Raw genomic sequence first — 47,030 nt, forward strand, 5'->3', positions numbered from 1 at the left:
GCGCCAGCAGCCTGCCGCGAGGGTCCGCGGCGCGCACGTGCACCAGCGGCGGCAGGACGTCGAGCAGCATCGCGGCGTTCGTGTCGTCGAAGGCGAAGTGACCGCCGCACAGGTAGGTGTCCTCCTGCGCCCGCGGTCCGATGCGCACCGCGCCGTCCACGGCGTCGTCCCACAGCGCAGCTGCGGCGTGCGGCTGCTCGGTCAGCGAGCTGGCCAGCACGTAGGGCGGAGGATCGCCCAGCAGGTAGAAGTCGCCCTCCTGCAGTCGCACCGGCTCGTGACCCTCCATCGCCAGCCAGCACCCACCGCGCACGACGATGCCGAGCCGCACGTGCGGGAACGGCTCGAACCGCAGCGCCCAGGGCCCCGCCGCGTGCAGACCCGCCTCCACGACGGCCCGCGGCCGCAGGAGCCCGATGGCGCCGGCGATCGGGTCGCTGGTCCCGAGCGGCGACGCCTTGGACGATCGGTGAAGAGAAGTGGACGGCACGTTATGAATCGTACGGCCTGGCGTCGGCAGCATGGTTCGCATGGAGACCACGAACAAGTCCGCGCTCGTCACCGGCGCCAACAAGGGCATCGGCCTCGAGGCCGCCCGTCAGCTCGCACAGCAGGGCTTCACCTTCTGGCTGGGCAGCCGCGACCGGGTGCGCGGCGAGGCCGCCGTCGAGGAGCTCGCTGCTGACGGCGACGTGCGACTCGTCGACCTCGACGTCACCGACGCCGACAGCGTCCAGGCCGCCGCGGAACGCGTCGCCGAGGAGACCGGCGCGCTGGACGTGCTGGTCAACAACGCCGGAGCTGCCGTGGCCGACGGCGAGGGCCGCCCCAGCACGGTGACCCTGGACACCGTCCAGCGGACGTTCGACGTGAACCTCTTCGGGACGCTGCGCGTCACCCAGGCCTTCCTGCCGCTGGTGCGGCGGGCGTCGGCCGGCCGGATCGTCAACGTCAGCAGCACCCTGGGGTCGCTCACGACGGTCGCGTCCGCGGGAAACCCCTTCGGGCAGCTGCCGTTCTTCGCCTACCCCGCGTCCAAGACCGTCCTCAACGCGCTCACCGCATGGCTGGCCGTCGAACTCAGGGACACGCCGATCAAGGTCAACTCGGTGTGCCCGGGCTCCAACAGCACGGACATGAACCCCGACCCCGACGCGCAGCACCCCGGCGAGGGTGCCAAGGTCGTCGTCCGCGCCGCCACGCTCGCCGCGGACGGCCCGACCGGCAGCTTCTTCGACACGAACGGCGCCGTCGCCTGGTGACCCCGAGCCGCACAGTCCACGGCGGACGACCAGACGACGCCGCGCTGGCCCACCAGGCCAACGTCTCAACCGCTCGTCCCAGCGACTGAACGCCTGCAGCGCGGTGCCAGGCCGAAGGGCCCCGGCCGGCGGTGGTGCGGCGGTGGCGGCCGCCACGACAGGACACGACCTTCCGCGACGACAGGCCGTCCGACGTTGCCGTGGTCGCGGACAGCAGTCAGCTGTAGCGGTGGTTCTTCTCCGGGTGCGCCGCCTCGCGGGAGCACGCCCGGCCGTTCATCGACTTGTGCCCGCACCGCTCACCCGTGGGCGCGACCGGGGCGGCTGCGACGGTGCGAGCCGGCTTCGACGCACGAGCGGCCGGGGCCGCTGCCGTCTCCCCGGCCGCTGCTGCGCGGCGGCCGCTGTTGCGGGCGTAGTTGGCTTCGCGCATCGCCCGCTGGGCGTCGAGCTTGCTCATCGTCGGATCACACCGGGGAGCCTACGACGCGCCACCGACACCAGCGTCCAGGCAGCGGGCACGACCCGTCGACCGGCGCCGACGCTCTCGTGCGCGGAGGAGGAGGTCTCGCCACCGTCGAGCACTTCGACGCCGACGACGTCGACGTGACACCCGGGAGCTCGCTGAGTCATGCTGTTCCTCGCTCGCACAGCGTCAGCTTCGTCACCGGGGCCGAGTTCCTGGACGCCGTGAGCTGCCCCACGCGGTCGTCCCGCCGTCCAAGCCGTCACGTCTCTGCTCCCACGACGAGGACGGCGGTCACGGGGTTCCCAGCTTCGTGGGAGCCAGGAGCGGCGCCGGAGGCGCGGCGGCCGGTCAGCAGGTCGACGACCTGCGGTCCGTCAGTAGACGACCCTCTCCGTATGCCCGCTCACGAGCGCGCGGGTCGCCGCCTCCGCCACGGCCTGCGCCGCCAGTCCGTCCTCCAGGGTCACGGGTGGGGGCGACCCGGACTCCAGCGCGTGGACGAACGCGGCTAGGGACGCCGCGTAGGTCGGGGCCACCCGCGCGAACCACCCGGGGTGCAGACCGTCGGAGACCGCGTGCGTCCCCCGGTGGTGGACGACGTTGCCCACCGACTGCCTCCGGGACTCGACGAGTCCGGTCGACCCCATGACCTCGATGCGCTCGTCGTAGCCGTAGCCGGTCCGCCGGACGCTGTCGATCTGCACGAGCGCCCCCGAGGGCATCGTCAGGGTGGCGACCGAGGTGTCGACGTCGCCGAACTGCGCGATCGCGGGATCGACCAGGGCCGAGCCCGTGACGGAGACGGAGACCGGGTCCTCCCCGCTGATCCAGCGGGCGAGGTCGAAGAAGTGCACCGTCTGGTCCCGCAGCTGCCCGCCGGAGACCTTGAGGTACTCGACCGGAGGAAGGGACGGGCCGCGGGAGCTCAGCTGCAGCAGTTCCACCGTGCCGACTCCCCCGTCGTCCACGACCCTCTTGAGGGCGGCGTGGTCCCGGTCGAAGCGGCGGTTGAAGTTGAGCATGGCCGGGACGCCGACTGCCCGGACATGCCCGACGACGGCGCGAGCCGACTCGAGGTCGACGGCCACGGGTTTCTCGCACAGCACGGCCAACCCCGCGTCGGCTGCGGCCCTGAGGTGCTCCGCGTGCGTGGTGGTGGAGGAGGCGATGAACACGGCATCGACGTGGTCGGGGTCGAAGGCCTCCGCCAGGGTGGTCAGGCCTCGCGAGCCGTGGCGCCACGCGAGGGCGTCCGCCCGGTCGGGGTCGATGTCGTAGACGCCGACGAGGTCGACGTCGGGGTGGGCCGCGAGGTTCGCGGCGTGGACCGTGCCGATGAAACCTGCCCCCAGGAGCACGAAGCGCTGCACGTCGTCCTCAGCTCACCAGGATCGCCAGCAGGTTGCGCATCGTGGTGGCGACCACGAGCGGGTCGTGCTCGTTCGCGCGGTCGGAGAACATCTCCGAGACCCACCAGCCGTCGTAGCCGGTGGACTTGACCGCTTCGACCCACTGCTGCAGCGGGATGGCTCCACCCCCGATGACGACGTTGCGGTGCAGGCCCTGGTCGGCGACGTCGTGCTCCCGGTCCAGGTCCAGGCCGTCGGAGAGGTGGACGGCTTTGATGAGCTCCCTGGGCAGAGCCGCCACCTCGGCCAGCGTGTCCCCCGTCGTCCAGAAGTGCCAGGTGTCCAGCGCGATGCCCACGTTCTCCCGGTCCGCCGCCTCGATGATCTGCAGGGCGTGCCGACAGCGGTTCAACCGGGCCCAGGCCAGGGGTTCGAGGTAGACCTCGAGCCCGTGGTCGGCGGCGATGTCCGCGGCGTCCCGCACGTTGGCGGCGGTCACGGCCACCGCTTCGCCCTCGTCCATCTCCAGCGTGCCGCGGTAGCGGGGGTCGTCGGGGGCCAGGAGGCCCGCGCGGTGCGCCTTGACGACGTTCGCGTCGACCGGTCCGGTGCACAGCTGCACGATCGGTGCGCCGACCGCCGCCGCCACCGAGCACATCCGGCGGACCTCGGCGAGGAACTCCTCGCGGGCCGGACCCTGCCGCTCGATGTCCAGGACGGCACCGAGGCCGGTCACGACCAGGCCGTCCAGGAGCGGCGGGAGCGTCTCGACCGCGTACCCCGCGTCGAGGTAGCGGTACAGCTTGGGGCTCTGCAGCTCGATGCCCCCGAAGCCGGCTTCCTTCGCGATGCGGATGTCCTGCACGACGTTGCCGTGGAACGTGGTCGTCACGTTCATGGAGATCTTCGGCGTGACCGTCGCGGGCGGGGACACAGGGTGAGACGCGAGCACGGACACGGCACTCCTCGATGAGCACTGGACAGGACTGGACCGGTCCAGGTTAGCGTCCAGAGCTTCCGGTGTCAGCCCCCTACGCTGAGCCCATGGACCACCGGGAGGACAGGGCGCGGCCCCCGAGCCCTCCCACCCTCCGCGACGTCGCGGAGCGCGCCGGGGTGTCGAAGTCCCTGGCCTCGCTGGCCCTGCGCGGGGACCCGGGCGTGGGTGAGGCTCGCCGCGCCTCGGTGCGCCAGGCGGCCGAGGACCTCGGCTACCGCCCCAACCGCGTCGCCCGGGCTCTGGCCGAGACCCGGTCCGGGACGGTCGGGGTCCTGCTCAACGACCTGCGCAACCCCTGGTTCGTCGACCTCCTCGCCGGGCTCACCGCCGCACTCGACGGCGGTGGTCTGGCCCCCGTCCTCGCCGACTCCTTCACGGCCCGACGGATCGGCCGCTCGGCCGTGGACCAGCTCCTCGCCCAGCGGGTGGACGCGATCGTGGTCGTTGGGACCACCGAGGACGACGCGCCGCTGCGCGAGGCGGCCACGTCAGGGTGCCCGGTGCTGCTCGCGGGGACCTACGAGCCCGGTGACCTGGACGCCGACGTCGTGGTCAACGACGACCGGCACGGCGCCGTCCTCGCGACGCGTCACCTCCTGGACCTCGGACACCGCCGCATCGTCCACCTCACCGGACCCGGGGAGGTCGGGCGTCTCAGAGCCGAGGGTTTCCGCGCCACCGCCGAGGCCGCCGGGCTGCCCGCGTGGACGGTTGCCGGGGGGATGAGCGAGGAGAGCGGGTACGCGGCCGCCCGCAGGCTGCTCGAGGACAAGGCGCGCCCCAGCGCCGTGTTCGCGTACAACGACCTCGCGGCGATCGGAGCGCTCTCCGCCGCGCACGACCTCGGGCTCGAGGTGCCCCGGGACGTCTCCGTCGTCGGTTACGACAACACCCACATCGCCGCCATCAGGCCCGTCTCCCTCACCTCGGTCGACAACGGGACGTTCGCCATCGGCGTCCAGAGCGGCCGGTTCGCGATCGAGCGCATCTCCGGCCGGATCGGCGGTGCGCGGGTGCACCGGGTCGCCGCGAGCCTGGAGGTCCGGCGGACGACGGGGCCGGCACTGCTGTAGCCGGGAGTCGACCACCTGATTACGTCGATGAGCAGGTCCGCTGCGTGATACGTCGGCGAGCCCGCTCTCCTACCGACCGTTCAGACGACGACTGACATGCTCACGTCGTGGACGAGCCCTACCGCCCTGTCGCCCTGCGGGTCATGGCCGAGTGGATGGAGAGGGACCCCGTCTGGGACAGCCACCCCGACCACGTCGGCCCCGTCGAGCTGGCGGACCTCGGCGTCAGCGGTGAACTCGTCGAGCGGCTGCGGGCGTGGAACGCGCGGTTCAACGCTCGCGCGGGGAGCGACTACCAGTGGCTCGACGACGAGCACCGGAAGACCTGGCAGGCCTTCGGGTTGCGCTTGGCCTACGCGCTGCAGAACGAGCTGCCCGACGTCGAGATCAGCTACCGGCACGACGGTGACGTCCGGCCTCTGCGGCAGCGTCGCGGTCCTTGAGACACGACTCGACCTGCCGGTCGTGCGGTGATCCGCGCGGTCGTGGTCAGCAGGCTGCACGGTTAGCGTGATCGGATCCCCCGCGACTTGACGAGCGTCGGCCCTACCGACCCGTTGCGCGTCGTCCTGGACGCGCACGCACGCACCCTCGCGGCTGCCACCGCGCGCTACTGCTGGCGCACCCCGGTGGAGGGTCCGGCCCACACGTCGGCCCACGGACACACGGACCTGACGACCGGGGCGGCGACGATGACGACGGTCAGCACGACGTTCCCCCCGCCTCCACCTCCCGCCAGGGACGGCGTCCTCGTGCTCGACGGGCTCATCACGATGCCCGGCCGGAGCGCACCGGAGGAGATGACGGCGCACGCCCTCCTCGTCCCCGAGGGCGGCACGATGTCGATGGTCCTCCTCGACGGGCCACCCACCCAGGACGAACGGGGACGCTGGACCAGCTCCCGCACGGACGCCCCCCGCCTGACGATGGAGGTGGACCCGCTCCTGGGCAGCGTCGCCGGCACCTTCCACTGGCTCGCGGCGGCGACGAGCGCGGAACCCGACCACGCCCCGGGCCGGTACGTGGTGAGTCTCGACCTGTGCAAGCTCGTGGACGACGCCCGTCCTCAGCGGCGCGAGGCGGTGCGGCTCACCCTCGACCGGCTGCAACCCGGCCTGGCCTCCGGAGCCGCCTCGGGAACCGTCGCGGGAATCGTGGAGGTCGACCTGGTCTCCGGGTTCGTCACGGCGTTCAGCGTCATGGCCGGAGGGCTGAGCGAGGAGCCTCAGATGGATCCGGTCCTCCTGGAACTGCGGGACCACGGCGTCGCCGTGGAGGTCGACGTGCCGCCGGCACACGAGTGAGAGGACGCCCCGGTAGGTCCTGGTGATCCGGGCGAGACCAGGTCGCCGAGACGAGCAGACCTCCGGCCGTCTCGCGCGTTGCGTTCCACTGCGGGTCGACGACGTGGGGGTCCAGACGGGCCGGGTGAGAACGACTACTGACGCCTGCGCCGTCTCAGCACAGGTGCTCCCGCTCCCGTGAGGAACGAGGACACGGTCACGCTGATGGACGGAAGGTCCTGAACCGCTGGACGGCGACGAGACGACTGTGCGGCGCAGCACTGCGCCGCGGAGCCGCGGCCCACGTTCTCCAGGTCGCGCGTTGTCCGTGCTGCGGCCTGCGCCGCTTCCCCACCGATGGCGGTGGGCGTCAGTGCTTCGGCCTCCTCGATGAGGATCAGGTCGTCGGCGCGAAGCCGGGGAGGAACACGAATCGGCCACGCGTGGCGGTACTGCACGACCGCGACCGCGATCCCCGCCTCCCCCTCGGCGACCGTGCGGGACCCTCCGAGGACGACGAACTCCTGCCGGTGCTGCAGGCCCGCGGCGTGGCGGTACCTCGCCCGGAGGCGGCGGAAGGGACGTTCGCCGTTCTCCCGACCCCTTGACGAGGTCGTCCTCATCCCGCTGGTCGCGTCCGAGCCGCCCACTCCTCCGCCAGCAGGGCGTAGCCGACACCGTCCAGCCAGCCGAGGTCCCGGTGCAGCGAATCACGCACCGCGTGCACCTCCCGCCGCATCCCCACCCGCTCCGCCAGCCGGCACGACGCCTCGTTGACCGCGAACGCGTTCGCGGTCACCCGCCGCAGACCCAGGTCCTCGAAGCACATCCGCAGCACCTCGCCCACCGCCTCGCTCATGAACCCCCGTCCGCCCACCGCGGGGTCCAGGGTCCAGCCCAGCTCCGCCTGCACCCCTCGGGCCTGTGCCACGACCTCGCGCTGAGCCCAGGCGTCCTCGACCCGCACCATCAGATCGCCGACGATGCGACCTCCGTGCTCGACGACGAGCTGGTCGCGCAGCCCCGCCGCCAGCCACTCCTCCAGCTCGGCGCGATCGTGCGGTCGGCGGGTGACCCAGCGCGTGACCTCCTCCAGACGCCGGTAGTGCCACAGCTGCTCCGCATCCGCGGGCTTCACCCGGCGCAGGCTCAGGCGGGCCGTCCGCCGCGGCCACACGACCGCGTCGAGGGGGCTGGGCACGTCCTCATCCCCGACCGTGGTCACCACCGCAGCCTGCCAGCTCCCCACCGGCGCGGGCCCCCTCCCCGGTTCCCGGCAGGCCCTGGACCAGCGAGGTGTCCCGGGTCGCCCCCGGCTTCGGTCGTTCCGGGGGTGGAAACCAGGTGAGAGTGCTGGACGACCGAGGAGCTGCCGTGTCGGTGCGGAGACTGGTGAACGAGGGGGTGCTGGTGCGGTGGACGACCTGGTCGATGCGCGACTGCGGCGCCACGTCGAGGAGTCCGGCTACCACCTGGTCGCGGACGCCGACACCTTCGGCCTCCGGGACGCGGAGACGCAGTTCCGCGGCCGCCGTGGCATCGACGGGTACGTGGCGGAGGAGGTGCAGCGCGACTCCTTGGTCAGGTCGTGGACGACGCTCGAGCGTTCGGCCGTCGATGCTCCCGAGACCGTCCGCGTTCAGCGCGACGACCGGGGCGACTACGGACTGACGTGGTCGGAGGGTGGTCGTCCCTGCCGGGCGGAGAGGCTGGACCGCTCGGACGCGGTCGCCGTCGCCCACCTCCCGCAGAGGTCCATGGACGACGTCCTGGCGGCGGTGGAACGCCTCGACGCCGAACCGGTGTTCTCGCGGGTCCTGTGGGAGGAGCGGCCGCGGCGCACCTCGGGGCGCGGGTGACGGCGCGCCGGCCCTGACCACCGTGCGCGCTCTGGACGCCGACCTGGAACCTCTGCACGGGAGCCGCCACCTCCTGCAGGTGGGGCTCCAGCAGGAGGTGCCTACCGGGAGCAGCTCGAGGCGCGCCTCGGGCAGGTCGGTGCGGGAGGCGCGTGTGCCGTCGGGTCCGACGGTCCCGCTCCGATCGGCAGCAGCGACGGTCGCTCCGGAGATCGACCGTCTCAGCGTCCACCGCGCGACGTGCCGTCCTCATCGGCGGGCGTTGCCGGCGGGTTCCACGCCGCTCGACGCGACATCACCGGCGCTCGTCCGGCAGCACCGCTGGACGCGTCACTGCGGCGGTGTCCTCGACGCCGCCGGCCCTCAGACGGTGACGACCAGCTTGCGCGCCGAGACTCCGGCCCGCAGCCGTTCCAGGCCCGCCGGCACGGCAGCGAGCCCGTGCCCGATCACCTCGGCCGGCGGTGCCGGGCGGTAGCGACCGTCGGTGAGTGCGGCGGGGAGGAACCGGCTGAAAACCGCGGGGCCGACGGAGTTCTGCGCCGGTGTTCCGCCCCAGATCGCGGACACGTGCACCCCGAGGGGCCGCGCAGCCAGCCGGCGCGCAGCGGTGGCGGGCGTGGGGTACGCCGAGGCGACACGACCGGTGCCGTCCGCCCGACGGGCGACGGCGACGGTCCGGGACAGGGAACCCGCCCCGATCGCGAGGGTGCCGGCGAGGGTCCGTCCCTGCAGGGAACGCAGGAGGTCCTGGACGACCGTCCGCTCGCGGTAGTCGAACACCTCCGCCGCCCCCAGCGAGCGCACCAGGTCGTGGTTGTGCGGTGAGGCCGTGGCGACGACGCGGTACCCGGCGCCGCGGGCGAGCTGGACCGCGTTGCTCCCGACGCTGGTCGACGCGCCCCACACCAGGACGGTCTCCCCGCGCTTCTCGGCGCCCGCGGTGGGCAGGGCGAGGCCGAGCTGGTCGGGCTGGAACAACCCGGCGGCGGCCGTGCTCACGCCCAGCGGCAGCACCACCGCGTCGGTGAACCCCAGATCGGCGGGGAGGAGCGTCGTCACCTCGGCGGCGAGCGTCGTGAACCGCTGGAACGCACCGTGGGCGGCGCTGTCGCGGAACCGCTCCTGCCCGGTGGCGAACCCGACGACCCGGTCCCCGGCGGCGAGGGAGGTGACACCGTCGCCGACGTCGACCACCTCACCCGCCACGTCGGTGCCCAGCACGGCGGGGTAGCTCAACCACGGGTAGACGAACCGGCGACGTGCGAAACCCGACACGGCGTCCACGGGGTTCAGCGCGACGGCCGCGACGCGGACGACGACCTCCCCGGGGCCGGGCCGGGGTCGCGGCGCGGGCCCGACGCGGAACGTGGCGCGCGGGGAGTCGAGCCAGAGGGCCTCGTTCTCGACGCTCACCGCTCGCCCCCCTCGACGTGCGCGGTCGCCAGGAGCGCACCGCCGACGAACTCCCCGCCGACGCTCGTGACGAGGTCCGGGCCGAACAGTGCCGCCGGCGTGTGGGCGCCCGGGCGGCCCTCGCCGCGGGCGAGTCGACGGGCCGTCTCCGCGCAGACGGCGACCGTGGTCGCCTGCCCCTCCGGCAGGCGCAGCCAGCCCTCGGCGGTGGTCCCGTCCTCCCACGTCACGTGCGCGTGGGCCCAGGAGGAGGCCCGGGGGGCTGCGCGCTCGGGGAAGCGGACCGCGGCGAGACGACGCGCAGCGAACCGGCGGACGGGTTCGAGGGTGAGCAGGGACGTGGCGACGGGGAGGACGGTCCGCACGAGCGCGCCGGTGGGCGCCTCGCTGGAGGCCGACTCGACGGACGGGGCGTCGCTGGCCCGCTGGGCGGCGAGGAGCTCGCCCAGCGGCATCAGCGCGGTCGAGACCCGGTCGCCGTCGGGGGTGACGAGCGTGCGCGGTGCGCCGCCGATCGGGGCGGCGACGAGCCGTCCGTCGACGAACCGCCGCCCCTCGAAGCGCCGGCCGCCGGGGACCCCCGGCAGGCCCTCGACGATCGTGCCCGCCAGCGCGTCACCCAGGCGACCGGCCTGCAGGGCGAGGGAGGGGACCATGTCGACGCGCACGCGACGGGCCCGTCGTCCCGCCTGCGCACCGTCGCGGCACAACCGGACCACGACGCTCTCGGTGGCGGTGACGCCGAACCCGGCACCGGTGACGAGGGTCCGCCCCGCCCGCTCCGCCTCGGCGTGGCGGGCCAGGAGCTGCGAGGTGGCGGCCAGGTCGTTGGCGAGGTCGACGTAGTCGCTGCCGGCCGCGAGGCAGGCGTCGACCACCGCTCCGGCCGTCTGCGTGAAGGGCCCGACGGTGTTGACCACGACGGCGGGGCCGGCCGCGCGGATCGCGGCGGCCATCGCCGCCGCTCCCGACGCCACCAGGGTGCGGTGCCCACGTCCGGCCGCCACCTCCCGCAGGCGGTCGCCGTCGCGACCGACCAGCACGGGCTGCAGACCGTCCTGCTCCAGCGCGTCCGCGACCCCTCGTCCCGTCCGGCCGGTTCCTCCCAGCACGAACACGTCGACCATGGTGTTGCCCCTCTGTCGATGACACGTGATGTCATCATCGCACACGACGACACGGCGTGTCATGACTTCGTCGTTGGCGCTGGGCCGGTCGACGACGGACGGGTGGTCGGAGGACCCGGGAGCACGAGTGGCTAGCGTCGGGCCATGCGACGTCCCGATCGCGCTGCGCTGACGTTCACCGCCGCCACCGGGTCGGCCCTCATCGCCGTCGCTGTCTCCGCAGTCCTGCTGCCCGAGCGCGTGCCCACCCACTTCGGCGCCGGCGGCGCCGCCGACGACTGGGGTACCCGCACCGGCGCCGTCGTCGTCCAGGCGGCGATCACCGCAGGCACGGGCGCCCTGTTCGCGGCCCTCGCTCGGTGGATGCCGACGCTGCCGTGGGAGTGGATCAACCTCCCCGGCAAGGAGCGCTGGGCCGAGCAGGGACAGCAGGACGAGGTCCGCCGGCGTCTCCGCAGCGACGTGCTGTGGCTCGGGAGCACGGTGGCGCTGCTCAACACCGCCCTCACCGCCTCCACCGTCGACGCCGCGCGCAGCGGCACCGACCACCTGCCGTGGTGGTTCTTCCTCGCGTTCGGCACCTGGCTGGCCACGATCACCGGGTACGTCGTCTACATGGGCCTGGTGCGCTACCGGCCACCTGACCGCTGACCTGGCCGCCGCGACGCGGAACTCGGGCAGGTCCGCGTGTGAGGACAGCCGACGTCACGGCGAGCCCCGTCACCGCTGAGCAGGTCGCAGCGTCCCGGGCACGGGGAACGGGAGCCGGATCCCTCGCTGCCGGCCCCGACGGCTGAAGCGCCTCCGACGTCGTCGGTCACGACGGTCACGCCCTCCGTGCCGACCTCGCTGATGCGGACCGGTCGCTCGCCGCCACCGGGCACCTGGGCTTCTCGCGACCTAGGCGCGGACTCCCGCCGAACGCCCCTGGAGGACGTCCTCCACGACGGCGCGCTGGACCGCCAGCCCAGCCCACTCGTCGTCGTCCGCCGCGTCGTAGACGAGGGCCAGCGGACCCTGGTAACCGGCGTCGAGGATCGTCGTCACGCTGGTCCGGTAGTCGTCCTCCTCGATCCCGTCGCGGCCCCAGTGCGCCTTCGCGTGGCAGGTCTCGGCGTAGGGGGTCACCGCGGCGAGGTCGGCGTACTTGTGCGGCCCCACCCAGTTGCCCAGGTCCACCAGCAGGCCGACGGCCCCGTCCAGCGGGTCCAGGATCGCCCGCACGTCCGCCGCGTCCCGGGTCACGTCGAGCCAGTTCTCGGTGACCACGCGCACGTCCCCCGCGCGGGCGGCGATGCGGCCCAGGGCGGCGGAGCTGTCCCGCTGCGCCGTGTCGGTGCGGGTCCGCCCCGCGACGACCCGGATCCGGTGGGCCCCCAGCGCTTCGGCGTCGTCGAGGTAGGAGGAGATCCACGCCTCCTGCTGCCCGCCGTCGGTGGGGTGCGTGAGGTCCCCGTCGTCGACGAGGAGAGCGTCCAGGGTGATCCCCGACTCCTGCAGCGCAGCACGCAGCTCAGCCAGGGAGGCCGGGTCCCGGTGCGCGAGGTGGAAGTGGCACAGCTGCACGGTGCGGTAGCCGTGCGCCCGCAGAGCGGCGGGGAGCTCGAGCACCGGCAGGCCCGACACCTCGTCGCTCGCGCCGGCGCGGAACCGGCCCAGCGTGCGGTCGAGGGACCACGCGTGGACCGCGGCCGCCCGCGAGGTCTCGGCGGGGCGGGTGTCGTCGTCGACCGTCATGCCGCCAGCATCCCTCACTCGCGCTCGACGGGTCACCCGAGCAGCCCGGCGAGCAGCGCCTCGACGCGCCTGCGGATCTCGTCGCGCACCTCGCGCACCGTCTCGAGGCCCTGCCCCGCCGGGTCGGTCAGCTCCCAGTCCTCGTAGCGCGTTCCCGGGAAGAACGGGCAGGCGTCACCGCAGCCCATGGTGACGACGACGTCGGAGGCCTGCACGGCCTCGGCCGTCAGCACCCGAGGCTGCTCGCGGGCGATGTCGATGCCCACCTCCGCCATGGCCTGCACGGCCACGGGGTTGATGCGCTCCGCGGGCATCGAACCCGCCGACCGCACCTCGACCGCCCCGCCCCCGAGGGTGGTCAGGAACCCGGCGGCCATCTGCGAGCGGCCCGCGTTGTGGACGCAGACGAACAGGACGCTGGGCTTGTCGTTGCGGGACACGGTCGTGCGGCTCCTCGGCGGGTGGGCGGGTTCAGCGGGGCGGGTTCAACGGACGGCGTCAAGGGAGGGGGCGGTCGGGTCACCGGGGAAGCACCGGCGCCCGGCCCAGAGCGCGACGTGGACGAGGGCGACGAGGGCGGGAACCTCGATGAGGGGCCCGACCACGCCGGCGAGGGCCTGGCCGGAGGTGACGCCGAAGGTGCCGACGGCCACGGCGATGGCCAGCTCGAAGTTGTTGCCCGTCGCGGTGAACGACAGCGTCGATGTCTTCGCGTAACCCAGGCCGAGGGCACGACCCAGGACGAACGAGCCGGAGAACATCAGCGCGAAGTAGGCCAGCAGCGGCAGGGCGATGCGGGCCACGTCCCCCGGCTGGGAGGTGATCGCCCTCCCCTGCAGCGCGAAGAGCAGGACGACGGTGAACAGCAGCCCGTACAGTGCGAAGGGTCCGATGCGCGGCAGGAACCGCTCCTCGTACCAGGTGCGGCCCCGGGCCCGCTCCCCCAGCGCCCGGGCGAGGAACCCCGCGACCAGCGGGACGCCCAGGAACACCGCGACCGAGACGACGACGGCGCGGACGGAGAACCCGGCCGACGTGGTCTGCAGGCCGAGCCACCCCGGCAGCACCTGCAGGTAGAACCAGCCGAGGCCCGCGAAGGCGAGGACCTGGAAGACGGCGTTCACCGCGACCAGGACGGCGGCGGCCTCGCGGTCCCCGCAGGACAGGTCGTTCCAGATCAGCACCATGGCGATGCACCGGGCGAGCCCCACGACGACCAGCCCGGTGCGGTGCTCGGGCTGGTCGGGCAGCAGCAGCCACGCCAGGGCGAACATCAGCGCCGGGCCGACCAGCCAGTTCAGGACGAGGGACGTGACGAGGAGCCGGCGGTCCGCGGCGACGCGGCGGGTCTCGCCCCAGCGGACCTTGGCGAGGACGGGGAACATCATGACCAGCAGGCCCACCGCGATCGGCAGGCTCACCGACCCGACCTCCACCGCGCCGAGCGCGCCGCCCAGGCCGGGCACGGCCCGCCCCAGCAGCAGGCCCAGGACCATCGCCGCCCCGATCCACACGGGCAGGAAGCGGTCCAGCACCGACAACCGGGCCAGCACGGGGGCCTCGCGGCCGGCCCGCGGTCCTTTGGCGACCAGGTCGCTCACCGCACCGTCCTTCCATCGACGTCCGTCGATGGACTGTGGCAGTCGCCGTCGAGCCCCGTCAACATCGACGTCCGTGGATGTCCGGTGCCATGCTGAGCGCGTGGTCCTGCCGACGTCGCCGCCCGAGACCGTCGCCTGCTGCGCCCCCCTGGTCCGGCAGCCCCTCGGCGCTGCGGACGCGGTGGCGCTGGCCCGCACGCTGAAGGCCGTCGCAGACCCGGCCCGGCTGCGCCTGCTCTCCCTGGTGGCCGCGCACGACGGTGGTGAGGCCTGCGTGTGCGACCTCGTCGACGCCCTGGACCTGAGCCAGCCCACCGTCTCCCACCACCTCCGGGTCCTCGTCGAGGCCGGGCTGCTCACGCGCGAGAAGCGCGGCGTGTGGGCCTACTACGCGCTCGTGCCGGCCGCCCTGAACGCGCTGGCCGCCGTCCTGACCGCCCCGGCGGGCGGTGCCCGGAGCCGCTCGGCCTGCTGAGCACCGCGCAGGGCCGCCCCTCTCCACCGCCTTCCCGGGAACCGCCGCGCACACCGCGGAGAACCCGAAGACTTCTCCCCCGCAACGGGTCCCGGGCCCTTCCGCAACGGCGTCCGGAGGGGGACCATGGCAGCGGTGGCCGGTCGGCACGGTGCCGCCCCGCCGGGAGGAGGCCGCGATGAAGCGGTCAGCGGTTCTGACGTCCCTGCTCCTCAGCACGACGGTCCTGGTCGGGACCGGGCCGGCGGGTCCGGCCGCCGCCTCCGCGGCGGCGGCCACGTGCCGGACCGCGTGGGGTTCCCTGCCGGGAAGCGGCCCCTCGTCGCGCGACACCGTCATCACCGACGTGCGCACGGGCACGCACGCCTGCTTCGACCGTCTCGTCGTGGACCTCGCCGGCCGCGGCGACGGCTACTGGGTCCGCTACGTCGACCAGGTCCGCGCCGACGGTTCCGGCCACGTCGTCCCGCTGCGGGGCGGGGCGAGGCTGGAGGTCGTCGTCGTCGAACCCGTGACGAGCACCGACGCGTTCTTCCTGCCGAACGGGGAGCTCGCCGACGTCCGGGGCTACCCGACGTTCCGCCACGTCGCGTGGGCCGGGTCCTTCGAGGGCCAGACGACCCTGGGGCTCGGCGTCCGCTCGCGGCTGCCCTTCCGCGTGTCCCTGCTGGACGGGCCGGGCGGGGGTTCCCGCGTCGTCGTGGACGTCGCGCACCGCTGGTGACGGGCCGGGACCGGCGGGCGTGTTCCCCCCTGACCGCACCCGGTGCAGGGTGGGTGCCCCGCCCACGCCGGGCGGGGCACGGCGCCGACGCCTCGGGGCGAGGCCGCCGGTGAGACGTGAACGATCAAGCCGACAGCAGGACGTGACGATGAGGAGGGGTACGGCGGGTAGGACGAGACGAGTGGAGACGGCGGCACCATGACCGGCCACGTGGTTGCGACCCTGCGGCGCTGGACCGGATCTCCGGTCCGCGCCGACGCACGCCCCGCCCGACGGCGGCAGCTCCTCACGGCGCTGTCCGCCGCCCCCGGGGTGAGCGTCGTCGTGCTGTTCCTGCTCGTCCCCTCCACGATGGTGAAGACCGCGCTGCTGGCCGGGGCCGGCGTCCTGTCCCTCGTCGCGGTCGTCGTCGGCGTCCTGCTCCACCGCCCGCGACCGGCGCCGCCCTGGTGGCTGCTGGCCGTCTCGGGCGCCTTCTTCCTCGCCGGTGTCGCCGTGCGGCCCTGGAGCCTCGCGCACACCGGGCCCGCGACCTACCTCGTCGACGCGCTGAGCCTCACCGGCTACGCGGCCCTGCTGACGAGCCTGTTCTGGCTCGCGCGCAGCCACGGCGGCATGCGCCGCGAGGTCCTCTGCGACGTCGTCATCATCGGGGCCACCGGAGCCCTCGCCGCGCTGCAGCACCTCGTGCTGCCGGCCGCGCTGATCGCCGGGCGGCCGCTCGCGACGTCCGTCCTCGCCGGCGTCTACCCCCTCGTCGACGTGCTGCTGGTCTCCCTCGTGCTGGACGTCGTCTTCAGCACCCCCGGGCGGCGCAGCTACCACCTGCTGGCCGCGGCGGTGGTGGCCCTGCTGGTCGGGGACACCGTCTACGCCTGGTGGGGGACGAAGGGGGCCCTGCTCCTGCCGACCTCGGCGAACCTCCCCTTCCTGGCGTCCTACCTGCTCATCGCCGCGGCCGCCCTGCACCCGTCCCAGCGGGGCGTCCCGCACCGGGCGACGGCGCCGGCCGTCAGCGGTGGGCGCTCGGTCTTCGACGCGTGGTCCTGGCCGCGCCTGATCGTGCTCGGGATCTCCCTCGCGGGGCTCGTCGCCCTCATCACGGCCCGGCCCGTGGACGCGCCGCTCGTCAACCGCTGGTCCGCCGCGACCGCGGTGGCCGTCGTCCTCACGCTCCTCGTCGTGCGGGCCGTCTCCGCCGTCAACGGCCAGGCCCGCGCGCGGGCCGTCCTGGCCCACCGCGCCAGCCACGACGCGCTCACCGACCTGCCCGACCGCGAGGAGCTGCGCCGGCTCGTGGACCAGCGGTGCGCCCGCCGCGGCCCCCGGGCGGGCGAGCAGCACTGGCTCCTCTACCTCGACCTGGACGGCTTCAAGCGCATCAACGACTCGTGGGGCCACGCGGCCGGTGACGAGCTGCTGCGCGAGGTCTCCCGCCGGCTGCAGCTCGTCGGCGGGCCGCAGGCCACCGTGGCGCGGCTGTCGGGCGACGAGTTCGTGCTCGTCGTGACCTGCGGCGACGCCCAGGTCGCCCGGCTGGCGGAGGACCTGCTCCGCGAGGTCGCCCAGCCGGTGCACCTCAGCGTCACCGACGCCGTCGTCACCGCCTCGATCGGCGTCGCGGCGGTGCACGGCGGCGCGCAGACGGCGCTGCGCGAGGCGGACGCGGCGATGTACCAGGCCAAGCGCGCCGGGCGCCACCAGTGGCTGCTCTACGACGAGACGATGCGCAACGACCAGGGCGCCGCCATCGAGCTGGAGCTCGACCTGCGCCACGCCGTCGACGAGGACGCCCTCGACCTCGCCTACCAGCTCATCGTGGCCATCGACGACGCCCGCCCGGTCGGCACCGAGGCCCTGCTGCGCTGGGAGCGGCCGCTGGCCGGTCCCGTGTCCCCGGTCGTCTTCGTGCCGATCCTCGAGGAGACCGGCCTCATCGAGCCCGTGGGGCTCTGGGCGCTGCGCCGCGCCCTCCGCCAGCTGGCCCGGTGGCGGCGCGAGGACCTCGTCGACGACGCGTTCACGATGTCCGTCAACGTCGCCCCGCGACAGCTGCTGGACCCCCGCTTCACCGAGCGCGTGGCCGCGCTGCTGCAGGAGAGCGGGGTGGCCGGGACGAACCTCGTCCTGGAGATCACCGAGTCCGCCATGCTGACCGAGGCCGACGCGGCGACCCTCAACCTCGCGGCCCTGCGCGGCCTGGGCGTCGGCCTGGCCGTGGACGACTTCGGCACCGGGTACTCCGCGCTCAGCTACCTGCGGACCCTGCCCGTCACCCGGGTCAAGATCGACCGCAGCTTCGTCTCCGGCCTGGGCGACAGCCGCAACGACGAGGCCCTCGTCCGGGCCGTCGTCGCCGTGAGCCACGCCCTCGGGCTCGGCGTCACGGCCGAGGGCATCGAGACGCCGGCCCAGCACGAGGTGCTGCGCCGGCTCGGTGTGGGTCACGGCCAGGGCTGGCTGTGGGCCAAGGCCGCGGCCCCCGACGACGTGTCGAGGGCCCTGGCCCTGCACCGCCGCAGCGGTTCCCGGGACGCGCTGGTGCCGGGGACCGCCGCGGCGGAGTAGGCGCGCGACTCAGACGAGCGCGCCCTCGGGCGCCGGGAACTCGTAGGCCCAGTAGGTCTGCTCGTCCAGGCGGTGGACGGCCGCACCGGCGCCGACCGTGTCCACGAGCCGGCCGATGAGGCGCGGCAGGGCGAGCTCCTGCTCGTTGTGCCGGCAGATGTCGATGCTGGCGACCCCGCCCTGCTGCTCGACGACCTGCACCATCCGCCCGACCATCTTCGAGAAGATGCCGCTGCTGCGGTAGTCCGGGTGGACGCCCACGCAGCCGATGTACCAGATCCGGCCGGCGCGGTGGTGCTCCGGCCAGCGGTGGGCGTAGTACTCCTCGCTGACGAGCGGCATCGAGGACAGGTCGTTGGTGAAGCTGCCGAAGGCGCACACCTGACCGGAGCGGGCGATGCCCAGGTACTTCTGGACGCGGGAGTCGGAGCAGACGTCGTCGAACTCCGCCCGCGTCATGACGTGGCGCTGGACGGCGAGGACGCGCAGGCGGTCGAACGCCGCCTGGTAGATCTCCCAGGCGCTGTCGCGCTGGTCACCGGTCACGACGTCGAGGACGACGAGATCCGCCGGGGATGTGGCCACGGAGCTACCTCACAAGGTGTCGCGGAGCAAGCAAGAACCTCGACTGTAGCTCCGAACGATCACTCTGCGTGGGGATACGTCACTCTCCTCACACGATCGGCGGACCGGGGCGCGCCGTCAGGCGCCGGCGGGCTCCGCGGCGGCGGGCTCCATCGCGACCCGGTCGCCGCGGGGCATGAGCAGGACGGCGACGAGCAGCAGGACGGACACGACCAGCGTCGCGATGAACACGTGGTGGACGGCCTGGGTCAGGGGCCCGGCGCTCACGTCGCCGCTCTCCAGGGACGCCGCACCCAGGGTGGCGTTGACGACGGCGCCGAACGCGGCGACGCCGACGGAGCTGCCGAGCGAGCGGAAGAACATGTTGGCGCCCGTGACCACGCCGCGCTGCTGCCACCCGACGGCCGACTGCGCCGCGATGAGCGTCGGCGCCGCCGTGACGCCCATGCCCAGCCCGATGGCGAAGCACGTCACGGCGACCTGCCACACGCTGGAGGTGGTGTCCAGCAGGAGCAGCCCCGACGTCGCGGCGACCACGACGACCGAGCCGAGCAGGGCCGTGGCCCGGATGCCGATGCGCAGGTACAGGCGCCCGGCCTGCGAGGCCGACAGCGGCCAGCCCATGGTGAGCGCGGCCAGGGCGAACCCGGCGACGAGCGGGCCCTCCCCCAGCGCCTCCTGCACGTAGGTCGGCACGTACGTCGTCAGGCCCAGCAGGACGGCGCCGACGCAGGCCGAGACGAGGCTCGTCGTGGTGATGAGGCGGTGGCGCAGCAGGGCCAGCGGGACGACCGGGTCGGCCGCGCGCCGCTCGACGCGCACGAACACCACGAGCAGCAGGACCCCGGCGCCGAGGACGGCGATGCTCTGCGGCGCGGTCCACGCCCAGGCCTGCCCGCCCTCGAGCAGCCCCAGGACGATCAGCGTGAGGGCGACCGTGAGGACGCCCGCCCCCAGGTAGTCGATCTGCGGCCGGCTGCGGCGCACCGTCTCGTGGAAGCGGCGCCACACCATGCCCGCCGCGAGCAGGCACAGGGGGATGTTGACGAAGAAGATCCAGCGCCAGCTGACGTACTCGGAGAACACGCCGCCGAGGGTCGGGCCCACGACCGAGCTGACGGCCCAGACGCTGGCGATGTAGCCCTGCACCTTCGCGCGCTCGGCCAGGGAGTACAGGTCGCCGATGATGGTCATCGACATCGGCTGCACCGCACCGGCTCCGATGCCCTGCAGGGCCCGGAAGGCGATGAGCGCCCCGATGTTCCACGCGAACCCGCACAGCACGGAACCCAGCAGGAACAGGCCGATGCCGAACATCATCACGGGCTTGCGGCCGAAGACGTCGGCGAGCTTGCCGTAGACGGGGACGGTCACGGCCTGCGCCAGCAGGTAGATCGAGAACAACCACGGGAACTGGCTGAACCCGCCGATGCTGCCCACGATCGACGGCACGGCGGTGGCGATGATCGTCGAGTCGATCGCGACGAGCGCCGTCGAGAGCATGACCGCGATCAGCACCGGCCCCCGCTCGGAGCGGAACCCCACGCCCGCGGGAGCAGCCGTCGTCGTCATCCTGTGCGTCCTCCTGTGTCCGGCCCGCTGGTCACCGGGACGGGGCACAGACCTGGACGGAGCACCGGGCCGGTCCCCACGCCGGACGGCGGGTGCCAGGGGCAACCGTACGAGGTTCCGCGCGCAGCGGCCCGGCGGCCGGTGGCGCGGCCGGTGCCGCCCTACGCTGCGGGGGGCGGTCCCGCCGGGCGGCCGCACCCGCACCCGCCCCGCACCGTCCCGGCCGAGGAGCACCGCACGATGACCCACGACGACGCCATCGACCCCGGCCTGCGACGCCTGGCCCCGCTGCTGCGCCGGTTCACGCCCCGCACCCCCGAGGGCTACCGGCGGCACGTGCGCCTCGTGAACGCGCTCACCTCGCGCCGCCGCACCCCCGGGTCCACGTCGCGCCGCGTGCGCGGGGACGTCGAGGAGACGCAGCGCTGGACCACCCGCCCGGACGGGACCCCGCTGCGCCTGCTCGTCCTGCGCCCGGCGGTGCCCCGCACCGGGGTCACCGGACTGCTCTGGCTGCACGGCGGCGGCTACGCCATCGGCACCCCCGAGCAGAACCGCGGCCTCGCCCGGCGCCTGGTCGCCGCCACCGACTGCGTCGTCGTCCTGCCCGACTACCGCCTCTCCCCCGAGGCGCCGTACCCCGCGGCCCTCGACGACTGCTACACCGCGCTGCTCTGGCTGCGGGACAACGCCTCCGAGCTCGGCGTGGCCGACGACCAGCTGGCCGTCGGCGGCGAGAGCGCCGGCGGCGGCCTGACCCTGGCGCTGACCCTGCTCGCCCGCGACCGCGGGGAGGTGGCCGTGGCGTTCCAGCTGCCGCTGTACCCGATGGTCGACGACCGGCTGACGGGCTCGTCGCGGGACAACGACGCCCCGGTCTGGAACACGGTGATGAGCGTCGGGGCCTGGGACCTGTACCTCGGGGACCTGCGCGGCGGGGCGGTGCCGGCCTACGCGGCGCCCGCGCGGGCGGAGGACCTGCGGGGGCTGCCGCCCGTGCTGACGTTCGTGGGCGACGTCGAGCCGTTCCACGACGAGGTCGTCGACCTCGTCCGCCGGCTCGAGGAGGCCGGCGTGCCCGTCGTCCACCGGGTCGTCCCCGGGGCCTTCCACGGGTTCGACCTCGTCGCGCCCGGCGCCGACGTCAGCCGGCGGGCCCGGGCCTTCCTGCTCGACGGGTTCCGCCACTCCACCGCCACCTACCGGGCGCCGCAACCGGGCTGACCGACCGGGCCGCCCTCCCGGAGTGAGCCGGGCGCAAGCTCACGCCGGCAGCGGCCGGTGCGCGCGGTGCCAGGACGCCTGCAGCTCCGGCGCGACGACGCGCCGGCGCCGCAGCGCGGGCGGGAGCCGCCGCGCGAGGGCCGCCACCTCGCGCGCCAGGTGCCGGTCGCGGGCCGCCCCGGCCACGAGGGAGGCGGTGCTGCGCAGGGCGACGGGCAGCGGCAGGCGGAGCCAGTCGACCAGGACGCCGTTGCGCTCCTGCACGGCCCAGCGCGCGGGACCCACCTCGCCGGCCGGGCCGTGCAGGGCCTCGACGTCGTCGAGGTAGCACTGCTCCCAGCCCGCGGCGGCCAGGTCGAGGGACAGGAGCTCCTCCTCGCCGCCGAAGAAGATCAGCTCGTCGAAGCCGCCGACCTCCAGGAACGCCGACCGGCGCACGACGCTCGCGCAGGCCGCGAACCCGAGCACGGGTGGGCCGGGGAGGTCGGCGCGGCGCCCGAGCGGGGCCGCGGCCATCTTGACCGAGGCGTGGTCGGTCTCCCCCGACGGCACGAGCGTCGCGCGGGCCGCGACCAGCCCCAGCCGCGGCCGGGCCGCGAACGCGGCGACGGCCCGGGGCAGCGCCTCCGGTGCCCACCACGAGTCGTCGTCGGAGAAGGCGACGCAGCCCGTCCGGGCCCGGCGCACGCCCTCGTTGCGCGCCAGCGCTCCCCGGTTCCGCGGCAGCCGCACGACCTCCAGGCGCCCGCTGCCCCCGAACTCCCGCTCGGCCATGTCGGGGCTGCCGTCCGCCGAGCCGTTGTCGACGAGCACGACGGCCGGCTCCCCCGGCAGGGCGAGGAGGTGGGAGAGCGTGCGGCGCAGCGACTCCCGGCGGTCCATGGTGGCGACGACGATCGTGACGTCGAGGGTGTCAGAGCCCGGCACGCCGTCCATCGTTCCCGGAGCCGCCCGCCCGCGCCCGTCGGGCGGCTGCGGCAGGATCCTCGCGTGGCTCCTCCTCCGGCCGACCCGAGGGCACCCGACGCGGGTGGACCCGACCTCGCCCCGCTCGACGGCGTGCCGTGCACCGCGGTGGCCGGGGTGAGCGTCGCCGGCCGGCGCCGGACCGCGGCCCGCGGCCCGGTCGACGGGACGTCGGTGTTCCGCGTGGCGTCGCTGACCAAGCCGGTGACGGCCGCCGCGACCGTGCGGGCCCTCGACCGCGCCGGGGTGGGGCTGGACACCCCCGTCCTCGACCTCCTGCCCGGGCTGGCCCCCGACTGGCGCGCGGACCGCGGGATCACCGTGGCGCACCTGCTCAGCCAGACCTCGGGCCTCGCCGCCCGCGTCGGCGCCGCGGACGTGGCCGCCCTCGGCGACGGACCCGAGGTCCCCCTCGAGGCCGCCCGCCTCGTGGCCCGGGCGGGCAGCGCCTGCCCGCCCGGGCGGCGGTGGGAGTACGACAACGGCAACTACTTCCTGGCCGGCGCCGTGCTCGGAGCGCTTCGGGGCAGCACCTTCGAGCAGGCCGTGCGCGACCTGGTGCTCGGTCCCGCCGGTGCCGCCGGCGCGGGCTTCGAGGCCCCGGCGGACCTCGTCCCCGGCCGCGACGCCGGGCACCAGCTCCCCCCGCTGCCCTACCCGCGGGGCCGGCGGCCCAGCGGCGGCCTCTGCGCGGGCGTCGACGACCTCCTCGCCGTCGGCGAGGACCTGCTGGCCGACGCGGCCCTGCTCGCCCGCACCTCCGCACCGCGGACCACCCCGGACGACGTCGTGGCCTACGGGCTCGGCTGGGCCGTCGGCCCGTCCGGGCAGCTCTACCTCAACGGCCGCCTCCCCGGGTACCGGGCCGCGCTGGTGCTGCTGCCGCGCCACGCGGTGGTGGGGGTCGTCCTGACGTCCGAGACGCAGGCGCTGCCGGCCGCCGCCGAGGTGCTGAGCCGCCTGCAGCAGCAGTTCACCGGCGACGAGATCGGCCCGCTCGTCGACGCCTTCGCCGCCTGAGGACGCGGAGGAGCGGACACGGGGGCACCCGGGGCAGCAGGGTGGACGCCATGAGCACCCACGACGTCTCCGCCGCCAAGAGCTACGCCGAGCAGGCGTCCGCCAACGCCGAGAAGCTGAAGGCGGGGACGTGGGAGTCGGTGCAGGCGCTGGCGGTGACGTCGATCGCCCACAGCCTCGCGGCGCTCGCCGACCGTCCTCCGCACCCCTGAGGGGCGCCGCCGCCGGCCTCAGTGGCTGGTGGTCCCCCGCCGCGACTCCAGCGCCGGGGGCACGAGCCGCTCGACGACGACACCCGTGGCGACCGCCGCCACCGCGGCGTGCACGGCCTCCACGACGCCCTCGCCGGTGCGCCAGGTGCGCGGCGGCGCCCCCGCACCCGTGGCGTTCTCCAGCGTCTGGTCGACGATGATCCGGGTCAGCGTCTGCGCGACGTGACCGCGCACGCGGACGAGACCGCTGACGCGCCAGACCCCGCGCAGCGCGCCCAGGGCCACGCTCGTGCCGACCTGCATGGCGGCGGTCGCGAGCACCGGCCTCTCGTCGTCGCCCGGTGACCTGCCCAGCAGGAGCAGCAGGGTGCGCCCGGGGACGAAGGAGGCCGGACGGCCCGTCACCGACCGCTCGACCGCCTGGCCCGCCGCCATCACCGCGGCCCCGGCCAGCCCGCCGACGGCGCCGCGGCCCGCGGCGCGCGCGAGGACGGCCCGTCGTCCACCCGTGGTGTCCATCACGGGCGCCACCCTCCCCCGGCGGCCCCCGGCCCGCCACCCGCTGGGTGATCGGGGTGGTGGCCGGGTGGCGACGGGCGCCGACTGGAACCGGGCCCGCCGCCGTGGCAGCCTCGTCGCCCGTGAACGGGATCCAGGCAGTCAGCGCGTTCGTCGGCCGGTGGTTCGCGGTCATCGTCCTGGCCGCGGGCGCCGCGGCCCTGACCTTCCCGCCCGCCTTCGACGGCTGGTCCCCCGCCGTCCCCTGGCTGCTCAGCGTGATCATGCTCGGGATGGGGATGACGCTGCGCCCCGCCGACTTCACGATCATCGGCCGCCGGCCGTGGGCCCTGCTCCTCGGCGTCGCGGCCCAGTACACGATCATGCCCCTGCTGGGGTTCGGCATCGCCCACCTGCTCGGGTTCGGTGCGGTCCTGACCGCCGGGATGATCCTCGTGGGCGCGGCGCCCGGCGGGACGGCGTCGAACGTCATAGTGTTCCTGGCCCGCGGCGACACGGCCCTCTCCGTGGCGATGACCTCGGTCTCCACCCTGCTCGCGCCGTTCCTCACCCCGCTGCTGGTGCTCGCGCTGGTCGGGGAGTCGCTGCCGGTCAGCGGCTGGGCGCTGTTCACCTCGATCCTGCAGATCGTCCTGGTCCCCGTCGTGGTCGGGCTGCTCCTGCGGCTGCTCCTGCCGCGCGTGGTCGAGCGCTGCCTGGGGGTCCTGCCGCTGGTCTCCGTGCTCGGCATCACCGCGGTCGTGCTGGCGGTCGTCGCGGGCAGCGCGGACACGCTGCTGGACGTCGGGCTCCTGGTCGTCCTCGCCGTCGTCCTGCACAACGTCTGCGGTCTGCTGCTGGGCTACTCGGTGGGCCGCGCCGCCCGCATGCCGGTCGCCAGCCGGCGGGCCATCAGCATCGAGGTCGGGATGCAGAACTCCGGGCTCGCGGCCGCGCTCGCGACGGTCTACTTCGCCCCGGCCGCGGCCCTGCCCGCCGCGATCTTCTCCGTGTGGCACAACGTCTCGGGGTCGGTCCTCGCCAGCGTCTGGTCGCGGCGTCCCGCGCGGGACGGCAGCGGCACCGTCGACGTCGCCGCGGCGGAGGCGACGCGGAGCCCCTCCGCACGCTGACACCGGTGCCCCCGGGCGTCTGGCAGGATCCTCGCGGCCCCGCCGTCGCGGCCGACGTCCCCCGCACGCCGACGCACGAGGTGCACGCATGGCCACCCAGACCGGAACGCTGCGCCCCCCGGGCGCCCTCGACCGCTTCTTCTCGATCACCGAACGCGGCTCGACCGTCGGGCGGGAGGTCCGCGGCGGTCTCGCCACGTTCTTCACGATGGCCTACATCGTGGTCCTCAACCCGCTGATCATCGGCACTCAGCAGGACGGGACGGGGAGGTTCCTCGGCGGCGGCAGCGCGCCCGACCTCGCGGCCGTCGCCGCGGCGACCGCGCTGGTCGCCGGCGTCATGACGATCCTCATGGGGGTCGTCGCGAACTACCCGCTGGCGCTCGCGACGGGCCTGGGGCTGAACGCCTTCGTCGCGTTCAGCGTCGCCGCGCTGCCCGGGATGACCTGGGCGGACGCGATGGGCCTCGTCGTCCTCGAGGGCCTGATCATCCTGGTGCTCGTCCTCACCGGGTTCCGGCAGGCGGTGTTCCAGGCCGTCCCCGCGCAGCTCAAGACGGCGATCAGCGTCGGGATCGGCCTGTTCATCACCATCGTCGGCCTGGTCGACGCCGGCTTCGTCCGCGCGGGCAGCGGCACCCCGCTGGAGCTCGGCATCGGCGGGTTCCTCGCGGGCTGGCCGTCGCTGGTGTTCGTCGTCGGCCTGCTCCTCATCGTGGCGCTCATGGCCCGCGGCGTGCGCGGGGCGATCCTCGGCGGCATCGTCGTGGCCACCGTCCTGGCCGTCGTCGTCGAGGCGGTCGCCCACCTCGGGCCGCGCCTGGGCGCCGACGGTCAGGTGCGCGACGCGCGGGCGTGGGGCCTGAACGTGCCGGCCCTGCCGGACACCTGGCTCGCGAAGCCCGACTTCTCGCTGCTCGGCCAGTTCGACCTGCTGGGGTCCTTCAGCCGCATCGGCGTCGTCAGCGTCGTGCTCCTCGTCTTCACGCTCCTGCTGGCCGACTTCTTCGACACGATGGGGACGATGGTCGCCATCGGCAAGGAGGGCGACCTCCTCGACGCGCAGGGCAACCCGCCGCGGATGAAGCGCATCCTCGTCGTCGACTCCGTCGCCGCGGCCGCGGGCGGCGCCGGCGGGGTGTCCAGCAACACGAGCTACATCGAGTCGGCGACGGGCGTCGGCGAAGGGGCCCGGACCGGGCTGGCGAGCGTGGTCACCGGCATCGCGTTCCTGCTGGCGACGTTCCTGGCCCCGATCGTCTCGATCGTCCCCTACGAGGCGGCGACCCCCGCCCTCGTCGTGGTCGGGTTCCTCATGATGACCCAGGTCCGGGGCATCGACTGGGACGACTTCGAGATCGCCCTGCCGGCCTTCCTCACGATCGTGCTCATGCCGTTCACCTACTCGATCAGCGCGGGCATCGGGGCCGGGTTCGTCGCCTACGTCGTGGTGAAGGTGGTGCGCGGCAAGGCCCGCCAGGTGCACCCGATCCTGTGGGGCACCGCCGCGCTGTTCGTCGTCTACTTCGCCATCGACCCGGTCCGCGAGCTCCTCGGCGTGGGGTGACGAACCATCCGTCACCGTGCGTGACGATGTGACTGCGTGGTCGCGGAGCGTGCGGCGAAGGGGGTGAATCGTCACCCGTTGCGGGGCCGCCTCGGGGCGATCGCCTGCGCGGGAGGGTCTCGGGCCTCCACCGTCGGGAGCACCCCCGCAGGAGCGTCCTCGGTGGCGCTGCCCCAGACAGAGGTGACCCCGTGGTCCTGCTCCACCCCCCGCTGCCGACCCGCCGCCGTCCCCGGGTCCAGCGCCCCGCCGCTCCCGCGGCCCCCGCACCGGTCCGGGTCCCCCGCACCGAGCACCCGGCCCGGCCGCAGGGCCTGCGCGAGCGCGGCTGGGCGCAGCTGTCGCGTGGGCTCGACCGGGTTCCCGCGGGGTTCTGGCGCGTGACGGCGCTGTACCTGGCGGGCCGGTACCTCGTGCTGCTGGCCGCCGCGGCCGTCGTCGTGCTCGACCCCCGCGACGCCGCCGCGGAGCTCGCGCGCTGGCGCGGGGTCGGCGAGGTCGCCCTCCTGCTCGGCGGGCGCCCCGAGGTGGGCACCGCGCTGCTCGGCGGGCTCCTCGGCTGGGTGCTCGTGCTGCTGGTGCGCGCGCACCTCCTGCGCACCGGCGGGGCGCCCCTCGCCCACCGGGCTCCGGTGCTGCTGGCGCTCTCCGCCCTCACCGCCGTGGCCTGCACCAGCCTGCCGGCCCTGCTGGTCCCGGCCGGCGTCCTCGCCGCGGCCCTGCTGCTGCGGCGCCGGGCCGCGGTGCGGTAGACCGGAGCCGTGCCCCTCCTCCCCGACGGCAGCAACGCCCCGCTCACCGGCGACACCGTCGCGGTGCAGGTCACGGGCGACGTGGACCTCACCGCCCTGGTCGTCAGCGCCGACGGCAAGGTGGCCGGCGACGCCGACATGGTGTTCTTCAACCAGCCGGCCGCCCCCGGGCTCCGCCTGGACGGGCGGCGGCTGCGCCTCGACCTCACCGCGCTGCGGCCCGGCGCCGACCGGGTCGTGCTCGTCGCCAGCCCCCAGCGCGAGGGCGCGAGCTTCGCCGGGCTCCCCGTGACCCTCACCCTCGAGCACGCCGGGCCCGCGCTGGAGGTCACGCCGGGCCGGCTGCGCGAGGAGACGGTCGCCGTCCTCGCCGAGGTCTACCGGCGCGGCGAGGCGTGGAAGGTCCGCGCCGTCGGCCAGGGCTACGCCGACGGCCTCGCCGGCCTCGCGGGCGACTTCGGGGTCGACGTGGACGACGACGGCGGACCGCCCGCTCCGGCGCCCACCCCCGCGCCCGCGATCTCCTCCACCAAGGGCGAGGAGCGGCTGCCGCCGGAGATGCGCAGCGCCCTGAACCTGCGCAAGCAGCAGGTCGCCCTCGTGCTGACCAAGCACCGGGCGACGGGACTGCGCTGCCGCGTCGTCCTGGTGCTGGACGTGTCCGGCAGCACCGGCAGCCTCTACCGCAAGGGCGTCTTCGCCCGCGCCGTGGAGCGCGTCGCCCCCGTCGCCGCCCAGGTCGACGACGGTGCCGAGATGCAGGCCTGGGCCATGGGCGCCGAGGCGCGCCGCCTCGACGACATCACCATCGCGACGCTGCCGGACTGGATCGAGGAGTACGCCCGCAAGCGGTTCACGGGCGCGGGCGGCTGGAACAACGAGGCCGCCACGATCGAGGACGTCGCCCGCTGGGTCCGGGAGAACCCGCTCGACGTCCCGACGCTGGTGCTGTTCTTCCACGACGGCGGCGTGACCGACAACAAGGGCACCGAGCGGGCCGTGCGGGCCGTGGCGGGCGAGCCGGTCTTCTGGCAGTTCATCGGCCTGGGCCGCAGCAACTACGGGATCCTGCAGAAGCTCGACACGCTCACCGGGCGCCCGCACGACAACACGGGGTTCTTCGCCCTCGACGACATCGACGAGGTCCCCGACGCCGAGCTGTACGAGCGCCTGCTCGCGGAGTTCCCCGCCTGGATGCGCGACTACTACCCCGCGACCCACCCGGCGCTGCGCGCGCTCGGCTGACGTCGGCGCCCGCGCCGGGCCCGTCCGGGCCCGGCGCGAGCGCTCGCAGGTCAGACCCGGACGGCCAGGGCCGCGCGCACGGCCTCCGCGACCGTCGTCGCGGGGCGGCCCAGCAGGGCCTCGAGGTCGTGCGGGTCGACGAGCAGGTCGCCCTGCCCCGCCCCGCGGTCGGCGTCCGCCAGCGACGCGGCCAGGGGCGCCGGCAGGCCCACGCCGACGAGGAACGTCTCGTACTCCGCCGGCGTGGAGTCGGTGTAGCGCACGTCCGCGCCGGACTGGCGGGAGATCTCCGCCGCCAGCTCCGTCATCGTCACGCCGACGCCGCCCAGCTCGTGGACGCGGCCCTCCTGACCGTTGGAGCTGACCGCGACGGCGGCGGCCTCGGCGTAGTCCGCGCGGGTCGCGAGGCTGAAGCGCCCCTCGCCCGAGGCGCCGCGCAGCCCGTGCTCGACGGCGCCCGCGAGGTCGTAGTTCTCGACGTACCAGCCGTTGCGCAGCAGGACGTGCGGCAGCCCGGAGGCGGCCAGGGCGCGCTCGGTGGCGACGTGCTCGGCGGCGAGGCCCAGGCTGGACGTGTCGGCCCGGACGATGCTCGTGTAGGCCACGAGCCCGACGCCCTCCGCGGCGGCCGCGGCGACGACGGCCTCGTGCTGCGGGACGCGGCGGCCGACCTCGCTGCCGGAGACGAACAGGAGGCGGTCGGCGCCCGCGAAGGCGGCGCGCAGGGAGGCGGGGTCGTCGTAGGAGGCCGGCCGGACGGTCACGCCGCGCTCGGCGAGGTCGGCCAGGGAGCCCGTCGCCCGCCCCGTCGCCACGACGTCCTGCGGTGCGGTGCCCCGGCGCAGGAGCGCCTCGACGGCCAGCCGGCCGAACTTCCCGGTGGCCCCGGTGACGACGATCATGAGTTCTCCTCCGCTGGGTGCGCAGCGACCGGACGGTCGCTCCTGCTGGATCAACGACCGCGTCGGGTGAGCACTTCCCGCCGGGTAGCAGGTACTTGAAAGTGCGGTACGCACCTCACGGAAAGCGTCGTTGGACGGCCGGTCTCCGCCGCCCGGGAGCGACACTGTCCGGGTGGACGCGCACCGCACGGCCCGCCCGCGGTTCACGGCGCGCGGCACCAACCTGGCGCTGCTCGCCGCCCTGCTGCTGGCCTACCTCAGCGGCGCGGCGTCCGAGGCCGTCGGGGCGCCCGGCGGCTGGTGGGTGACGTCCGCGCACGGGGCCGCCGCCCTGCTCGTCGTCGCCGTGCTGCCCGCCAAGCGCCGGGTCGTCGTCCGCGGCCTGCGCCGCGCCCGCGCGACCCGCGGTCTCTCCCTCGTCCTGGCCGGCCTCCTGGTGGCGACGCTCCTCACGGGGCTCGCCTCGGTGACGGGGCTCGTGCGGACGGTCGCGAGCCTCGGCATCCTCTGGCTGCACGTCGCCGCCGCCCTCGTCGCCGTCCCGCTGCTGGTGTGGCACGCGCTCGCGCGGCCCGCGCGGCTGCGCCGCACGGACCTCTCGCGCCGCACCGCCCTGCGCGCCGGCGCCCTCGGCGCGGTGTCCGTCGCCGGGCTCGGCGGCTCCGAGCTGCTCGTCGCCGGTCTCGGCCTCCCCGGCGCCACCCGCCGCTTCACCGGGTCCGTCGAGGTGCCCACCCCCACCCCGACCAGCTGGCTCGACGACCGCGCCCCGGCCGTCGACGGCGCGACGTGGCGCCTGCGCGTCGTGGACGCCGAGGGCACGCGCCGCCTCTCCCTGGCCGAGCTCGCCGGCCTCGCCACGACGCGGCGCGCGACCCTGGACTGCACCTCGGGCTGGTACAGCGAGCAGGAGTGGACCGGCGTCAGCCTCGCGACGCTGCTGCCCGACGTCGGCACCGCGCGCAGCCTGCTGGTGCACTCCGCCACCGGCTACTCGGTGCGGCTGCCGGTCACCGACCTCGGCGGGCTGCTGCTGGCCACCTCGGTCGCCGGCGAACCGCTGGGGGCGCTGCACGGCTACCCGGCGCGCCTCGTCGCGCCCGGGCGGCGCGGGTTCTGGTGGGTGAAGTGGGTCGACCGCCTGGAGCTCAGCGCCACGCCCGCCTGGTGGCGCTCCCCGTTCCCGCTGACGTGAGGACGGACTGAGGCCGAGGCGACCTGACGGGTCGTGGTGAGCGATCCGGGCCTGACAGGGGAAGATCGCGCAGGCCGTTCGTGTGGCGCGCCACGCCGCAGCCCCACCACGGCCCGCGGACTCACTACTGTGGTCGCACTCACCACGGTGGTGACAGAGGAGGCGTCGTGATCCCCCACCCCCCGTCGCTCCCCGAGTCCGGCCCCGGCAGCGGGAACCACCCCGAGGCCCGCGTGCGCGGCGCCGCCGAGCTGCTGCAGACCCTCTGGGGCGAAGAGCTGCCCCCCTCGCCCGAGCCCTGGCGCACGGCCCTGCTCGACGCGCTCGCCGCCGACGACGCGGCCGGAACGAGCCGGGGCGTGGTCGTGCAGGGCGACGGCCTCACGCTCACCGCCCTCTCGGCCCTGGTCCGGGCCGCGGGCCGCGAGGCCCCGGCGCTGCCGCCCGCCCTGCTGCAGCGGGCGCGCGACGTGCCGAGCGTCCACGTCGTCCCGACCACGGCCACGACGACGGAGGCGGACGGCACGCCCTGCGAGAGCCTGGGCCTGTGGGAGTTCGACTTCGCCACGGGCACCGTCATGTTCGACGAGGCCTGCGGCCGGCTGCTCGGCGAGGGGCCCGTCGCCGTCGGGGACCGGCCGCTCACCGCGGCCCTGACGACGTCGATCCACCCCGACGACCAGGAGCGGGTCGGCGTCGCGATGGCCGCCGCGGCCGCGTCCCGGGAGTACGAGGTCGTCTTCCGCACGCGGCAGCCGGACGGGTCCTGGCTGAGCCTGCGCAGCCGCGGCAGCGTCGTCGGGCCCGGGCCCGCCCGGCTGCTGGGCGTCCTCGTGCGCGACACGGCCTGCCTCACCGCGGTCTGAGCGACGGCGGCCCGGCTCAGAGCGTGAGCAGGCGCTCCAGGAGGACGTCGCCGAAGTCCTCCTCGATGGCGAGGACCACGCGCGAGCCACCGCGCCGCTCCTCCGCGAAGTCCGTGTAGAGCGCGCGGAGGTCGGCGATGGTCTGCCCGCGGCCGGGCCCGTCGGTGGCGTCCACCACGACCGGCACGCGGGGTGCGGAGGTCAGGGTCACCCCGCCCACGGCGACCGCCACGGCCAGCGGGTCGTGCAGGGCGGCGGAGGGCCGCCCGAAGATGGGCGCGTAGAACGCGAAGTAGTACTCGAGCATGCGGGCCAGCGCGGTGCCGGCCGGGGTCCCGGCGGCCAGCAGGGCCTCGCGGTGCCGCTCCTCGAAGCGGTGCTGCATGGTGACGTCGAGACCGACCATGGTCACGTCCCACGCCGCGGCGAACACCTCGGCGGCCGCCTCCGGGTCGTTGGCGACGTTGGCCTCCGCGACCGGGCTGACGTTGCCGGGCGCCATGGCCGTCCCGCCCATGACGGTGACGTCGCGGACCAGGCGCGGCAGGTCGGGTTCCAGCCGCAGGGCCAGCGCGAGGTTCGTGAACGGCCCGATGGCCAGGACGCGCAGCCGCCCCTCGTGCTCGCGGGCCAGCCGCACGAGCATCTCCGCGGCCGACTCCTCGCGCAGCGGCGTGGGCGAGGCCGCCAGCTCCACCTCGCCGATGCCGTTGCGGCCGTGCACGTGCGGCGCGCCGCCGTCGAAGGCGTGGCTCAGGAAGTCGTGCGCGCCGACGGCGACGGGGACGTCGGGCCGCCCGAGGAGGTTCAGGAGGTCGCTCGTGTTGCGGGCCCCGCCCGCGGCGGCCAGGTTCCCGCTCACGGCCCCCACGCCGACGAGGTCCACACCCGGCGAGGCGACGAGGTAGGCGATGGCCAGCGAGTCGTCGATGCCCGTGTCGCAGTCCAGGAAGTACGGCGTGGTCTCCATGCCGCGATCCTGCCGCACCCCGTCGACCGCGGTGCTCAGGCCCCCGCGCGCACCGCGGTCACGACCGACGCGGCCCCCAGCGACAGCGACGCGACGTCCGTCGTCACGACGACCGAGGTGAAACCCAGGGCGAGCAGGGCCGCGCTGCGCTCGGCCGTCGCCCCGAACGCCGCCGCCCGCACACCCGCGCGCTCGCAGGCCGCCACGATCCGGCGCAGCGGCGCGTCCCCGCTCTCATCGCCCACGAGGTCGTCGACGTCGCGGCCCAGGCTGAGGGAGAGGTCGAAGGGGCCGACGAACACCTCGTCGACGCCCGGCACCGCGGCGATCTCGTCGACGGCCGCCAGGGCCGCCGCCGTCTCGACCATGACCGACACGCGGACGGCGGCGTTGGCCTGCGCGGCGTCCGGGACGGAGTTGCCGTACGCCCCGCCCAGCGGGCCCCAGCTGCGCCCGCCCAGCGGCGGGTAGCGGCACGCGGCGACCGCGGCCCGCGCCTGCCCGGCGTCGTCCACCATCGGCACGATCACCCCCGCGGCGCCGGCGTCCAGGGCGCGCCCGATCCACGCGGCGTCGTTGGCCGGGGGCCGCACCACGACGGGGACCCGGGCGTCGCGCCGGCTGCAGACCTCGCGCACCGAGGCGTCGTCGTGCTCGCCGTGCTGGGCGTCGAGGCAGACCCAGTCGACGCCGGAACCGGCCACGAGGGCGACGGCGGCGGGTGAGGCCAGCATCGACCACCCTCCGAGAAGAACGCGGTCCATCAGTCCCACCCCTCCTGAGGTTGCTCGCACGTCTCGCGGAACACGAACTGCGACAGCCGCTTGCGCTGGTGGCTGGACCAGTCGATCGCCGGCCGCCGCTGTTCCGGGGGCAGGTGGCCGAGCCGGTAGACGGCCATCAGCTCGAGGTCGTCGGGGACCTTCAGCAGCGCCTCGATGCGCGCCCAGGCCCCGGGGACCTCCATGGGGAACGACACGAACTGGATGCCCAGCCCCAGTTCCGCGGTGGTGAGCCAGAGGTTCTCCATGGCCGCACCCATGCTGAACAGCGAGTAGAACGACGACAGCTCGCCCGGGCGGTACTCGCCGCGGTCGAGCAGGACCCCCAGCAGCAGCGGGGAACCCGCGACGAGCCTGCGGTTCTCCTCCCCCAGCGTCTGCGGCACCCGCAGCGTGTTGATGAGCCGCTGCCCGCGCCGCGTGAACACCTGGCGGGTGAAGGGCCGCAGCGGGGCCGGCAGCTTGTCGAACAGCATCCCGGAGCGGGTCTCCTCCATCTCCTGCTCGCTGAAGCGGAAGTACCGCTTGTAGCGCTCGAAGAACGTCCCGCCGGCCATGGCCTCGGTCATGCTCGCCCCGCTGATGGCGGCCACGGCGTCGATCGTCGTGCGGTCCTCCACGAGCACGAACCGCCACGGCTGGCTGTTCAGCTGCGAGGGGGCGCGACCGGCGACCTCCATGAGCAGCCGCTGGTGCACAGCGGAGACCGGGTCGGGCAGGAACGCGCCGTTGGTGGTGCGGCGCCGGCGGATCGCCTCGAGGAGCTCCACCCTCAGGACCGCACGGCGGCGAGCGTCGCGACGTAGGCGGGGGCGGCGGTCAGGGCGAGCAGGACGTGGCCCCGCGTGCGGGCGGAGACGTGCGGGATCGCCGCGAGCGGGACGGCGGCCGGCAGAAGCCGCAGCAGGGCCCGGTCGCGGGTGCGCAGCAGCGCCGCCGCCGCACCGAGCGACAGCGTGACCGTGGCGACGTAGACGGCGTGGTGCACCCAGCGCGCGCGGGACGTGTCGAGCCGGCCCGTCGCGACCGCGATGCCCAGGGCGCAGTTGGCGGTGTAGCTCGCCGAGGCGGCGGTGACGAGGGCCTTGACCACGGGCGTCATTCCACCACGCGGCCCGCGGCCCCCGCGGTCGGCCCGGACGGCGGCGTCCGCGCGGGCGTCAGGACGCCGCGGCGCTCTCGAAGGGGGCGACGGTGCCGGCCGCGCCGAGGCCGAAGTCGCGCGCGATGGCGATGTTCGCCTCCACCGCCCGCTGCCACGCGCGCGGGCGGCGGCGCAGCACCCGGCGGTGGGCCCGGACGGCCGCGACGGCCGCGGGCACGGCCGCCTGCAGCGCTCCCGTCGGCGGGACGCCCAGCGCGTCGGAGAGCTCCCGGCCGTGCACGCGCCGCGCCACCGCGGTGACGAGCACGCGGGCCAGGGGCGCGGTCAGCACGCTGATGGAGGGCAGCTCCGCGGAGATCGTCGACAGGGCCGCGGCCGTGAGCCGGCGCGAGGCGTCCGACGGGGGCCCGAAGACGTCGTCGGTGCGCTGCAGCAGGCGCCGGGCCGACGCGGCGTCGGTGACGTCGCCGATCAGCCGGGCGTCGACCCCCATGAGCCGCCCGACGGGCTGCCAGTAGCGGTAGACCGAGTGCTGCTCCTCAGCCGTGAGGTCGAAGCCGATGGCGGCGTCGGCGCGCATCGCGACGTAGGTGAAGTCCAGCCAGGTGCGGGCCAGCTCGAGCTGGTTGACCGGCACGTGCTCCGAGGACGGGTCCCGGCGCGCGGCCCCCCGCCGCACGAGCGCGTGCACCAGCCGGATGCCGACGGTCGCGACGTAGCCGGGCTGCCCGGGCCGCAGCCACCCCGGGACCATGACCTGGCTGACCCAGCGCGCGGTCTCCCGCAGCCGGGGGATGACCTGCTCCGTGAGCTGCCCCGTGCCGAGGAGCACCTCGGCGCTGCGGGGTGGGCGGTAGGAGTCGATGAGCGCACCCGCGCCGAGGTCGAACGCGTGCCCGGACAGGGAGATGGTGAAGAAGGGCAGCGAGTCGCGGTCGAGGACGGCGTCGTCGACGCTGCGCACGGCCGCCTCGGACGCCTCCAGCAGGGCCAGCAGCCCCGCGGAGGCCCCGCGCAGCGTCGCGGCCCCGTGCCGCAGGCCCGCGTCGAGCTCGGCGCGGGTCGCGGGACGGCCGGCGACCTCCTCGGCGACGACGTCGGCCAGCGGGTCGGCGGCGCGCAGGCTCTCGCCGATCAGTCGCTCCACGGGCCCCCGCTCGTCCTCGCCGACGATCGCGGACACGCGTCCGGCCGGGACCGGCCACGTCGGCCGGCGGCCACGACGTCCCTGCTGTGTACCCGCAGGCGCCGGTCACCGCAAGGCCGGTCGCCCCACGACCGCCTGCTGTGGGACCGCCTGCTGTGGGACCGACTGCTGTGGGACCGGCCGGCGCGGGACCGGGTGGGGCAGGATGCCGCAGGACCAGCTCGGCGCGCGGAGGGGGACCGGGGATGACGTCGCAGTCGGGGGCGATCACCGACGTGCCGGGGATCCGCGTCGGGCAGGTCACGCGCCGCGGCGAGGGGTGGCTGACCGGAGTCACGGTCGTCGTGCCGCCGCCCGGCACCGTGGGGGGCGTCGACGTGCGCGGCGGCGGCCCGGGGACGCACGAGACGGACGCGCTGGACCCGCGCACCCTGGTCCCGACCGTCGACGCCGTCGTCCTCACCGGGGGCAGCGCCTACGGCCTGGTCACCGCCCACGGGGTCCAGCGCTGGTGCGCCGAGCACGGCCGCGGCTTCCGCGTCGGCCCCGGCGAGCTCGACGTCGTGCCGATCGTCCCCGCGGCGGCCGTCTTCGACCTCGGCCGCGGCGGCCGGTTCTCGAACCACCCCGGCGAGGAGCTCGGCTACGAGGCCGCGGTGGCCGCGGCCTCGCCCGCCGGGACGAACGTGCAGCGCGGGGTCGTCGGGGCGGGCACGGGTGCCCTCGTCGGGCGCCGGTTCAAGGGCGGGGTCGGCACGGCGTCGGTCGCCCTGGACGGCGCCGAGGCGGGCGTCGTCGTGGCCGCCCTGGCCGTCGTCAACGCCGCCGGCCTCCCCCTGCCGCCGGGCCCGGCATCCGCCCCCGCCGACGGCGACCGACCGGCGCTGAACACGACGCTCGTGGTCGTGGCCACGAACGCCGACCTGGACCCCGCCGAGGCGTCGCGGACGGCGACGACCGCGCACGACGGGCTGGCCCGCGCGCTCGACCCGGTGCACACGCTGAGCGACGGCGACACGGTGTTCACCCTGGCCACGGGCGAGCGGGCCCTCCCGGCCGAGCGGAGCGCCCGGGTCGCGGGCCTCGTGCGGGTGCAGGCCGCGGCCGCCGAGGTCGCCCGGCGGGCCGTCCTCGACGGGGTCCTGTCCGCCGAGACGGTCGTGGCCGCGGGCGTCGAGTACCCGCGCTGGCCCGGAGGTGCCGCGGCGCAGGAGGACCCGGGGACGACGGTGTGACGGGCACCGACCTGGCCGACCTGGGCGCGGACGACCTCGTCCGCGGCTACGGCGCGGGCGCCTTCACCCCCACCGACGTCGTCGAGCGGGTCGTCGAGCGGATCGCGGAGCAGCAGCCGCGGCTGAACTGCTTCAGCGACGTCCTCGCGGACTCCGCCCGCGCCGAGGCCGCGGCCAGCACGGCCCGCTGGGCGGCCGGGACGCCGCGGCCCTCCCCCGCCGGGACGGTCGACGGGGTGCCCGCCACGGTCAAGGAGAACGTCGCCGTCGCGGGCGTGCCCCGCCGCGGCGGTTGCGCCGCCTACGCCGATGCGCCCGCCGAGACCGCCGACGGGCCCGCCACGGCCCGGATGCGCGAGGCGGGCGCGGTGCTCGTCGGCGTCACGGTGATGCCCGACCTGGGGATGCTGTCGTCCGGGGTGTCCAGCCTGCACGGCACGACCCGCAGCCCCTGGGACCTGCGCTGGTCCGTCGGCGGCTCCAGCTCCGGCGCGGCGGCCGCGGCCGCCGCCGGGCTCGGCGTCCTGCACGTGGGCTCCGACATCGGCGGGTCGCTGCGCCTGCCCGCGTCCTGGACGGCGACGGCCACGCTCAAGCCCACGGCCGGGCGGGTGCCGGTCGACCCGCCCTACCCGGGCCGGGTCGCGGGGCCGCTGGCCCGCTCGGTGCGCGACGTGGTGCGCCACCTCGGCGTCCTCGCCCAGCCCGACGCCCGCGACGTCACGCGCCTGGTGGACCCCTGGGCCGGGCCGGTGCCCGCGCCCACCGGGCCGCGCGCCCTCGCGGGCCTGCGCGTCGGGCTGCACACCGACGCGGGCGCGGGGACGCCCACGGACCCCGAGGTGGCCGCGGTCGTGCGCGCCGCGGCCGACACCTTCGCGGCCGCGGGCGCCGAGGTCGTCGAGCTCGCCCCCTTCCTCACGCCGGACCTGCTGGCCGCGCTCGACCGGTTCCTGCGCGTGCGCTCCTGGACGGACCTCGTGGCCCTGCCGGAGCACCGGCGCGCGCTGGTGCTGCCCTTCGTGCGGGAGTGGGCGCAGGGCGGCGCGGACGTCGGCGGCACCGAGGTGATCCGCTGCTTCGCCGAGGTCCAGCGGCTGCGCACCGTCGCCGTGCACGCCACCGCACCCTTCGACGTGGTCCTCTCCCCCGCGGCGCCGGTGGCCACCTTCCCCGCGGAGTGGCCGATGCCCTCGCGCGACCCGGCGACGGCCCTGCACCACTGCGGGTTCACCGCGCCGTACAACTCCTCGGAGCAGCCCGCGGCGGCGCTGAACGCGGGGTGGACCGCGGACGGGCGTCCGGTGGGGCTGCAGATCGCCGGCGCCCGCTCCGCGGATGCGGCGGTGCTGCGGGCCGCGCTGTGGTTCGAGGACGCGCGGGGGTCCGGGGCCACGCCCCGCTGGCCGCGCTGAGGAGAGAGGGGCGGGACGACGAACGCCGGTGCCCCGGGTGGGGCACCGGCGTCCGGTGTCAGCGGTTCCGATCCGTGTCAGCGGACCCGTGTCAGCGCTCCCGGGTCAGCGGGGACCGTCCGGTGTCGAGCTGACCGAGGGGCGCTCGTCCTCGGCGTCCTTCACGAGCGACGGCGAACCCGTCGTCGTGTCCGGACCCGTGCCGGTGGAACCGGTCGTGCCGGAACCGGTCGTGCTGGAACCGGTCGTGGTCGAACCGGTCTCGTCCGCGGTGACCTCCGCGTGGTCGGAGCCCTCCGCGGCCGGGGCGGGCTTGCGGAGGCTGAACACGATCGCCCAGGTGAGGGCGAGGACGATGACGATGAGGCTGATCCAGCTGGGGATGTGCGGGATGGACTCGCTGATGACCTCGTGGCCGGCCTGCATGAACAGCTTGATCCCGATGAAGGCCAGGATGAACGCCAGCGCCTTGGACAGCAGGTGGAAGCGCTCGAGCAGACCGGAGAGCAGGAAGTACAGGGCCCGCAGGCCGAGGATCGCGAAGGCGTTGCTGGAGTAGACGATGAACGGCTCGGAGGTCACGGCGAGGACGGCGGGGACGCTGTCGACGGCGAACACCAGGTCGGCCGCCTCGATCGCCACGACGACGGCGAGCAGCGGGGTGCCGACGCGCTTGCCGGCCTGCTTCAGGAAGAACTTCGTGCCGTGGTACTCGTCGGTGATCGGGATGACCTTGCGCAGCAGGCGGACCGCCAGCGACTTGCCCGGGTCGACCGACTCGTCGTCGTCCTTGAGCATCTTGTAGGCGGACCAGATGAGGATCGCGCCGAAGACGAACAGGACCGCGGTGAAGCGCTCGACGATCGCGACGCCGGCGCCGAGGAAGATGCCGCGGAACACCAGCGCGCCGAGGACACCGAAGAACAGGACGCGGTGCTGGAACTCCCGGGGGACGTTGAAGTACCCGAAGATCAGCGCGAAGACGAAGAGGTTGTCGACGGAGAGGCTCTTCTCCAGCAACCAGGCGGTCGTGTAGTCGACCCCGGCCTGCGTGCCGAGGGTGGCGAAGATGACCACGCCGAACGCGAGGGCGAGCCCGACCCACAGCGCGCTCCACTTGGCCGCTTCGCGGAAGCCGATGACGTGCGCGCCGCGGTGGGCGAGCAGGTCGATGGCCAGCATCACGACGATGATGGCGCCGAGCGCGAACCACGCCCAGAGGGGGACGTCCACGGGATCACTCCTGGAGGTCGGGACAGCACGGGCTTTCCGCCCCTCCATCGTCTCCCGCGGCGCAGTTCCGCGGGGGGTCCGCGGACGGAATCGTTGGCGAGGACTTCGTTGCCGGTCCCCGGCAACGAAGGGTCAGCCGGGCGGTTCGGTCGACCAGCCCAGGGCGCGGGCCGCGAGCACGGCGGCCTGCAGCCCGAAGCGGTCCTGGGCCCGGGTCGCGTCGACGCCGGTGAGCCGGCGCACGCGCGCGAGGCGGTAGGTGACGGCCCGCACCGACAGGTGCAGGCGGCGGGCCGTCTCCGTGGCGTTGCCGCCGGTGTCGAAGTACGTCTCGATCGTGGCCAGGTAGGGCTCGGCGCCGCCGCGCACGTCGCGCAGGGGTGCGAGCACCGACTCGACGAGGTCGCGGGCCGCCGCGCGGTCGCGCAGCAGCACCTCGAAGACGAGCAGGTCGGAGGCGTCGGCGACCGGGTCCTCCAGGCGCAGCCGGACGCCGAGGTCGAGGGCGCGCCGGGCCTCGTCGTAGGAGCTGACGACGGCGCCCGGGCCGCTGCCCCGGCGGCCGACCCCCGCGCGCCACCGTCCGCCGTCGGGGCGCCCGAGGGCCTCGCGGACCCGGGAGGACACCTCGGCGACCGCGTCGCGGTCGGGGGCCGCGAAGACGACCACCAGGGCTCCGTCCTTGGTCGCGACGAGGGCGTCGGCGTCCGCGGCGCTGCCCTGCAGCCGCCGCTCGACCGTCGTGACGGCGGGCGTGCCCTCCGCGAACGGCTCCGCGGCGCGCACCACCAGCACGGCGTGCGGGCCGGAGAGGTCGAGGGCGAAGCGCTGCGCCCTGCGCAGCAGGCCGGTCACGTCGGCGGTGCCGGCCAGCAGGTCGTCGACGAACTCGCGCCGGTCGGACTCCTCGCGGCGCACCAGCTGCCGCCGGGCCAGCTGGTAGCCCTCGGTGAGCGAGGCGACCGCGTCGTCGGTCGCGCGCAGCAGGACCTCCCCCGCGGTCACGACGGCCTGCGGGTCCTCGGCGGCGGCCTGCACGACGGGCAGCTGGCGCCACAGCCGCCAGGCGGCGGAGAGGTACAGGTCGAGCAGCGCCCGCAGGGCGACCCCGCCGGCGGCCGCGTCCTCCCCCACCCGCCGGTAGCCGCGGACCCGGCTCGCGGGCAGCCGGCGGCCTGCGGCGACGGCCCGCCAGACGGCGTCGAGGAAGTCGTCGAGCAGGGCCGCGTCGATGCCCCCGGCGTCGCGGGCGGCGGCGGCGGCCACGCGGTCGAGCACCTCGGGGGGCGGTTGCTGGCCCCCGGCAGTCTCGGGACGCTGCTGATCGCTCACGCCCCCAGCGTCGCAGCTGCACCGCCCGGGCCGCGGCGCGACCGCCGCGGCGAGCCGTCACGGCCCGCGCAGGTTGACCACGGAGCGTGTGAGCCTCGTCACGCTCGTTGTCCACACCTGCATGTCAGGGCCCCGGGTGCCGAGGAGGTGGACGGTAGTCTCGTCCGCAGTCGCCGACCTCGTCCCCCTCCCGGGGGACGGAGCGACGTGCGCACCCGAGCCGAAGCACCGCGCCGATCCGGGCGAGAGCCCCCGAACAGTGGACGTGCAACCGCCTTGCTGCTCTCCCCCCGCCTCCGCCACGCGGTCCTGCTGACCACCGCAGCCGTGGGCTCGGCATGCCTCACCCTCGGCGTCGGCGCGCACGTCCCCGCGGCCTCCGCCGCGACCGTCGCACCCGTCGCGCTGACGGCGGCCGTGCCGGCGGCGGTGCCGGTGGCCGTGCCGGTGGTGGACCCGCCCACCCCGGAGCAGGTCGAGCAGGCCCGGCAGGCCGCGGCCGCCGCGGCCGCCGCCGCGGTCCAGGCGCAGGCGCAGCTCACCGCCGCCCAGGCCCAGCTGGACGCGCTCGCGACGCAGGCCAACGCGGCGCTGGAGCGCTACCAGGTCGCCAAGGAGGGCAAGGAGGCCGCCGAGCGCGAGGAGGCCGCGCAGCGCCAGCGCCTCGCCCAGGCCGAGGTCGACCTCGCCCAGGGCAAGAAGGACCTGGGCCAGTGGGCGTCGCAGGCCTACCGCGGGGGCGGCACGCTGCAGGAGTACTCCGGCATGGTGACGATGCTGCAGGAGGGCGCCACCGACGACGCCGCCAGCGCGCTCGCCTCGGTCAAGCGCATCGGCGACGGCCGCAACAACGCCGTCGAGGAGTACGCGGCCGCGCAGCGCATCCAGGCCGACGCCACGACGCGGGCCGCCGCCGCGGCCGCGCAGGCCCGCGCCCACGCCGACGAGGCCGTCCTGGCCAAGGAGCAGTCCGACCGCCTCGTGGCGGAGCAGCGTGCGCAGGTCGCCGCCCTCGCCGTCCTGCAGGCCAGCGCGACGGGCACCGCGAGCTCCGAGCAGGAGCGCGCCACCAACCTCGCGACGGCCCGCGCCGCCGCCGACGCCATGGCTGCGGCCGCCACCGCGCAGGGGCTCATCGGGGCCGTGGGCGACTGCACCGGCGCCAGCACCACCGGCTACGGCAACGGCCTCATCCCGCGCAGCGCCCTGTGCCCGCTGTGGGGGGCCTCCTCCCACGTGCTGCGCGCCGACGCCGCCAACGCCTTCAACCAGCTCAGCCAGGCCTACGCCCAGGCGTTCGGGACGCCGCTGTCGGTGACCGACTCCTACCGCACCCTGGCCGGCCAGATCGACGTCGCGGCCCGCAAGCCCGGCCTCGCGGCCAAGGCGGGCACGAGCCGGCACGGCCTCGGCATCGCCGTGGACCTCGGCGGCGGCGTCCAGACCTTCGGCTCCCCCCAGTTCCTGTGGCTCAAGCGCAACGCGGCCCTCTTCGGCTGGCTGCACCCCGCCTGGGCCGAGGAGCGCGGCGGCAAGTTCGAGCCGTGGCACTGGGAGTACCAGGGCTGACCTCCCGGCGACGGGCGCGACGACGGCGACGCGAGCACCGAGGGAGTCCCTGAGCACGTGAGTCCAGAGCACGTGAGTCCTGAGCAGGAGGGCGGCGGCCGCCCCGCCGCGCGACACCCCTTCACCGACCACCCGGGGCCAGTGGCGATGGCCCACCGCGGGTTCTCCCGCGACGGCCTCGAGAACTCCCTGGCCGCCTTCGCCGCGGCCGTCGACCTCGGCTACCGCTACCTCGAGACCGACGCCCGCGCCACGGCCGACGGCACGCTCGTCGCCTTCCACGACGACCGCCTCGACCGGGTCACCGACGGGCGGGGCCTGCTCGCGCAGCTGCCGTGGTCGCAGGTCCGCCGCGCCCGCATCGGCGGCCGCGAGCCCGTCCCGCTGCTCGCCGACGTCCTGGACGCCTTCCCCGGCGTGCGGCTGAACGTCGACGTCAAGGACGAGGCCGCCGTCGCCCCCCTGGCGGAGCTGCTGCGCCGCACCGGCGCCACCGACCGCGTGCTCGTCACGGCCTTCTCCGACCGCCGCCGCCACGCCGCCCTCGCCGCGATCGGCGGACGTCCCGCCACCAGCGCGGGCACCGGCTCGCTCGCGACGGCGCTCGCCGGCGTCCGCCTCGGGTCGCCGGCGGTGGTGCGCCGCGCGCTCGCCGGCGTCGACGCCGTCCAGGTGCCCGTGCGCAGCGGGCGGATCCGCGTCGTCAGCTCCGCGATGGTCCGGGCCGTGCACGCGGCCGGCGCCCAGGTCCACGTCTGGACCGTCGACGACCCCGCGCAGATGCACGCCCTGCTCGACCTCGGCGTCGACGGCCTCATCACCGACCGCGCCGACCTGCTGCGCGACGTGCTGATCGCCCGCGGGCAGTGGGTGCCCGCGTGAGCGCCGCCCTGCCCGACGTCACCGACCCCGGCGTCCTGCGCCGGGCCCGGCGCAGCTGGTACTTCTACGACTGGGCCAACTCCGGCTACGTCACCACGACGGGCACCGTCCTGTTCGCCCCGTACCTGACCGTCGTGGCCCGCCGCGCCGCGTGCGCGGGCACCACCGGCGACTGCGACCGGACCCTGTCGGTGCTCGGCCTGCCGATCGCCCCCGGTTCCCTCGCCCTGTACGCCGTCACGCTGGCCACCCTGCTCTCGGCGCTCGTCCTGCCGCTGGTCGGCGCCCTGGCCGACCGCAGCCGCCACCGCCACCGCCTGCTGGGCGGCTTCGCGTGGACGGGCGCCGCCGCGGGCACCGCCATGGTCGGCATCGGCGGGGACCGCTGGTGGCTGGGCGTCCTCCTCGTGCTGGTGGCGACGGTCTGCCTGACGTCCTCGCTCGTGGTCTACGACGCCATGCTCTGCGACGTCTCCCCGCCGGCCGAGCGCGACCGCGCCTCGTCGCGCGGCTGGGCGCTTGGCTACCTCGGCGGCTTCCTGCTGCTCGCCGTCAACCTCCTCGTCGTCTCCTTCCCCGCGGCCCTCGGCCTCACCGAGGAGCAGGCCGTGCGCGTCTCGCTCGGCTCGGCCGGGCTGTGGTGGGCGGCGTTCACGCTGATCCCTGTCCTCGGGCTGCGGCACCTGCCCTCCCGGCCGCTCGGGGCCGCCGCCTCCCCCACCGGGCTGCGGGGCCGGGCGGCGCTCGCGGCACCGTTCCGGCAGCTGGCGGGCACCCTGCGCGGCGTGCGCCGCTACCCGCAGGTCGTGCGCTTCCTGCTGGCCTACCTCGTGTTCAACGACGGCATCCAGACGGTCGTCTACGCCGCCAGCGTCTACGGCCAGGAGGAGCTCGGGTTCTCCTCCTCGCAGCTCATCACGACGATCCTGCTCGTCCAGGCCGTCGCGTTCGGCGGGGCGCTCGTCTTCGGGGTCGCCGCGGGCCGCTTCGGCGCCCAGCGGACGGTGCTGGCGGGGCTGGGGCTCTGGGTGGTGGTCATCCTGCTGACCTTCGGCGTCCCCCGCGGCGCGTTCTCGCGGTGGCTGGTCCTCGCGGTCCTGATCGGCGTGGTGCTCGGCGGGACGCAGGCGCTGGCCCGCTCGATGTTCAGCCGGCTCGTCCCCGTCGGCGCGGAGGCGGAGTTCTTCAGCCTGTACCAGGCGGGGGAACGGGGGACGAGCTGGCTCGGCACGCTGGCCTTCGGCCTCGTCGCCCAGCTGACGGGGTCCTACCGCCCCGCGCTGGCCTTCCTGCTCGTCTTCTTCGTCGTCGGCGGTGTCCTGCTGACCCGGGTCGACGTCGCGGCCGGGGCCCGGCAGGCCGAGGGCGGGGACGCCGCGGCCCGCGCGGAGCAGGGCTGACACGGTTCGACACCACGCATCACCATGAGTAGCTTGGTGTGACCAGCTGCACACGACCTCCACACCCGGGCCGGTCTCCAGGTGGAACAGGGGCCCAGGTTGCCGCGTTGTCAACACCGAGTCCCTTCCCTCCCCCGTCAGTCGGGGAGCTTGGAGCGAGGGGAACCTGGGGAGGTCACATGAGCGAGCGAAACCTGCGGGGATCCCGGCTCGGGACGGCGAGTCTCGAGAGCGAGTCCGGCGTGGAGCCGGCGGAGCGCCAGCAGATCACGTACCACTGCCCCAACGGCCACACCGTGACCGTGCCGATGTCGATGGAGGCCGACGTCCCTCCGCTGTGGGAGTGCCGTTGCGGGGCCGAGGCCCTGCGCGCCGACACCGACCAGCCGGAGAAGAAGGTCGGCCGTCCGACGCGGACGCACTGGGACATGCTCCTGGAGCGCCGCACCGTCGCCGAGCTGGAAGTCCTGCTCGACGAGCGGCTCGCGCTGCTGCGCAACCGGACGGTCAAGCGCAGCGCCTGAGCACCACCCGCGCCTCGGCGCACCGGGCCGGTCCACCTCGCGGTGGGCCGGCCTTCGTCGTCCCGGCCCGCGGTCACGGCGGCTCAGAGCGGGCGGCCGCCGCCGAGCTGCCGCCGGTCGCCGTCCCCGTCGTCGAGGACCTCACCGTCCACGACGTCGCCGTAGGGGTCCCCGCGCACCACCGTGCCGGGCACCGTGGTGCCCCCGGCCCGCAGGACGGCCGACCGGACCCGGCGCTGCAGCCAGCGGGCTCCTGCCCGCCGCAGCAGGGTGCGGGTGGGCGGGAACAGGCACAGCAGGGCCACCACGTCGCTGAGCAGCCCCGGCAGGACGAGCAGGGCGCCGCCGGCCCCGGTGAGCAGCGCGTCGCCGACGCCCTCGCCGCTGCGCCGCTCGGCGGCGGAGCCGGGCTGGACGAGCCCCGTGCGCCGCAGCGCGTCCAGGGCCCGGCGGCCCGCGCGCCGCAGGACCGCGACTCCCGCGAGCGTCTCCACGGCGAGCAGGACGGCGACGCCCAGGGCCCCGACGAGGTCCGCGAGCTGCACCAGCAGCCACACCTCGACCACGAGCAGGAGCAGCACCAGGACGGAGACGACCGCGACCCAGCGGGAGCGCCGGCGCACCGGCAGCGGCGAGCTCACCGCTCCCCCTCCGTCACGACGACCTCGGCGACGCCGCTCACAGCGCCACCGGGCTCGCCGGAGCGGTGGGGGCGTCCGCCCCGGCCGGGCGCCCGGAGCCGCCACGGCGGCCCGTGCGCCCACCGCGCACCCCGGGGCGGGGCAGCAGGAGCAGGACGAACCCCAGGACGGTGAGCGCGACCTCGGGGGCCACGCCGATGCGGGTGGCGATCGTCTGCGTCGTGCGCAGCGGCAGGTCGGCCTCGAGGACCGCCTGGGTGAACAGCTGCGTCTCCTGGTGCGCCGCGCCGTCGGGCGTGATGATCGCGCTGACCCCGACGGTGGACACGTGCACGACGCTGCGGCCGGTCTCCACGGCCCGCAGGCGCGACATCGCGAGCTGCTGCACGGCCTCGTTCGACATCCCGAAGGTCGCGTTGTTCGTCTGCACCACGAGCAGCTGCGCCCCGGCCCGGACCGACTCGCGGACGACGCCGTCGAAGTTCACCTCGAAGCAGATGACGTCGCCGACGGGCACCCCGCCCATGTCCAGCAGCCCGACGCGGTCGCCGTGGACGAAGTCGCGCGAGACGAGGTCGACCTTGTCGGTGAACTGCCGGAAGAACGCCCGGTACGGCATGTACTCGCCGAAGGGGGCGGGGTGCTGCTTGACGTAGCGCTGGGTCTGGTCGATGCCCGTGCCGGGGGCCACCACGAGCCCCGCGTTGGAGAGGTAGCGGCCCGGCCCCTGCAGCACCGCGCCCACGAGGGTGGGGGCGCCGACCGCGTCGACGGCCCGGTCGATGACCGCCCGGGCGTCGGGGTTCAGGAAGGGGTCGATGTCGCTGGAGTTCTCCGGCCAGAACACCAGGTCGGGCTGCGGTGCCGTCCCGTCCTGCACGCGCTGCGCCAGCGCCAGCGTGGCGTTGGCGTGGTTGTCCAGGACGGCCCGGCGCTCGGAGTTGAAGTCCAGGCCCTCGCTCGGGGTGTTGCCCTGCACGGCCGCGATCCTCCTCGTGCCCGCCTCGGCGGCGGTCGGCCGCGGGACCAGGGCCCCGGCCGCGGTGACGGCGATGCCCAGCACGAGGCACACGGCCGCGGAGCGCGCGCGGCGCGCCGGGCGGGGCGCCGACGGC

At 75.3% G+C, this 47,030-nt stretch carries 48 protein-coding genes (1 of these 48 only partly in view); 24 read left to right on the forward strand and 24 right to left on the reverse strand.

Annotated features, from left to right (window positions below; translation table 11 throughout):
• A protein-coding gene (locus tag F1544_RS08030) for an AraC family transcriptional regulator (protein WP_208971483.1) crosses the window boundary here: on the reverse strand, nucleotides 1–490 show its beginning. Its footprint begins 494 nt before the window's first position; only the first 490 of its 984 coding nucleotides appear in the window; its start codon is at nucleotides 488–490; its stop codon lies off the left edge, out of view.
• A 40-nt stretch (nucleotides 491–530) separates the two neighbouring features.
• Between F1544_RS08030 and F1544_RS08035 the strand changes: the two genes are divergently transcribed.
• The gene (locus F1544_RS08035; protein WP_167584022.1) at nucleotides 531–1,262 is read left to right on the forward strand and encodes an SDR family oxidoreductase; all 732 of its coding nucleotides are present in this window, start codon (nucleotides 531–533) and stop codon (nucleotides 1,260–1,262) included.
• Between the two features lie 217 nt (nucleotides 1,263–1,479).
• Here F1544_RS08035 and F1544_RS08040 read toward each other — a convergent pair whose 3' ends face one another.
• The 3 genes from F1544_RS08040 to F1544_RS08050 all read right to left on the reverse strand — a co-directional run bounded on the left by F1544_RS08040 (nucleotide 1,480) and on the right by F1544_RS08050 (nucleotide 3,978).
• Nucleotides 1,480–1,722 (reverse strand): hypothetical protein, encoded by a 243-nt coding sequence (locus tag F1544_RS08040; protein ID WP_167584024.1) that lies wholly within the window; start codon nucleotides 1,720–1,722, stop codon nucleotides 1,480–1,482.
• A 383-nt stretch (nucleotides 1,723–2,105) separates the two neighbouring features.
• Nucleotides 2,106–3,101, reverse strand: a complete 996-nt coding sequence (locus F1544_RS08045; protein ID WP_167584026.1) for a Gfo/Idh/MocA family oxidoreductase — start codon at nucleotides 3,099–3,101, stop codon at nucleotides 2,106–2,108.
• Between the two features lie 7 nt (nucleotides 3,102–3,108).
• Nucleotides 3,109–3,978, reverse strand: coding sequence for a sugar phosphate isomerase/epimerase family protein (locus tag F1544_RS08050; RefSeq protein WP_167584028.1), 870 nt, complete (start codon nucleotides 3,976–3,978; stop codon nucleotides 3,109–3,111).
• A gap of 146 nt (nucleotides 3,979–4,124) precedes the next feature.
• Between F1544_RS08050 and F1544_RS08055 the strand changes: the two genes are divergently transcribed.
• From F1544_RS08055 to F1544_RS08065, 3 genes are all read left to right on the forward strand, one after another.
• Entirely contained in the window at nucleotides 4,125–5,153 is a 1,029-nt protein-coding gene (locus F1544_RS08055; RefSeq protein ID WP_167584030.1) for a LacI family DNA-binding transcriptional regulator, read from the forward strand.
• A gap of 107 nt (nucleotides 5,154–5,260) precedes the next feature.
• Nucleotides 5,261–5,596 carry an immunity protein CdiI family protein gene (locus F1544_RS08060; RefSeq protein ID WP_167584032.1) on the forward strand — a complete coding sequence of 112 codons (336 nt, stop codon included), beginning with the start codon at nucleotides 5,261–5,263 and terminating at the stop codon, nucleotides 5,594–5,596.
• A gap of 249 nt (nucleotides 5,597–5,845) precedes the next feature.
• Nucleotides 5,846–6,457, forward strand: a complete 612-nt coding sequence (locus F1544_RS08065) for a hypothetical protein (protein WP_167584034.1) — start codon at nucleotides 5,846–5,848, stop codon at nucleotides 6,455–6,457.
• A 598-nt stretch (nucleotides 6,458–7,055) separates the two neighbouring features.
• Here the strand turns inward: F1544_RS08065 and F1544_RS08070 are convergent.
• On the reverse strand, nucleotides 7,056–7,637 hold the full coding sequence (locus F1544_RS08070) for a GNAT family N-acetyltransferase (RefSeq protein ID WP_167584036.1): 582 nt from the start codon (nucleotides 7,635–7,637) through the stop codon (nucleotides 7,056–7,058).
• Between the two features lie 214 nt (nucleotides 7,638–7,851).
• Between F1544_RS08070 and F1544_RS08075 the strand changes: the two genes are divergently transcribed.
• Nucleotides 7,852–8,295: a hypothetical protein gene (locus F1544_RS08075; protein ID WP_167584038.1), complete on the forward strand. Its 444-nt coding sequence runs from the start codon at nucleotides 7,852–7,854 to the stop codon at nucleotides 8,293–8,295.
• A gap of 363 nt (nucleotides 8,296–8,658) precedes the next feature.
• Here the strand turns inward: F1544_RS08075 and F1544_RS08080 are convergent, their stop codons facing one another.
• Nucleotides 8,659–9,711, reverse strand: a complete 1,053-nt coding sequence (locus F1544_RS08080; RefSeq protein WP_167584040.1) for a zinc-binding alcohol dehydrogenase family protein — start codon at nucleotides 9,709–9,711, stop codon at nucleotides 8,659–8,661.
• Entirely contained in the window at nucleotides 9,708–10,838 is a 1,131-nt protein-coding gene (locus F1544_RS08085) for a saccharopine dehydrogenase NADP-binding domain-containing protein (protein ID WP_167584042.1), read from the reverse strand. Before F1544_RS08085 ends, F1544_RS08080 begins: the two co-directional genes overlap by 4 nt.
• Before the next feature lie 144 nt (nucleotides 10,839–10,982).
• On the opposite strand from F1544_RS08085, the gene F1544_RS08090 reads away from it, so the two are divergent.
• Nucleotides 10,983–11,489, forward strand: a complete 507-nt coding sequence (locus F1544_RS08090; protein ID WP_167584043.1) for a DUF1648 domain-containing protein — start codon at nucleotides 10,983–10,985, stop codon at nucleotides 11,487–11,489.
• A 249-nt stretch (nucleotides 11,490–11,738) separates the two neighbouring features.
• On the opposite strand, the gene F1544_RS08095 is transcribed toward F1544_RS08090, so the two are convergent.
• The 3 genes from F1544_RS08095 to arsB are packed head-to-tail and all read right to left on the reverse strand — an operon-like array spanning nucleotide 11,739 to nucleotide 14,167.
• Nucleotides 11,739–12,575: a sugar phosphate isomerase/epimerase family protein gene (locus tag F1544_RS08095; RefSeq protein WP_167584045.1), complete on the reverse strand. Its 837-nt coding sequence runs from the start codon at nucleotides 12,573–12,575 to the stop codon at nucleotides 11,739–11,741.
• A 32-nt stretch (nucleotides 12,576–12,607) separates the two neighbouring features.
• Nucleotides 12,608–13,015 carry an arsenate reductase ArsC gene (locus F1544_RS08100; protein ID WP_308469948.1) on the reverse strand — a complete coding sequence of 136 codons (408 nt, stop codon included), beginning with the start codon at nucleotides 13,013–13,015 and terminating at the stop codon, nucleotides 12,608–12,610.
• Nucleotides 13,016–13,060: 45 nt separating this feature from the next.
• Nucleotides 13,061–14,167: an ACR3 family arsenite efflux transporter gene (arsB, locus tag F1544_RS08105; protein WP_280114642.1), complete on the reverse strand. Its 1,107-nt coding sequence runs from the start codon at nucleotides 14,165–14,167 to the stop codon at nucleotides 13,061–13,063.
• A 109-nt stretch (nucleotides 14,168–14,276) separates the two neighbouring features.
• Here arsB and F1544_RS08110 point away from each other — a divergent pair, with 109 nt between their 5' ends.
• The 3 genes from F1544_RS08110 (at nucleotide 14,277) to F1544_RS08120 (ending at nucleotide 17,943) form a co-directional block, all read left to right on the forward strand.
• Nucleotides 14,277–14,651 carry an ArsR/SmtB family transcription factor gene (locus tag F1544_RS08110; RefSeq protein ID WP_308469950.1) on the forward strand — a complete coding sequence of 125 codons (375 nt, stop codon included), beginning with the start codon at nucleotides 14,277–14,279 and terminating at the stop codon, nucleotides 14,649–14,651.
• Nucleotides 14,652–14,829: 178 nt separating this feature from the next.
• A complete protein-coding gene (locus F1544_RS08115) occupies nucleotides 14,830–15,375 on the forward strand; it encodes an AMIN-like domain-containing (lipo)protein (protein ID WP_167584049.1) in 546 nt (181 codons plus the stop codon).
• Nucleotides 15,376–15,585: 210 nt separating this feature from the next.
• Nucleotides 15,586–17,943: a putative bifunctional diguanylate cyclase/phosphodiesterase gene (locus F1544_RS08120; RefSeq protein ID WP_208971484.1), complete on the forward strand. Its 2,358-nt coding sequence runs from the start codon at nucleotides 15,586–15,588 to the stop codon at nucleotides 17,941–17,943.
• 9 nt (nucleotides 17,944–17,952) lie between these two features.
• On the opposite strand, the gene F1544_RS24160 is transcribed toward F1544_RS08120, so the two are convergent.
• Both F1544_RS24160 and F1544_RS08130 read right to left on the reverse strand, forming a co-directional pair.
• A complete protein-coding gene (locus F1544_RS24160; protein ID WP_167584053.1) occupies nucleotides 17,953–18,528 on the reverse strand; it encodes a GNAT family N-acetyltransferase in 576 nt (191 codons plus the stop codon).
• 117 nt (nucleotides 18,529–18,645) lie between these two features.
• Nucleotides 18,646–20,100, reverse strand: coding sequence for an MDR family MFS transporter (locus F1544_RS08130; protein WP_167584055.1), 1,455 nt, complete (start codon nucleotides 20,098–20,100; stop codon nucleotides 18,646–18,648).
• A 240-nt stretch (nucleotides 20,101–20,340) separates the two neighbouring features.
• Between F1544_RS08130 and F1544_RS08135 the strand changes: the two genes are divergently transcribed.
• A complete protein-coding gene (locus F1544_RS08135; protein WP_167584057.1) occupies nucleotides 20,341–21,324 on the forward strand; it encodes an alpha/beta hydrolase in 984 nt (327 codons plus the stop codon).
• Between the two features lie 39 nt (nucleotides 21,325–21,363).
• Here the strand turns inward: F1544_RS08135 and F1544_RS08140 are convergent, their stop codons facing one another.
• The gene (locus tag F1544_RS08140; protein WP_167584059.1) at nucleotides 21,364–22,260 is read right to left on the reverse strand and encodes a glycosyltransferase family 2 protein; all 897 of its coding nucleotides are present in this window, start codon (nucleotides 22,258–22,260) and stop codon (nucleotides 21,364–21,366) included.
• A 54-nt stretch (nucleotides 22,261–22,314) separates the two neighbouring features.
• Here F1544_RS08140 and F1544_RS08145 point away from each other — a divergent pair, with 54 nt between their 5' ends.
• Complete coding sequence (locus F1544_RS08145) at nucleotides 22,315–23,310, forward strand: serine hydrolase domain-containing protein (protein WP_167584061.1); 996 nt, start codon at nucleotides 22,315–22,317, stop codon at nucleotides 23,308–23,310.
• Between the two features lie 50 nt (nucleotides 23,311–23,360).
• Entirely contained in the window at nucleotides 23,361–23,522 is a 162-nt protein-coding gene (locus tag F1544_RS08150; RefSeq protein ID WP_167584062.1) for a hypothetical protein, read from the forward strand.
• A gap of 18 nt (nucleotides 23,523–23,540) precedes the next feature.
• On the opposite strand, the gene F1544_RS08155 is transcribed toward F1544_RS08150, so the two are convergent.
• Nucleotides 23,541–24,041 (reverse strand): hypothetical protein, encoded by a 501-nt coding sequence (locus F1544_RS08155; RefSeq protein ID WP_167584128.1) that lies wholly within the window; start codon nucleotides 24,039–24,041, stop codon nucleotides 23,541–23,543.
• Nucleotides 24,042–24,163: 122 nt separating this feature from the next.
• On the opposite strand from F1544_RS08155, the gene F1544_RS08160 reads away from it, so the two are divergent.
• From F1544_RS08160 to F1544_RS08175, 4 genes are all read left to right on the forward strand, one after another.
• Complete coding sequence (locus F1544_RS08160; RefSeq protein WP_167584064.1) at nucleotides 24,164–25,153, forward strand: bile acid:sodium symporter family protein; 990 nt, start codon at nucleotides 24,164–24,166, stop codon at nucleotides 25,151–25,153.
• A gap of 88 nt (nucleotides 25,154–25,241) precedes the next feature.
• A complete protein-coding gene (locus tag F1544_RS08165) occupies nucleotides 25,242–26,720 on the forward strand; it encodes an NCS2 family permease (RefSeq protein WP_167584066.1) in 1,479 nt (492 codons plus the stop codon).
• Between the two features lie 191 nt (nucleotides 26,721–26,911).
• Complete coding sequence (locus F1544_RS08170) at nucleotides 26,912–27,472, forward strand: hypothetical protein (RefSeq protein WP_167584068.1); 561 nt, start codon at nucleotides 26,912–26,914, stop codon at nucleotides 27,470–27,472.
• 9 nt (nucleotides 27,473–27,481) lie between these two features.
• Entirely contained in the window at nucleotides 27,482–28,717 is a 1,236-nt protein-coding gene (locus F1544_RS08175) for a VWA domain-containing protein (RefSeq protein WP_167584070.1), read from the forward strand.
• A 50-nt stretch (nucleotides 28,718–28,767) separates the two neighbouring features.
• Here F1544_RS08175 and F1544_RS08180 read toward each other — a convergent pair whose 3' ends face one another.
• Entirely contained in the window at nucleotides 28,768–29,619 is an 852-nt protein-coding gene (locus F1544_RS08180) for an NAD(P)H-binding protein (protein WP_167584071.1), read from the reverse strand.
• Between the two features lie 172 nt (nucleotides 29,620–29,791).
• Here F1544_RS08180 and F1544_RS08185 point away from each other — a divergent pair, with 172 nt between their 5' ends.
• Both F1544_RS08185 and F1544_RS26240 read left to right on the forward strand, forming a co-directional pair.
• On the forward strand, nucleotides 29,792–30,814 hold the full coding sequence (locus F1544_RS08185; protein ID WP_167584073.1) for a molybdopterin-dependent oxidoreductase: 1,023 nt from the start codon (nucleotides 29,792–29,794) through the stop codon (nucleotides 30,812–30,814).
• 167 nt (nucleotides 30,815–30,981) lie between these two features.
• A complete protein-coding gene (locus tag F1544_RS26240) occupies nucleotides 30,982–31,680 on the forward strand; it encodes a PAS domain-containing protein (protein WP_167584075.1) in 699 nt (232 codons plus the stop codon).
• A 16-nt stretch (nucleotides 31,681–31,696) separates the two neighbouring features.
• Here F1544_RS26240 and F1544_RS08195 read toward each other — a convergent pair whose 3' ends face one another.
• From F1544_RS08195 to F1544_RS08215, 5 genes are read right to left on the reverse strand one after another with little or no spacing between them, the layout of a single operon-like run.
• Nucleotides 31,697–32,650 carry a nucleoside hydrolase gene (locus tag F1544_RS08195; RefSeq protein ID WP_167584077.1) on the reverse strand — a complete coding sequence of 318 codons (954 nt, stop codon included), beginning with the start codon at nucleotides 32,648–32,650 and terminating at the stop codon, nucleotides 31,697–31,699.
• A gap of 35 nt (nucleotides 32,651–32,685) precedes the next feature.
• Nucleotides 32,686–33,384 carry an HpcH/HpaI aldolase family protein gene (locus F1544_RS08200; RefSeq protein ID WP_167584079.1) on the reverse strand — a complete coding sequence of 233 codons (699 nt, stop codon included), beginning with the start codon at nucleotides 33,382–33,384 and terminating at the stop codon, nucleotides 32,686–32,688.
• A 29-nt stretch (nucleotides 33,385–33,413) separates the two neighbouring features.
• Nucleotides 33,414–34,202: a nitroreductase family protein gene (locus F1544_RS08205; RefSeq protein WP_167584081.1), complete on the reverse strand. Its 789-nt coding sequence runs from the start codon at nucleotides 34,200–34,202 to the stop codon at nucleotides 33,414–33,416.
• 2 nt (nucleotides 34,203–34,204) lie between these two features.
• Nucleotides 34,205–34,534 (reverse strand): hypothetical protein, encoded by a 330-nt coding sequence (locus F1544_RS08210; protein WP_167584083.1) that lies wholly within the window; start codon nucleotides 34,532–34,534, stop codon nucleotides 34,205–34,207.
• Between the two features lie 58 nt (nucleotides 34,535–34,592).
• Nucleotides 34,593–35,684, reverse strand: coding sequence for an oxygenase MpaB family protein (locus F1544_RS08215; RefSeq protein WP_167584085.1), 1,092 nt, complete (start codon nucleotides 35,682–35,684; stop codon nucleotides 34,593–34,595).
• A 245-nt stretch (nucleotides 35,685–35,929) separates the two neighbouring features.
• Here F1544_RS08215 and F1544_RS08220 point away from each other — a divergent pair, with 245 nt between their 5' ends.
• Together F1544_RS08220 and F1544_RS08225 are read left to right on the forward strand one after the other, a co-directional pair.
• On the forward strand, nucleotides 35,930–36,919 hold the full coding sequence (locus F1544_RS08220; RefSeq protein ID WP_167584087.1) for a P1 family peptidase: 990 nt from the start codon (nucleotides 35,930–35,932) through the stop codon (nucleotides 36,917–36,919).
• A complete protein-coding gene (locus F1544_RS08225; protein ID WP_167584089.1) occupies nucleotides 36,916–38,334 on the forward strand; it encodes an amidase in 1,419 nt (472 codons plus the stop codon). The genes F1544_RS08220 and F1544_RS08225 overlap by 4 nt, the downstream gene beginning before the upstream one ends.
• A gap of 105 nt (nucleotides 38,335–38,439) precedes the next feature.
• Here the strand turns inward: F1544_RS08225 and F1544_RS08230 are convergent, their stop codons facing one another.
• Nucleotides 38,440–39,567, reverse strand: coding sequence for a TerC family protein (locus F1544_RS08230; RefSeq protein WP_167584091.1), 1,128 nt, complete (start codon nucleotides 39,565–39,567; stop codon nucleotides 38,440–38,442).
• A 132-nt stretch (nucleotides 39,568–39,699) separates the two neighbouring features.
• Nucleotides 39,700–40,899, reverse strand: a complete 1,200-nt coding sequence (locus F1544_RS08235) for a PucR family transcriptional regulator (protein WP_167584093.1) — start codon at nucleotides 40,897–40,899, stop codon at nucleotides 39,700–39,702.
• Between the two features lie 276 nt (nucleotides 40,900–41,175).
• Between F1544_RS08235 and F1544_RS23420 the strand changes: the two genes are divergently transcribed.
• From F1544_RS23420 to F1544_RS08255, 4 genes are all read left to right on the forward strand, one after another.
• Nucleotides 41,176–42,468, forward strand: coding sequence for a D-alanyl-D-alanine carboxypeptidase family protein (locus F1544_RS23420; RefSeq protein WP_208971488.1), 1,293 nt, complete (start codon nucleotides 41,176–41,178; stop codon nucleotides 42,466–42,468).
• A 72-nt stretch (nucleotides 42,469–42,540) separates the two neighbouring features.
• Nucleotides 42,541–43,350: a glycerophosphodiester phosphodiesterase family protein gene (locus F1544_RS08245; RefSeq protein ID WP_308469951.1), complete on the forward strand. Its 810-nt coding sequence runs from the start codon at nucleotides 42,541–42,543 to the stop codon at nucleotides 43,348–43,350.
• Nucleotides 43,347–44,750: an MFS transporter gene (locus F1544_RS08250; protein WP_308469952.1), complete on the forward strand. Its 1,404-nt coding sequence runs from the start codon at nucleotides 43,347–43,349 to the stop codon at nucleotides 44,748–44,750. The genes F1544_RS08245 and F1544_RS08250 overlap by 4 nt, the downstream gene beginning before the upstream one ends.
• Before the next feature lie 179 nt (nucleotides 44,751–44,929).
• Entirely contained in the window at nucleotides 44,930–45,274 is a 345-nt protein-coding gene (locus F1544_RS08255; RefSeq protein ID WP_167584095.1) for an RNA polymerase-binding protein RbpA, read from the forward strand.
• Between the two features lie 83 nt (nucleotides 45,275–45,357).
• On the opposite strand, the gene F1544_RS08260 is transcribed toward F1544_RS08255, so the two are convergent.
• Complete coding sequence (locus F1544_RS08260; protein WP_167584097.1) at nucleotides 45,358–45,915, reverse strand: FxsA family protein; 558 nt, start codon at nucleotides 45,913–45,915, stop codon at nucleotides 45,358–45,360.
• 37 nt (nucleotides 45,916–45,952) lie between these two features.
• Nucleotides 45,953–47,030, reverse strand: a 1,078-nt coding sequence (lnt, locus tag F1544_RS08265) for an apolipoprotein N-acyltransferase (RefSeq protein WP_167584099.1), incomplete at its 5' end; no start/stop codon positions are given.

Origin of the sequence: Kineococcus rubinsiae (assembly GCF_011839805.1) — a bacterium.
In the GTDB taxonomy this organism is placed as follows: domain Bacteria; phylum Actinomycetota; class Actinomycetes; order Actinomycetales; family Kineococcaceae; genus Kineococcus; species Kineococcus rubinsiae.

Excerpts from the sequence above, each read along its gene's own strand:
- F1544_RS08035 (WP_167584022.1), top strand. The coding sequence starts at position 531 with ATGGAGACCACGAACAAGTCCGCGCTCGTCACCGGCGCCAACAAGGGC.
- F1544_RS08040 (WP_167584024.1), bottom strand. The coding sequence starts at position 1,722 with ATGAGCAAGCTCGACGCCCAGCGGGCGATGCGCGAAGCCAACTACGCC.
- F1544_RS08050 (WP_167584028.1), bottom strand. The coding sequence starts at position 3,978 with ATGAACGTGACGACCACGTTCCACGGCAACGTCGTGCAGGACATCCGC.
- F1544_RS08055 (WP_167584030.1), top strand. The coding sequence starts at position 4,125 with ATGGACCACCGGGAGGACAGGGCGCGGCCCCCGAGCCCTCCCACCCTC.
- F1544_RS08065 (WP_167584034.1), top strand. The coding sequence starts at position 5,846 with ATGACGACGGTCAGCACGACGTTCCCCCCGCCTCCACCTCCCGCCAGG.
- F1544_RS08085 (WP_167584042.1), bottom strand. The coding sequence starts at position 10,838 with ATGGTCGACGTGTTCGTGCTGGGAGGAACCGGCCGGACGGGACGAGGG.
- F1544_RS08090 (WP_167584043.1), top strand. The coding sequence starts at position 10,983 with ATGCGACGTCCCGATCGCGCTGCGCTGACGTTCACCGCCGCCACCGGG.
- F1544_RS08095 (WP_167584045.1), bottom strand. The coding sequence starts at position 12,575 with ATGACGGTCGACGACGACACCCGCCCCGCCGAGACCTCGCGGGCGGCC.
- F1544_RS08115 (WP_167584049.1), top strand. The coding sequence starts at position 14,830 with ATGAAGCGGTCAGCGGTTCTGACGTCCCTGCTCCTCAGCACGACGGTC.
- F1544_RS08130 (WP_167584055.1), bottom strand. The coding sequence starts at position 20,100 with ATGACGACGACGGCTGCTCCCGCGGGCGTGGGGTTCCGCTCCGAGCGG.
- F1544_RS08135 (WP_167584057.1), top strand. The coding sequence starts at position 20,341 with ATGACCCACGACGACGCCATCGACCCCGGCCTGCGACGCCTGGCCCCG.
- F1544_RS08140 (WP_167584059.1), bottom strand. The coding sequence starts at position 22,260 with ATGGACGGCGTGCCGGGCTCTGACACCCTCGACGTCACGATCGTCGTC.
- F1544_RS08150 (WP_167584062.1), top strand. The coding sequence starts at position 23,361 with ATGAGCACCCACGACGTCTCCGCCGCCAAGAGCTACGCCGAGCAGGCG.
- F1544_RS08155 (WP_167584128.1), bottom strand. The coding sequence starts at position 24,041 with ATGGACACCACGGGTGGACGACGGGCCGTCCTCGCGCGCGCCGCGGGC.
- F1544_RS08165 (WP_167584066.1), top strand. The coding sequence starts at position 25,242 with ATGGCCACCCAGACCGGAACGCTGCGCCCCCCGGGCGCCCTCGACCGC.
- F1544_RS08180 (WP_167584071.1), bottom strand. The coding sequence starts at position 29,619 with ATGATCGTCGTCACCGGGGCCACCGGGAAGTTCGGCCGGCTGGCCGTC.
- F1544_RS08195 (WP_167584077.1), bottom strand. The coding sequence starts at position 32,650 with ATGGAGACCACGCCGTACTTCCTGGACTGCGACACGGGCATCGACGAC.
- F1544_RS08200 (WP_167584079.1), bottom strand. The coding sequence starts at position 33,384 with ATGCTGGCCTCACCCGCCGCCGTCGCCCTCGTGGCCGGTTCCGGCGTC.
- F1544_RS08210 (WP_167584083.1), bottom strand. The coding sequence starts at position 34,534 with ATGACGCCCGTGGTCAAGGCCCTCGTCACCGCCGCCTCGGCGAGCTAC.
- F1544_RS08220 (WP_167584087.1), top strand. The coding sequence starts at position 35,930 with ATGACGTCGCAGTCGGGGGCGATCACCGACGTGCCGGGGATCCGCGTC.
- F1544_RS08255 (WP_167584095.1), top strand. The coding sequence starts at position 44,930 with ATGAGCGAGCGAAACCTGCGGGGATCCCGGCTCGGGACGGCGAGTCTC.